The organism is Arthrobacter sp. CJL-S3 (assembly GCF_056711635.1).
Map to the genome: position 1 here is coordinate 225,963 of NZ_CM160046.1, position 57,671 is coordinate 283,633.

Annotated in this window: 51 protein-coding genes and 1 pseudogene; 37 read left to right on the forward strand and 15 right to left on the reverse strand. The window is 68.8% G+C overall.

Annotated elements, in window-relative coordinates:
* Positions 1–17 precede the first annotated feature (17 nt).
* Positions 18–1,457 (reverse strand): amidase, encoded by a 1,440-nt coding sequence (locus AC06G6_RS01095; RefSeq protein ID WP_479825555.1) that lies wholly within the window; start codon positions 1,455–1,457, stop codon positions 18–20.
* A 381-nt stretch (positions 1,458–1,838) separates the two neighbouring features.
* Here AC06G6_RS01095 and AC06G6_RS01100 point away from each other — a divergent pair, with 381 nt between their 5' ends.
* The 3 genes from AC06G6_RS01100 (at position 1,839) to AC06G6_RS01110 (ending at position 3,494) form a co-directional block, all read left to right on the forward strand.
* On the forward strand, positions 1,839–2,165 hold the full coding sequence (locus AC06G6_RS01100) for a rhodanese-like domain-containing protein (RefSeq protein ID WP_307457734.1): 327 nt from the start codon (positions 1,839–1,841) through the stop codon (positions 2,163–2,165).
* 18 nt (positions 2,166–2,183) lie between these two features.
* A complete protein-coding gene (pheA, locus tag AC06G6_RS01105; RefSeq protein WP_479825558.1) occupies positions 2,184–3,164 on the forward strand; it encodes a prephenate dehydratase in 981 nt (326 codons plus the stop codon).
* Positions 3,165–3,257: 93 nt separating this feature from the next.
* Positions 3,258–3,494: a hypothetical protein gene (locus AC06G6_RS01110; RefSeq protein WP_307457739.1), complete on the forward strand. Its 237-nt coding sequence runs from the start codon at positions 3,258–3,260 to the stop codon at positions 3,492–3,494.
* Here the strand turns inward: AC06G6_RS01110 and AC06G6_RS01115 are convergent.
* Positions 3,491–4,555, reverse strand: a complete 1,065-nt coding sequence (locus AC06G6_RS01115; RefSeq protein ID WP_479825561.1) for a diacylglycerol/lipid kinase family protein — start codon at positions 4,553–4,555, stop codon at positions 3,491–3,493. The genes AC06G6_RS01110 and AC06G6_RS01115 overlap by 4 nt on opposite strands.
* A 78-nt stretch (positions 4,556–4,633) precedes the next feature.
* On the opposite strand from AC06G6_RS01115, the gene serS reads away from it, so the two are divergent.
* Together serS and AC06G6_RS01125 are read left to right on the forward strand one after the other, a co-directional pair.
* Positions 4,634–5,914: a serine--tRNA ligase gene (gene serS, locus AC06G6_RS01120; protein ID WP_479825563.1), complete on the forward strand. Its 1,281-nt coding sequence runs from the start codon at positions 4,634–4,636 to the stop codon at positions 5,912–5,914.
* Between the two features lie 132 nt (positions 5,915–6,046).
* Positions 6,047–6,919, forward strand: a complete 873-nt coding sequence (locus tag AC06G6_RS01125) for an HAD family hydrolase (RefSeq protein WP_307457749.1) — start codon at positions 6,047–6,049, stop codon at positions 6,917–6,919.
* Positions 6,920–6,996: 77 nt separating this feature from the next.
* Here the strand turns inward: AC06G6_RS01125 and AC06G6_RS01130 are convergent, their stop codons facing one another.
* Positions 6,997–7,596 (reverse strand): MarR family transcriptional regulator, encoded by a 600-nt coding sequence (locus AC06G6_RS01130; protein ID WP_479825566.1) that lies wholly within the window; start codon positions 7,594–7,596, stop codon positions 6,997–6,999.
* 259 nt (positions 7,597–7,855) lie between these two features.
* Here AC06G6_RS01130 and AC06G6_RS01135 point away from each other — a divergent pair, with 259 nt between their 5' ends.
* Positions 7,856–10,225: a phosphoketolase family protein gene (locus tag AC06G6_RS01135; protein ID WP_479828800.1), complete on the forward strand. Its 2,370-nt coding sequence runs from the start codon at positions 7,856–7,858 to the stop codon at positions 10,223–10,225.
* 18 nt (positions 10,226–10,243) lie between these two features.
* Here AC06G6_RS01135 and AC06G6_RS01140 read toward each other — a convergent pair whose 3' ends face one another.
* From AC06G6_RS01140 to AC06G6_RS01150, 3 genes are all read right to left on the reverse strand, one after another.
* A complete protein-coding gene (locus tag AC06G6_RS01140) occupies positions 10,244–11,005 on the reverse strand; it encodes a DUF429 domain-containing protein (protein WP_479825569.1) in 762 nt (253 codons plus the stop codon).
* A 37-nt stretch (positions 11,006–11,042) separates the two neighbouring features.
* The gene (locus AC06G6_RS01145; protein WP_479825571.1) at positions 11,043–12,377 is read right to left on the reverse strand and encodes a carboxylesterase family protein; all 1,335 of its coding nucleotides are present in this window, start codon (positions 12,375–12,377) and stop codon (positions 11,043–11,045) included.
* Between the two features lie 136 nt (positions 12,378–12,513).
* Positions 12,514–13,002: an inorganic diphosphatase gene (locus AC06G6_RS01150; RefSeq protein ID WP_479825574.1), complete on the reverse strand. Its 489-nt coding sequence runs from the start codon at positions 13,000–13,002 to the stop codon at positions 12,514–12,516.
* Positions 13,003–13,161: 159 nt separating this feature from the next.
* Between AC06G6_RS01150 and dacB the strand changes: the two genes are divergently transcribed.
* From dacB to panC, 14 genes are all read left to right on the forward strand, one after another.
* Positions 13,162–14,667 (forward strand): D-alanyl-D-alanine carboxypeptidase/D-alanyl-D-alanine endopeptidase, encoded by a 1,506-nt coding sequence (gene dacB / locus AC06G6_RS01155; protein ID WP_479825576.1) that lies wholly within the window; start codon positions 13,162–13,164, stop codon positions 14,665–14,667.
* 198 nt (positions 14,668–14,865) lie between these two features.
* On the forward strand, positions 14,866–15,984 hold the full coding sequence (locus tag AC06G6_RS01160) for a zinc-dependent metalloprotease (protein ID WP_479825578.1): 1,119 nt from the start codon (positions 14,866–14,868) through the stop codon (positions 15,982–15,984).
* A gap of 95 nt (positions 15,985–16,079) precedes the next feature.
* The gene (tilS, locus tag AC06G6_RS01165; protein ID WP_479828804.1) at positions 16,080–17,117 is read left to right on the forward strand and encodes a tRNA lysidine(34) synthetase TilS; all 1,038 of its coding nucleotides are present in this window, start codon (positions 16,080–16,082) and stop codon (positions 17,115–17,117) included.
* Between the two features lie 29 nt (positions 17,118–17,146).
* On the forward strand, positions 17,147–17,698 hold the full coding sequence (hpt, locus tag AC06G6_RS01170) for a hypoxanthine phosphoribosyltransferase (protein WP_232082480.1): 552 nt from the start codon (positions 17,147–17,149) through the stop codon (positions 17,696–17,698).
* 214 nt (positions 17,699–17,912) lie between these two features.
* Positions 17,913–19,985, forward strand: coding sequence for an ATP-dependent zinc metalloprotease FtsH (ftsH, locus tag AC06G6_RS01175; protein WP_479825580.1), 2,073 nt, complete (start codon positions 17,913–17,915; stop codon positions 19,983–19,985).
* Positions 19,986–20,042: 57 nt separating this feature from the next.
* The gene (gene folE, locus AC06G6_RS01180; RefSeq protein WP_479828807.1) at positions 20,043–20,639 is read left to right on the forward strand and encodes a GTP cyclohydrolase I FolE; all 597 of its coding nucleotides are present in this window, start codon (positions 20,043–20,045) and stop codon (positions 20,637–20,639) included.
* Between the two features lie 11 nt (positions 20,640–20,650).
* A complete protein-coding gene (gene folP / locus AC06G6_RS01185; protein WP_479825582.1) occupies positions 20,651–21,592 on the forward strand; it encodes a dihydropteroate synthase in 942 nt (313 codons plus the stop codon).
* 14 nt (positions 21,593–21,606) lie between these two features.
* Entirely contained in the window at positions 21,607–21,975 is a 369-nt protein-coding gene (folB, locus tag AC06G6_RS01190) for a dihydroneopterin aldolase (RefSeq protein ID WP_479825584.1), read from the forward strand.
* Positions 21,972–22,499: a 2-amino-4-hydroxy-6-hydroxymethyldihydropteridine diphosphokinase gene (gene folK / locus AC06G6_RS01195; RefSeq protein ID WP_479825586.1), complete on the forward strand. Its 528-nt coding sequence runs from the start codon at positions 21,972–21,974 to the stop codon at positions 22,497–22,499. The genes folB and folK overlap by 4 nt, the downstream gene beginning before the upstream one ends.
* Positions 22,499–23,020, forward strand: a complete 522-nt coding sequence (locus AC06G6_RS01200) for a DUF3180 domain-containing protein (RefSeq protein WP_479825588.1) — start codon at positions 22,499–22,501, stop codon at positions 23,018–23,020. Before folK ends, AC06G6_RS01200 begins: the two co-directional genes overlap by 1 nt.
* The gene (locus AC06G6_RS01205; protein WP_479825591.1) at positions 23,001–23,513 is read left to right on the forward strand and encodes a PH domain-containing protein; all 513 of its coding nucleotides are present in this window, start codon (positions 23,001–23,003) and stop codon (positions 23,511–23,513) included. The genes AC06G6_RS01200 and AC06G6_RS01205 overlap by 20 nt, the downstream gene beginning before the upstream one ends.
* A gap of 36 nt (positions 23,514–23,549) precedes the next feature.
* Positions 23,550–25,127 (forward strand): PH domain-containing protein, encoded by a 1,578-nt coding sequence (locus AC06G6_RS01210; RefSeq protein WP_479825593.1) that lies wholly within the window; start codon positions 23,550–23,552, stop codon positions 25,125–25,127.
* Entirely contained in the window at positions 25,120–26,028 is a 909-nt protein-coding gene (locus tag AC06G6_RS01215; RefSeq protein ID WP_479825595.1) for a Rossmann-like and DUF2520 domain-containing protein, read from the forward strand. Before AC06G6_RS01210 ends, AC06G6_RS01215 begins: the two co-directional genes overlap by 8 nt.
* Positions 26,029–26,042: 14 nt before the next feature.
* Positions 26,043–26,942 carry a pantoate--beta-alanine ligase gene (gene panC, locus AC06G6_RS01220; protein WP_479825597.1) on the forward strand — a complete coding sequence of 300 codons (900 nt, stop codon included), beginning with the start codon at positions 26,043–26,045 and terminating at the stop codon, positions 26,940–26,942.
* Here the strand turns inward: panC and AC06G6_RS01225 are convergent.
* Positions 26,939–27,394 carry an SRPBCC family protein gene (locus AC06G6_RS01225; RefSeq protein WP_479825599.1) on the reverse strand — a complete coding sequence of 152 codons (456 nt, stop codon included), beginning with the start codon at positions 27,392–27,394 and terminating at the stop codon, positions 26,939–26,941. The genes panC and AC06G6_RS01225 overlap by 4 nt on opposite strands.
* 273 nt (positions 27,395–27,667) lie before the next feature.
* Here AC06G6_RS01225 and AC06G6_RS01230 point away from each other — a divergent pair, with 273 nt between their 5' ends.
* Entirely contained in the window at positions 27,668–29,143 is a 1,476-nt protein-coding gene (locus AC06G6_RS01230; protein WP_479825601.1) for a DHA2 family efflux MFS transporter permease subunit, read from the forward strand.
* A 100-nt stretch (positions 29,144–29,243) separates the two neighbouring features.
* On the opposite strand, the gene AC06G6_RS01235 is transcribed toward AC06G6_RS01230, so the two are convergent.
* On the reverse strand, positions 29,244–30,077 hold the full coding sequence (locus AC06G6_RS01235; protein ID WP_307457806.1) for an alpha/beta fold hydrolase: 834 nt from the start codon (positions 30,075–30,077) through the stop codon (positions 29,244–29,246).
* Positions 30,078–30,150: 73 nt separating this feature from the next.
* Entirely contained in the window at positions 30,151–30,777 is a 627-nt protein-coding gene (locus AC06G6_RS01240; protein ID WP_354349565.1) for a thymidine kinase, read from the reverse strand.
* Positions 30,778–30,919: 142 nt separating this feature from the next.
* On the opposite strand from AC06G6_RS01240, the gene lysS reads away from it, so the two are divergent.
* The 9 genes from lysS (at position 30,920) to dhaM (ending at position 41,619) form a co-directional block, all read left to right on the forward strand.
* Entirely contained in the window at positions 30,920–32,452 is a 1,533-nt protein-coding gene (gene lysS / locus AC06G6_RS01245; RefSeq protein ID WP_479825604.1) for a lysine--tRNA ligase, read from the forward strand.
* 2 nt (positions 32,453–32,454) lie between these two features.
* The gene (locus tag AC06G6_RS01250) at positions 32,455–32,643 is read left to right on the forward strand and encodes a hypothetical protein (RefSeq protein ID WP_479825606.1); all 189 of its coding nucleotides are present in this window, start codon (positions 32,455–32,457) and stop codon (positions 32,641–32,643) included.
* Between the two features lie 136 nt (positions 32,644–32,779).
* The gene (locus AC06G6_RS01255) at positions 32,780–33,106 is read left to right on the forward strand and encodes a histone-like nucleoid-structuring protein Lsr2 (RefSeq protein ID WP_479825608.1); all 327 of its coding nucleotides are present in this window, start codon (positions 32,780–32,782) and stop codon (positions 33,104–33,106) included.
* 334 nt (positions 33,107–33,440) lie between these two features.
* Complete coding sequence (locus tag AC06G6_RS01260) at positions 33,441–35,933, forward strand: ATP-dependent Clp protease ATP-binding subunit (RefSeq protein WP_307457824.1); 2,493 nt, start codon at positions 33,441–33,443, stop codon at positions 35,931–35,933.
* Positions 35,934–36,072: 139 nt separating this feature from the next.
* Positions 36,073–38,214 carry a S9 family peptidase gene (locus AC06G6_RS01265; protein WP_479825611.1) on the forward strand — a complete coding sequence of 714 codons (2,142 nt, stop codon included), beginning with the start codon at positions 36,073–36,075 and terminating at the stop codon, positions 38,212–38,214.
* An 81-nt stretch (positions 38,215–38,295) separates the two neighbouring features.
* The gene (locus AC06G6_RS01270; protein WP_307457830.1) at positions 38,296–38,805 is read left to right on the forward strand and encodes an amino-acid N-acetyltransferase; all 510 of its coding nucleotides are present in this window, start codon (positions 38,296–38,298) and stop codon (positions 38,803–38,805) included.
* A 512-nt stretch (positions 38,806–39,317) separates the two neighbouring features.
* A complete protein-coding gene (dhaK, locus tag AC06G6_RS01275; protein WP_479825613.1) occupies positions 39,318–40,319 on the forward strand; it encodes a dihydroxyacetone kinase subunit DhaK in 1,002 nt (333 codons plus the stop codon).
* Positions 40,320–40,321: 2 nt separating this feature from the next.
* Positions 40,322–40,948 (forward strand): dihydroxyacetone kinase subunit DhaL, encoded by a 627-nt coding sequence (gene dhaL, locus AC06G6_RS01280; RefSeq protein ID WP_479825615.1) that lies wholly within the window; start codon positions 40,322–40,324, stop codon positions 40,946–40,948.
* Positions 40,945–41,619 carry a dihydroxyacetone kinase phosphoryl donor subunit DhaM gene (dhaM, locus tag AC06G6_RS01285; RefSeq protein ID WP_479825617.1) on the forward strand — a complete coding sequence of 225 codons (675 nt, stop codon included), beginning with the start codon at positions 40,945–40,947 and terminating at the stop codon, positions 41,617–41,619. Before dhaL ends, dhaM begins: the two co-directional genes overlap by 4 nt.
* 10 nt (positions 41,620–41,629) lie before the next feature.
* On the opposite strand, the gene AC06G6_RS01290 is transcribed toward dhaM, so the two are convergent.
* Entirely contained in the window at positions 41,630–41,947 is a 318-nt protein-coding gene (locus AC06G6_RS01290) for a hypothetical protein (RefSeq protein WP_479825619.1), read from the reverse strand.
* Positions 41,948–42,000: 53 nt separating this feature from the next.
* Here AC06G6_RS01290 and AC06G6_RS01295 point away from each other — a divergent pair, with 53 nt between their 5' ends.
* Positions 42,001–42,174, forward strand: coding sequence for a hypothetical protein (locus AC06G6_RS01295; protein WP_479825621.1), 174 nt, complete (start codon positions 42,001–42,003; stop codon positions 42,172–42,174).
* Positions 42,175–42,346: 172 nt separating this feature from the next.
* Here AC06G6_RS01295 and AC06G6_RS01300 read toward each other — a convergent pair whose 3' ends face one another.
* Entirely contained in the window at positions 42,347–42,838 is a 492-nt protein-coding gene (locus tag AC06G6_RS01300) for a hypothetical protein (RefSeq protein ID WP_479825623.1), read from the reverse strand.
* Between the two features lie 85 nt (positions 42,839–42,923).
* Positions 42,924–43,760, reverse strand: coding sequence for an HhH-GPD family protein (locus tag AC06G6_RS01305; protein WP_479828810.1), 837 nt, complete (start codon positions 43,758–43,760; stop codon positions 42,924–42,926).
* Between the two features lie 255 nt (positions 43,761–44,015).
* Between AC06G6_RS01305 and AC06G6_RS01310 the strand changes: the two genes are divergently transcribed.
* Positions 44,016–44,756 (forward strand): hypothetical protein, encoded by a 741-nt coding sequence (locus tag AC06G6_RS01310; RefSeq protein ID WP_479825624.1) that lies wholly within the window; start codon positions 44,016–44,018, stop codon positions 44,754–44,756.
* Positions 44,757–44,826: 70 nt separating this feature from the next.
* Here the strand turns inward: AC06G6_RS01310 and disA are convergent, their stop codons facing one another.
* A complete protein-coding gene (gene disA, locus AC06G6_RS01315) occupies positions 44,827–45,903 on the reverse strand; it encodes a DNA integrity scanning diadenylate cyclase DisA (RefSeq protein WP_307457848.1) in 1,077 nt (358 codons plus the stop codon).
* Positions 45,904–46,351: 448 nt separating this feature from the next.
* On the opposite strand from disA, the gene AC06G6_RS01320 reads away from it, so the two are divergent.
* Positions 46,352–47,965, forward strand: a complete 1,614-nt coding sequence (locus AC06G6_RS01320) for a peptide chain release factor 3 (RefSeq protein WP_479825626.1) — start codon at positions 46,352–46,354, stop codon at positions 47,963–47,965.
* Positions 47,966–48,145: 180 nt separating this feature from the next.
* Positions 48,146–49,567, forward strand: a complete 1,422-nt coding sequence (locus AC06G6_RS01325; RefSeq protein WP_479825628.1) for a protein kinase domain-containing protein — start codon at positions 48,146–48,148, stop codon at positions 49,565–49,567.
* A gap of 110 nt (positions 49,568–49,677) precedes the next feature.
* Here AC06G6_RS01325 and AC06G6_RS01330 read toward each other — a convergent pair whose 3' ends face one another.
* Positions 49,678–50,880: a PucR family transcriptional regulator gene (locus AC06G6_RS01330; RefSeq protein WP_479825630.1), complete on the reverse strand. Its 1,203-nt coding sequence runs from the start codon at positions 50,878–50,880 to the stop codon at positions 49,678–49,680.
* Positions 50,881–50,977: 97 nt separating this feature from the next.
* Between AC06G6_RS01330 and AC06G6_RS01335 the strand changes: the two are divergent.
* A pseudogene (locus tag AC06G6_RS01335) lies at positions 50,978–52,052 on the forward strand (ferredoxin reductase).
* An 11-nt stretch (positions 52,053–52,063) separates the two neighbouring features.
* Positions 52,064–53,251, forward strand: coding sequence for a fatty acid desaturase family protein (locus AC06G6_RS01340; RefSeq protein WP_479825632.1), 1,188 nt, complete (start codon positions 52,064–52,066; stop codon positions 53,249–53,251).
* 292 nt (positions 53,252–53,543) lie between these two features.
* Here AC06G6_RS01340 and AC06G6_RS01345 read toward each other — a convergent pair whose 3' ends face one another.
* The gene (locus tag AC06G6_RS01345) at positions 53,544–56,561 is read right to left on the reverse strand and encodes a glycoside hydrolase family 2 TIM barrel-domain containing protein (RefSeq protein WP_479825634.1); all 3,018 of its coding nucleotides are present in this window, start codon (positions 56,559–56,561) and stop codon (positions 53,544–53,546) included.
* Between the two features lie 346 nt (positions 56,562–56,907).
* Here AC06G6_RS01345 and AC06G6_RS01350 point away from each other — a divergent pair, with 346 nt between their 5' ends.
* Positions 56,908–57,660, forward strand: coding sequence for a C2 family cysteine protease (locus AC06G6_RS01350; RefSeq protein ID WP_479825636.1), 753 nt, complete (start codon positions 56,908–56,910; stop codon positions 57,658–57,660).
* The last annotated feature ends 11 nt before the right edge of the window (positions 57,661–57,671 follow it).

The window sequence follows — 57,671 nt, forward strand, 5'->3', positions numbered from 1 at the left end:
TACAACTGCACCCCATGCTAGAACCCCAGCTGCGCGGCCAGCTGCAGCAGCAGCGCCTCGGAACCCAGGGGCCCGATCAGCTGGATGCCCATCGGCAGTCCGGCGCCCCTGGCGCCGCCGGTCCAGTGCACCGGGATGCTGATCGCGGGCAGCCCGCACACGTTCACCATGGACGACCAGGGCGCGTACTCGCACTGCTTGCGGTAGTCGCCGTCGGCGTCCCCCGTCCAGGTGGCCGCCGGCCAGTAGCCGTCGCCGTGGGCCGCGCCGGTGAACCAGCCCACCGGGCGGGGCGTCTGGGCCAGCGCCGGCATGAGCATCAGGTCCCACGCGGCGTACTGGGCGATCGTGTCCCGCTGGAACTGGCGCAACAGCCCGATGGATTCGGCGAGCTTCGCGGGCCCGCGCTGCTGCGCGCGGCGCCGGAAGGTGCGTGTCAGCGGGGTCAGGAGCGCCTCGCGCTGGGGAACGATCCGGGCATCCCCGACGGCGGCGGTCCAGGCCGTGGTGAAGGCGGCCGGGTAGCGGTTGTCGTAGCGGATGGACGCGTCCGAGGTTTCATGGCCGGCCGCCTCCAGCAGCCGGATGCCCTCGGCCAGGGCGTCGAGCGCCTCGGGGTCCGGGGTGAACGGGAAGATCGTCTGCCAGGGGCTGTCCAGGCTCACGCCGATCCGCAGCCGGGGCGGGTCCTGGCCGGCGAGATCCAGGTACCCGGGGACGGGCCGGGCGGACGGATCCGCGGGGCCGGGCACCATCGCATCCAGCAGCAGTGCCGCGTCCGCCGCGGAACGCGCCAGCGGCCCGGACACCACCAGGCCGGCAGGATCGCCGGTGCTTTCACCGGCCGGTACCAGCCCGCGGCCGGGCTTCAGGCCCACGAGCCCGCATGCGGCTGCCGGGATGCGGACCGAACCGCCGCCGTCGGAGCCGGGGGCAAAGGGAACCAGCCCGGCGGCCACCGCCGCGGCACTGCCGCCGGTGGATCCGCCGGAACTGCGGCTGAGCGCGTGCGGGTTCCGCGAGGGCGGGGCGATCCGGTTCTCGCTGTACGCCGTCAGGCCGAACTCCGGGACCTGTGTTTTGCCCAGTGAGATCACGCCGGCGCTCTTGAGCCTTGCGACGAGGGCGCCGTCGGCCAGCGCCGGCTTGTGGTCCAGGGCGGCGCTGCCGTGGGTCGTGACAACACCGGCGACGTCGGTCAGGTCCTTGAAGGCCACCGGCATGCCGTGCAGCAGCGCCAGCTCAGTCCCGTCCCGGGCGGCCCGGGCGTGGGACTTGTCCGCTGCGGCTGCGTCCCGGAGCGCATGCTCCGCGGTGACGGTGATAAACGCGCCGAGGTGCCGGTTTTCCGCGTCGATGCGGCCCAGGAAATGCCCGGTGACCTGCCGGGCGGACAGCTCGCCCGAGCGGAGGGCATCGCGGAGGTCCACGGCGGAGAGCTCGTGAATCTCAGCCACGGTGGCGCGGCTCCAGGTTTCCCGCCCGCCGCTCCGGGGGACATGTCCAGTGCTGGCGCGGGCGGGTGGACATGGTGGCATTGTGCCCGGTTTTGGCGGCCAGGGGAGGGCATGTCCCGCGGGACGGGACAGGGCGCTCCGGGGGACATGTCCGGTGCTGGCGCGGGCGCGTGGACATGGTGGCATTGTGCCCGGTCCTGGCGGCCAGGGGAGGGCATGTCCCGAAATGCCGGGGGCGGGCAGCCGGAATCGTGCGACGGTGAGCTGCCGGGGATCTCCTGTGCGCCATCCCAGAAGCGTAACCTGCAGCCGGGTAGGGGTGCGGCACTGGTGGCTGGCGATACGCTGGAGGCAGACCATGCATTCTGCGGAAGGACGACCATGAGCGACTTTGACACCGTGACCGTGTCCGGCATCCCCGAAGATGCCAGGATCCTTGACGTCCGCGAGGACTACGAGTGGGTCGCGGGCCACGCCCCCGGGGCGCTGCACATCCCCCTGGACCAGCTCCCGGCCCGGCTTGAGGAGCTCGATCCGGACGAGGACCTCTACGTCATCTGCCGCACCGGGGGACGCTCCTTCCGGGCGGCCCAGTGGCTCTCCGGGCAAGGGTATTCGGCCCTGAACGTGGCCGGCGGCATGGACCAGTGGCTGGAAACCGGAATGCCACTGGTGTCCGACAACGGCCTCAAGCCCGTCATCCTGTAGTTGAAGAAAGAAGCGCCGATGCCCGCATCACCCGTCACGTACACCTTCCTCGGACCCGCGGGCACGTTCACCGAGGCGGCCCTGATGCAGGTGCCGGGCGCGGCGGACGCGGTCCGCGTTCCGTCGACGAACGTCAACACGGCGCTGGACAAGGTCCGCGACGGCTCGGCGGACGCGGCCATGGTGCCGATCGAGAACTCCGTGGAGGGCGGCGTCACCGCCACCCTGGACGCGATCGCCACCGGCCAGGAGCTGCGGATCCTGCGCGAGGCCCTCGTGCCGATCAGCTTCGTGCTGGTGGCGCGGCCCGGGACCCGGATCGAGGACATCCGCCGGATCTCCACCCACGGCCACGCCTGGGCGCAGTGCCGGCTGTGGGCCGAGAAGAATATTCCGAATGCAGAATATATCCCGGGTTCCTCCACGGCCGCGGCGGCCATGGGGCTCCTGGAGGGTGACACGCACTACGACGCGGCGATCTGCGCCCCGATCGTGGCCACCGAACAGCCCGGGCTCGCCGTGCTCGCGGAGGACATCGGGGACAACCCCGGTGCGGTCACACGGTTTGTGCTGGTGGGCCGGCCCGGAACACTGCCGGAGCCCACCGGTGCGGACAAGACCACCGTCGTCGTTCCGCTGCCGGAAGACCGCCCCGGCGCCCTGATGGAGATTCTTGACCAGTTCGCGACCCGCGGCGTGAACCTCAGCCGGATCGAGTCACGGCCCACCGGCCAGTACCTGGGCCATTACTTCTTCAGCATCGACGCCGACGGCCATGTGGCCGACGCGCGCGTGGCGGATGCCCTGGCGGGCCTGCACCGGATCAGCCCGGCCACCCGCTTCCTGGGTTCCTACGGCCGCGCAGACGGGCACCGGACAATCGTGGAGCCGCACACCTCCGACCAGGCCTTCCGCGCCGCGCATGCCTGGGTCAAAGACATACTGTCCGGGGCATCTGTGGTGCCGGAATATATGTCCAAGGCTTCGCCCACAGCGTAGACAAATGCCACTTCCGGCACTTCCGCCCCTCGGCAACTGTGCGTATGCTTGCCTGATCCATATTGGGGAAGTCCTCTACCGAGGGAGCAGGACATGGCAAACACCAGCCTTGAAAATGACGGCCAGGGAATGATCGTGAATCCCAAGCCGACCGCTGACAACCAGGACTGGGACGGCGACGACGCCGACCGTGCAGACCGGCTGCGCTTTGAAGAGGAGCAGGCCATGATCCGCGAGCAATCCGAAGCTCGCGCCGCCAAGGCCGCCGCGGAAGCGAAACTGATCGCGGACGCGCACAAGGCAGCCGCCCCGAAGGAAGCCAGCGCCTAATCTCCCTCGGTGCCGTCCTTGACCCGGACGAGCAGCGAGCCGGGGGCAACCTGCACGGTGACCTTCGTGGCCTCACCGGACGGATCGCCGTCGACCTGCGTGGGCACCGGCTCCGCGCAGCTGATGACGATCTTCGCGGAGCGGTAATACGTCATCACCGGCAGGTTTCTCTTGTGCTTCAGCACGATCTTCCAGTACATCGCCAGCCAGCCGATCGCGCTGCGCGGGCTCATCACCACAACGTCCAGCATCCCGTCATCGATCATGGCCTGGGGGATGAAGTCGATCCCGCCGGGGATCAGGCCGCAGTTCGCGAACAGGACGCTGCGGATCTTCCGGCTCTGTTCGGGCTGGTCGTCCAGCGAAATGGACACCTTCTTGCGCCGGCCGGGCAGGTGCCGCACGCCCGCTTCGGTGTAGGCCAGCCAGCCCACGGCCTTTTTGAGCCCGTCGCTGGTGTCGCCCACCACCTCGGCGTCCATGCCGATGCCGGCAATGACCAGGAAGGTGTGCTCCGAGGACTCCTTGGTGCGTGAGTTCTCCACCCTCATCCGTGCCGTGTCGATAAAGCGCTGATGGCCGAACAGGGCGGTCTGGACGCTGCCGTGCAGGTCGCCCACATCGAGGTGGATATTGCGGGCCAGCAGGTTGCCGGTGCCGAGCGGGATCAGGCCCATGGCGATGTCCGTGCCCGCAAGAATGTCCGCCACGACCCGCACCGTGCCGTCACCGCCGCCCACGAGGACGACGTCGGCGCCGTACTCGACGGCGGCCCGCGCCTGCGAGAATCCGGGGTCTTCGGCGGTGGTGTCGAAAAACCGCGGCGGCACCCAGCCGGCGGCGGCGCACGCACTTTCAATCAGAGTGCGGGCCTCGTCCGACCGGGCCTTGATCGGGTTCATCACCACGGCGACCTTCTGCTGGCCCAGGCCCGGACTGTGCGTTTCCTCCCACACGGCGCTGCGCGTGTGCAGGGCCTTGAGCTTGCGCACTCCCCACCAACTGGAGACGGCAAACGCCAGGACTCCAGCGATGACGAGGTAGAGCAGCCAGTCGCGCATTGTGCTCCCACACTATCCCGCCGCTGGCCGGCAGCCTGATTGCCCGGGAACGGCGGCCGGATTGGATACTCTTGTCAGGTGATCGACGTAAAAGACCTCAGCGAAAATCCGGACAAGTTCCGGGCCAGCCAGCGCGCCCGCGGCGCCGACGAGTCCGTGGTGGACGCGATCATCGCCGCGGACTCGGCCCGGCGTGCCGCCCTGATCCGCTTCGAAAACCTCCGGGCCGAGCAGAATGCCTTCGGCAAGAAGGTGGCACAGGCCAAGGGCGAGGAAAAGCAGGCCCTGCTGGCGGAGGTCAAGGTCCTCGCGGGCGAGGTTAAGGCCGCCTCCGCCGAGGCCGACGTCGCCCAGACCGCCCAGGAAGAACTGCTGCGCGCCATCCCCAACCTCATCGAGGACGGCGTTCCCGCCGGGGGCGAGGACGACTACATCGTGGTCAAGACCGTCGGCACCCCCCGCGAATTCACCGACTTCGAGCCCAGGGACCACCTGGAAATCGGTGAGCTGATCGGCGCCATCGACATGGAGCGCGGCGCCAAGGTTTCCGGTTCACGGTTCTACTTCCTGCGCGGTGCCGGGGCCCGGCTGGAAATGGCGCTGCTGCAGATGGCGATGGAGCAGGCGATCGACGCCGGCTTCGTGCCGATGATCACCCCGACCCTGGTGCGCCCGGAGACCATGCAGGGCACCGGGTTCGACGTCAAGCATGACGCCGAGATCTACAGGCTCGCCGAGGATGACCTGTACCTCGTGGGCACCTCGGAAGTGGCCCTGGCCGGCTACCACGCGGACGAGATCCTGGACCTGTCCGCGGGCCCGGTCCGCTACGCCGGGCAGAGCTCCTGCTACCGCCGCGAGGCCGGCTCGCACGGCAAGGACACCCGCGGCATCATCCGGGTCCACCAGTTCAACAAGGTGGAGATGTTCATCTACACCACGGTCGAGGAGGCCGCGGCCGAGCACGCCCGGCTGCTGGCCTGGGAAGAGGAGATGCTGGGCAAGTGTGAACTGCCCTACCGGGTCATTGACACCGCCGCCGGGGACCTCGGCAACTCCGCGGCCCGCAAGTTCGACTGCGAGGCGTGGGTTCCGACGCAGGGTGCCTACCGCGAGCTGACCTCGACCTCCAACTGCACGACCTTCCAGGCGCGCCGGCTCAACATCCGCGAACGTGTGCTGAACGAGGACGGGGCCCCCAAAGGCACCCGGGCCGTCGCCACGCTCAACGGCACCCTGGCCACCACGCGCTGGATCGTCGCCATCCTGGAGCACCACCAGAACCCGGACGGCTCCGTCAACATCCCGCAGGCCCTGCAGAAGTACCTTGGCGGCATGACGGTCTTCCCCGTCATCTGAGCCGCCGTTTCCCGGCCCATGACCCCGCGGAGTGCCGCGGGGCATGGGCGTCAACAGCTGTTCACCCCGGGTTCACCGGACGCTGTGGCCTGCGTCCTAGCGGCTGTCGGGGGTGTCTGCTCTACTTGTGAGATGACAACATTGACTGAATCCTCAGTCGCCGGCAACGATGACCGGCGAGACAACAACCGAAACAACGTAACCACCGCAGCCCACAAGCTGATGGTGGCGCTCGACGTCGACGGCACCCTCGTGGACCACGACGGCCACATGTCCGTTCCCGTCCGCGAGGCCGCCCAGGACGTTGTGGCCGCCGGCCACCACGTCACCATCGCGACCGGCCGCTCACTGAACGCGACCCTGCCGATCATCGAGCACATCGGCATCGACAACGGCTATGCCGTGTGCTCCAACGGCGGGGTCACCCTGCGGCTGGATTCCGGCCTGCCGGACGGCTACGAGATCGTGCACAAGGCCACCTTCGACCCGGGCCCCGCGCTCCGGGCACTGCGCAAGCGGCTGCCCTCGGCGAAGTACGCGCTCGAGGACGAGGACGGCAACTTCCTCTCCACCGAGCGCTTCCAGGACATGAGCTTCGGGGTGGAGGCAATCGGCGTCGACTTCCAGACCATGCTGGAAGCCACCGCGGTCCGCGTGGTGGTCTTCAGCGCCGAGAACACGCCCGAGGAGTTCAACACCGCCATCCGGCACATCGGCCTCGCCGGCGTGACCTACTCGGTGGGATGGACGGCGTGGCTGGACATCGCCGCGGCCGGAGTGACGAAGGCCAGCGCCCTGGAGCACCTCCGCGGCCGGCTGGAGATCGAGGCGCACCGCACCGTCGCCGTCGGCGACGGCCGCAATGACATCGAGATGCTCACCTGGGCCGCCCGCGGTGTGGCCATGGGCCAGGCGCCCGAGGAAGTCATTGCCGCCGCGAACGAGGTCACCCACTCGGTGTTCGACGACGGCGCGGCCCACGTGCTGCGCAGCCTGCTGCTCTAGGCTCCGGCGGCTGCTCCAGGCTCCGACGGCGGCGGGCTCCGACAATGTCGGGGCGCCGGCCTGCAGGGTGCGTGCGGTCAGCGCACCTCGAGGATGAGGCCCAGGAGCCGGGCCGCGGCGGGCCGTGCCGCGTGTTCCTCGTTCCACTGCGCCCGCGCCACGGCCTTGCTGACCGCCTGCGTGGTGATCCCGAGTTCCTCGGCGACCGCCTTCTGCTGTCCGCGGACCCCGGGGGTCAGCAGGTCCAGGACCCGCCATTCGGCGGGGCTGCGGTCGTGCACGATGTGCCCCAGCAGCCGCAGCACGGCCTCGGACTCCGCGGCGACGTCGGCGAGCGGGCCCTCCACGGCCACCGGGATCCGGTCCTTGCCGTTCCGCAGCCGGTCGACGGCCCGGCGGGCGTAAATCAGCCCGTGGCCGGAGGCGTCCTTGATCTGGTTCGGCAGGGGTTCATTGACCGGCCCGACGCCGATGCCGACGTACCAGCTGCCGGTCCGGAGGGCGATCATCGCCGCCTCGACGGCCTGCTGCGGGGAATCCACAATGCCCTGGACCTCGTCCTCCACCGACCGGTCGAAATCCAGGCGCGCCGGGATGTGCCGCAGGTCCTTGAGGAGCTGCGGCACGCAGTCGCCGTCGCGCCGGCTGTCGGTTTGGTTGATGGTCAGCGTGAACATTCTGGATCCACACTACCCGGTGGAAAGGGGCTGGCAAGAGCGGCCCCTGGACACGCCCACGCGGGCTTGTATCCGGTCCGGGGACGTGTTGCGATGGAGCCTGCGTACCGCCCCGGGCCCCTGTAAAGCGAGGAATCCATTGACCAGCGAGTTGACCAGCGACCTGAACACCGATGCCGATCCGACCGTCGGCAGCACCGGGGGCTCGGCGCCCGACGCCCGGCCGGACAGCGCCTTTCGTGAGCCCGGCGGCGCGGAACTGGAGCTCGTGGACCGCTGGTGGCGGGCCGCCAACTACCTCTCCGTGGGACAGATCTATCTCCGCTCCAACCCGCTGCTGCGGGAACCCCTGAGCGCCCGCGACACGAAGTCCCGGCTGCTGGGCCACTGGGGCACCACGCCGGGACTGAACTTCGTTTACGCCCACCTGAACCGGATCATCCGCCGGGACAGCCAGAGCATGCTGTTCATTGCGGGACCCGGCCACGGCGGCCCCGCCGTCGTGGCAAACGCCTGGCTGGAGGGCACCTACTCCGAGATCTACGGCAACGTCGGCGACGACGAACAGGGCATGGCCGAGCTGTTCCGGCAGTTCTCCTACCCGGGCGGAATCCCCAGCCACGCAGCCCCGGAAACCCCGGGCTCCATCAGCGAGGGCGGCGAGCTCGGCTACTCCCTGGCGCACGCTTACGGCTCCGTCTTCGACAATCCCGACCTGATCACCGCCGTCGTCATCGGCGACGGCGAGGCCGAAACCGGGCCGCTGGCGGCCAGCTGGCACTCCCACAATTTCCTGGACCCGGTCCATGACGGTGCGGTGCTGCCCATCCTGCACCTGAACGGCTACAAGATCGCCAACCCCACCATCCTGGCCCGCATGCCCGAAGCCCAGCTGGAACAGCTGCTGCGCGGCTACGGGCACGAGCCGCACTTCGTGACCGTGGGCCATCCGGACGACACGGCGGCCGCGCACCGGGACTTCGCCGCAGTGCTGGACGACTGCCTCACGGAGATCCGGGCGATCCAGTCCTCCCGCAGGAGCGGAACTGCCGGCGGCGGCGCGGACCGCCCAGCCGAAGACGGGGCCGCGCGCTGGCCCATGATCGTGCTGCGGTCGCCGAAGGGCTGGACCGGGCCCAGAGTCGTCGACGGGCTGCAGGTGGAAGGAACCTGGCGGAGCCATCAGGTGCCGCTGTCCGAGGTGCGCACCAACCCGGAGCACCTGGGCCAGCTGGGGGAGTGGCTCGAGTCGTACCGGCCGGCCGGGCTCTTCGACGACGCCGGGCGGCTGCGCCCGGAGGTCGCGGCGAACGCGCCCGAGGGCGCCCTCCGGATGAGCGCCTCCCCGTACGCGAACGGCGGCGTGCTGCTTCGGGACCTCAAGCTGCCGAAGTACGAGGATCATGCCGTCCCGGTGGCCCAGCCGGGAGTCGAGCGGGTCAGCGCCATGATCACCCTGGGGTCCTGGCTGCGCGACGTGATCAGCCAGAACCCGGAGACGTTCCGGCTGTTCGGCCCGGACGAGACGGCATCCAACCGCCTGCAGGACGTCTATGAGGTCACGGACAAGGTGTGGCAGTACCGGATCGAGGAACTCGATGAGCACCTGGCCCGCGCCGGACGGGTCATGGAGGTCCTCAGCGAACACCTCTGCCAGGGTTGGCTGGAAGGGTACCTGCTGACCGGCCGGCACGGCGTCTTCAGTTGCTATGAGGCGTTCATCCACATCGTGGATTCCATGTTCAACCAGCACGCCAAGTGGCTCAAGGTGCACCGTGAACTGCCCTGGCGCCGGCCGGTCGCCTCGCTCAACTACCTGCTGTCCTCGCACGTCTGGCAGCAGGACCACAACGGCTTCTCGCACCAGGATCCCGGCTTCATCGACCACGCCGTAAACAAAAAAGCCGAGGTCATCCGCGTCTACCTGCCCCCGGACGCCAACACGCTGCTCTCCGTGATGGAGCACTGCCTCGATTCACGGGACTACGTCAACATCGTGGTCAGCGGCAAGCAGCCCTCGCCCACCTGGCTCGGCCCCGCCGACGCCGCGCACCACTGCCAGCGCGGCCTGGGAATCTGGGAGTTCGCCGGCTCCGAGGTCCCCGGCGAGGAACCCGACGTCGTGCTGGCCTGCGCCGGCGACGTGCCCACGGTCGAGACGGTCGCGGCGGCGGAACTGCTGAAGGCCGGCGCCCCGGGGCTGAAGATCCGGGTGGTCAACGTGGTGGACCTGATGCGGCTCCAGGACGCCAGCGAACACCCGCACGGGCTGACGTCCCGGGACTTCGACGGGATCTTCACGGCGGACAAGCCCATCATCTTCGCCTACCACGGCTATCCGTCCCTGATCCACCGGCTGGCGTACCGGCGGACCAACCAGGAGGGCCTACACGTCCGCGGCTACAAGGAGGAGGGCACCACCACCACGGCCTTCGACATGGCCATGCTCAACGGGATTGACCGCTTCCAGCTCGCCATCGACGCGATCGACCGGGTGCCGGGCCTGGCGGAAAAGCACTCGCTGCTGCGGCAGGCGCTGCAGGACAGCCGGATCCGGGCGCACAACCACACCCGGGACCACGGCGAGGACTCGGAGGACATCAGCGGCTGGACCCTCGGCCGGGAGTAGCCCCGCAGCCGCCCCCCGCTACGGCCGGGTGCCGCTGAGCCCGCCCAGCCCGCCGGTGGGCAGGTGGATCCAGCCCTCGGTCAAAGCCGCCCGGACGTGGGCGGCGTCCGGGCGGAGCGTCACGCCGAGGGCCACGGCCCGCGCGGTGAGGGCGGCGATGAGCGCGTCGAACATGTCGTCGGAGCCGGCCAGCCGGTCCTCGTGGCCGGCCAGGTCCAGCCAGGGTGCTGCCTGCTGCAGCGCGTCGAGGAGCACGGTGAGCCGCTGCGTTTCCGTCCCGCCGCGGCCCTTGTACCCGCGGGCCAGCAGGCCCCAGGATTTCAGCGACGCCGCCGGGTAGACCTCGGCGAGCCGGCCGCTGCCGTCGCGGGCCTGCGGGCCGTGGTCCCGGGCGATTTTGGCCTGGATGACGGCGCAGCGCATCGCCGGGTGGGCCAGCCGGTCGGCGGAGACGCTGAGCGGGATCAGCCCGGTGCGGGCGGTGACGAAGCGGTCGGTGTCCCGGTAGGCCAGCAGCGGGCGTCCCTCGATGCCGTCGTAGTCCAGCACGGGGTGCGGCTCGAAGGCCAGATGCCCGGCCAGGAACGGCAGGAAGGCGTCCGGCCAGCCCACCGGGCAGTCGATCCCCGTCATGTCGCTGGCGCCGAAGAGCCGCACGATCTCCTCGTCGCCGACGTCGAGGGCCAGGTGCTCCAGGCGGGCGGTGCCGCTGCCCCAGTCGATGACGGCGGCCGCGGTCTTCCGCGTGGCCGCGGCCAGGTCGACGCCGAGGGTCTTCACCGCGGCCCGCCCGGGACGGACAGCCTCGGGAGCCCGGTCATCCGGCGCTGACCGAGCGGTACCGGAGGGCGCCGGGCAGCCCGCCCCGGCCGTCCAGGCCCTCTCCGGCCGCAAAACGGGCCCACACCGCGCGGAGGGCCCGGCCCTGGGCGTTGATGTCCTCCCAGCTGGCGCCCGTGAGCAGCCCGGCACCTGCCCACGTCTGTTCGTCCCCGAACAGCAGCGGCAGGTCGACGGTGTGCGCGGCCCCGTAGAAGTTGCCCGGCGCTGCCCAGGAGAGCACGTAGCTGTAGGCCGTGCCGCCGGCCTGGGCGTGCCGGCGGGCGAACCTCCGGGCGGCCCGGCCGTACACCGCCTCGGTCACGGCCCAGTTAATGGCCTTCACCACGGCGGTCCCGAGCACCGGGACCTTGGCGACGCGGCCGACGACGGGGTTGCGCGGCAGGAACAGCCGGGCTTCCTCGGAGGTGTGTCCGATCAGGACCTCGATCCCGGGAGCCGTGGCGTTCCAGGCGTCCTCGATGCCGGATTCCGGCGGCAGGGGGGAGTGCCCGTACTGGGTGCCGAACGGCATGGCCGCGACCAGCCCGAACTTCCGGGCCACCTGCGACACGTGCCCTTCGATCTCCACGACGTCCATCGCGGGCGTGTCCTCGGTGACGTGCTCCGCCGCGATACCCATCGCGGTGCTCATCTTTTCCCGGCCCCGGGTAATGCCCAGCGGCGCGCTTTGAATGATGGCGCGCTGGAACAGGGAGGGGGCCTCCGGCGTCGCCATCAGGTGGGCGACGGCGTCGCCGCCGGCGGACTGCCCGAAGGCCGTGACCCGTCCCGGGTCGCCGCCGAAAGCGCTGATGTTGCGCCGGACCCAGCGGAACGCCTCGAGCTGGTCCAGCAGGCCGAGGTTCGCGGGCCGGCCCGTGCCGGTCGCGAGGTAGCCGAACAGGCCCAGGCGGTACGTCACGGACACCACGATGACCCGGTTTTCGGCGACGAGGGCCCGGGGATCGAAGATGGCCAGGTCACCGGAACCGGAGGTGTAGGACCCGCCGTGGAGCCACACCATCACGGGGACCCGCTCGTCCGCGGCGAGGCCGGCCGGCATGGTGATGGAGAGCCGCTGGCAGTCCTCACTGCCGGGCAGCTCCCCGTAGCGGGTGCCGAGGATGTCATCCAGGAACGGCACCGGGGCCTGCGGACACGCCGGAGACAGGGACGTGGCGGCGAGGACCGCGGTCCGGTCCGGTGCACTCACCGGCGGCTGGAAACGTCCCGCAGCGGCATAGGGGATTCCGGTGGCCCGCACGACGTCGCCGTCACGCCAGCCGGTGACCGGACCGCAGGGAGGACTAAAGGCAGGCTCGGCGTTCATAAGCCCACGATTTCACACATTCCTGACCCGTCACTGACAACGGCCGTCCACCCTTAAACAGCACCGCGGGGTCACTGGCGGCCCGTATCCGGCGGACGGATGGGCGGCAAGTGACCCCGCGTTGGAGCTGGAAGCGTTAGTGCGTGTGGGGAACGTAACGCTTGATGGATGCCGCAAGCTCGGCCTCGGCGGCGGCGCGGTCGCCCCAGCCCTCGGCCTTGACCCACTTGCCCGGCTCCAGATCCTTGTAACGGGTGAAGAAGTGCTCGATTTCCTTGATCAGGAATTCGCTGACGTCACTGATCTCGTTGATGTGGTCGAAGCGCGCGTCGACCGGAACGCAGAGCACCTTGGCGTCGCCGCCGCCGTCGTCGGTCATGTTGAACACGCCGATGGGGCGGGACTCAACAATGACGCCGGGGTGCAGGTCGAAGTCCTGCAGCAGCACCAGGGCGTCCAGCGGGTCGCCGTCTTCGCCCAGGGTGTTCTCGAAGAAACCGTAGTGCGTGGGGTACTGCATCGAGGTGAACAGGACGCGGTCCAGGCGGACGCGGCCCGTTTCGTGGTCGATCTCGTACTTAACGCGTGATCCCTTGGGGATCTCGATGGTCACGTCGTGCTTCATGGACTGCTCCTTGAGAAATTCAGGGGATGCGCGGTTTTCGGGGGTGCGCGGCACGCACAAAAGGCTGCCGCTGCCGCCGACTACTATTGAGGATATAGCGAGAGGCCCGGGTTTCAGGAACTTGTGGGGACATTTCAGCACTAAAGGACCAGCAGCGGCATGAAACGCAGAACGAGCCACCCGGGCGCCGCCCCGGTGACCGGGCGGCTGCGGCGGAGCCTCCCGCTGCTGCTCCAGACCCTGCTGGTTGCGGCGCTCGCCCTCCCCGCCGGTGTTGCCGTCGCCCCCGCGTTTCTCGGGCCCGGACCCTCCGAAACCGCCGCGCAGACCACCCCGCCCTGGCACCAGGTCCCTGGCACTTTGGCCGCCCGCGGCGGCGCGGCGGCCGGCACCGCCCCGGACGGCATCGAACCGCTCTCAGCCGCCGCCCCCGTCCCGCAACCCGGCCCGCTCGCGGCCCGGCTCAACGAAACCCTCCGGGCCGACGGCTCCGGGAACTTCACCGGCGTCGTGCAGGACGCCCTCACCGGGGAGGTCCTCTTCGACCGTTCCGGCGACGACGTCCGGGTCCCGGCCTCCAACATGAAGCTCCTCACGGCCGCCGCGGCCCTGCGGGCCCTCGGCCCGGAACGCCGCTTCAGCACCCGCGCGGTGGCCGGGGCGGCCCCCGGGTCAGTCATGCTCACCGGCGGCGGGGACGTGCTCCTCGGTGCCGGCGAATCGGTGCCCGGCACCGTGCTGGGCCGCGCCGGGCTCGCCAGCCTGGCGCAGTCGGCCGTCCGGGCCCTGCAGGACGACGGCGTCTCCGCCCCCTTGACGGTCCAGCTGGACGACTCCCTGTTTACCGGCCCCGCGCTGAACCCGGCCTGGAACCTGGAGGATGTGGCCGCCGGCGAGATGGCCCCGCTGTTCCCGCTCGCCTTGAACTCGGCCCGCTTCGACCCGGCCACAACCACCGGCCCCCGCCCGCAGGATGCCGCGATGGACGCCGCCGAGGCGTTTCACGCCCAGCTCGCGGCGGCGGCCGGCGCGGCCGGACTGACGGTGGCGCCCGGCGTCGTGCGGGTCCCCGCCGGAACGGACGACGCCGGCACCAGGGTCCTGGCCGAAGTCCAGTCCGCGACGGTGGGCCAGCAGGTCGACCTGATGCTGCGCACCTCGGACAACTACCTCACCGAGGCGATCGGCCGCATGGCGGCGCTCGCGGCCGGGCAGCCCGGCAGCAACGACGGCGCCGTGGCAGCCGTGCTGCAGCAGCTGGAAGAGCTGAAGATCCCCGCCGCCACGCTGCGCGCCGCAGACGTCTCCGGGCTGGCCCTGGCCAACCAGGTCTCCGCCCGGCAGCTCTCCGAAGTGGTCCGGACCATGACCTCGGGCGCGGACACCCGGCTGCGGGCCGGCCTGGCCGGCTTCCCGGTCGCCGGGCTCACCGGAACCCTGGGGGACCGGTACGTGGGCGACGCGGCGACGGCCGGCGGTGCAGGCCTGGTCCGTGCCAAGACCGGCACACTCAACACGGTCATCGCCCTGAGCGGCTACGTCGTGGACGCCGACGGCCGGCTCCTGGTGTTTTCCTTTATCGGCAACGGACTCACCCCGGGGGCGGGGAACAAAGCCGTGCTGGACCGCACCGCCTCCGTCCTGGCCGGCTGCGGCTGCCGCTGACCCCCCGCCGCTGACCCCCGCGGCCGACCCCCGCGGCCGACGTCGAACCGTCGACTGCTCCGTAACCGCCCTTTTCGACCCCGAAAACGGCAGTTAGGGAGCAGCGGATGGCCTGGACGACGGCGTCGAGCCCGGCGGCCGTTCGCCGCCCGACGAATTTAAGGCGCAATGTCAGTCCGCTGTGATCTGATGGAGCCTATGGAGTCCTCTGCCCGCGAGACATCAGCCCAAGCCCAAGCCCTGATCAACTGGGAGCTTGCCGCCTCCACCGCCGCCCGGCTGACGCCCGCCGGCCCCGTCCTGGGATCGGCGGAGATCGGCGCCGCCGTCGACAACCTGCGGCTGATGGCGGACCTTTCCGTGCCCCACGTCCATGACATCACCGGCCTGGAGGCTGCCCGCGACCTGCGCGATTCCTCGGTCCTGGTGGTGGACCGTGCTTCCTGGTCCAAGGCCAACACGCAGAGCTTCGCCGTGATGCTTCAGCCAGCGATGGAAAAGATGCTCGAGAGCCGCCGCGGCACCCTGAACCCCGGCACGGCCAGCGTCAGCGGCGCCATCACCGGCAGCCAGCTCGGCGCCATCCTCGCCTTTCTCTCCAGCAAGGTCCTGGGCCAGTACGACCCCTTCTCCGCCCTGGCCGAGAACTCCACCGCCCCCGCCGGCGGCCGCCTGCTCCTCGTGGCGCCGAACATCATCTCCGTCGAGCGTGAAATCAACGTCGAGCCCGAAGACTTCCGGCTCTGGGTCTGCCTCCACGAACAGACCCACCGGGTGCAGTTCGCCGCCGCACCCTGGCTGCGGCACCACATGCTGGAGGAGATCGACAGCCTCAGCGGGCAGCTGCTCGGTAACGTCGACTCCCTGATGGAACGGGCCTCGGCTGCCGCGAAGTCGCTCCGGGACCGCACCGCATCCGGGTCCGCCCCCAGCCGGGGCGCCATCCTCGACCTGCTGCAGAACCCCGAGGAAAAGGCCGCGATCTCGCGCCTGACCGCCCTCATGAGCCTGCTCGAAGGGCACGCCAACGTGGTGATGGACGCGGTCGACTCCAGCATTGTGCCTTCCGTGAAGACCATCCGGCAGCGCTTCAACTCCCGGGCCAAGGACCGCGGCGTGATCGAAAAGTTCATCCGCAACCTGCTCGGACTGGACGCCAAGATGCGCCAGTACAGCGACGGCGCCAAGTTCGTCCGCGAGGTCGTGGACGTGGCCGGAATGGAGGGCTTCAACCGGGTCTGGGAGTCCGCGGACCACCTGCCGACCGAGGCCGAAATCCACAATTCCCGGCTCTGGCTCGAGCGGATGGGGCACTAGGTCCCGTGACCTCCAGTCCCGTTTCCAGCGGACGGCTGTCCGGCGGACGACGCCGGCCCGGCCGGCTGGCGCCCGTCGTCGGCACGGCGCGGAAGATGCTGCAGAACGCCCTGGCCGCAGCGGGTTACCCGCAACGGATCCTGGTCGCCTGCAGCGGCGGACCCGACTCGCTGGCCCTCGCCGCCGTCGCCGCGTACTTCGCCCGCCGCGGGCACGTCGACGGCCACCCCGTCTCCGTGGGCGCCGTCGTCGTGGACCATCAGCTGCAGCCCGGATCCGCCGAGGTCGCCGCCGCCACCGCCGTGACGCTGCAGGAACTGGGGCTCTCACCCGTCCAGGTCAGGACGGTCGAGGTTGACTCCACCGGGATGGGGCCGGAGGCGGCCGCCCGGGACGCCCGGCACGCCGCCCTGGAAGCCGCCGCCGACGACACCGGCGCCCAGGCCATCCTGCTCGGCCACACCCTTGATGACCAGGCCGAACAGGTGCTGCTGGGGCTGGCCCGCGGCTCCGGAACCCGTTCCCTGGCGGGCATGCGGCCCGCCCGCGACCGCCTGCTGCGGCCCTTCCTGGGGCTGCGCCGCGCGGACACCCTCGAGATCTGCGAGGTCGAGGGCCTTGACCCCTGGCACGATCCCAGCAACGCGGATCCGGCGTTTGCCAGGTCCCGGACCCGGGTGGAGGTGCTGCCGCTGCTCGAGGAGAAGCTGGGCCCGGGGGTGGCCGAATCGCTCGCGCGGACTGCCGCGATCCTGCAGCTGGACGCCGATTACCTCGAGGACGTGGCCAACGACACCTTCGTCCGGCTGCGGGAACAGTCCGGCGGCACCATCAGCCTCCCGGAGGAGGCCCTGCGCGAGCTGGCACCGGCCGTACGGTTCCGGGTCATCGCGAAGGCCGCGGCCGCCGTCGGAGGCCAGCAGCCCAGTTACCAGCGGCTGCTCGCCGCGGAAGCACTGCTCCGCCGGCAGGGATCGGCGGGTCCGGTGGAGCTCCCCGGCGGGGTCAGTGTCTACCGGCTCTCGCTCGCCGAGCTCCAGGCCGAGGGGCAGTCCGGCCCCGGCGGTGTTCCCCGCGAAGCGGCCCGCTGTGGGAAGCTTGTATTCCGGCCTCAAAAACCGCCCAAAATATAGTTGCCCCCGCATCTACACAGGAGTTATTGGTGGATTCAAACGACGTCCAGGCAGATCTCAAGCACGTTCTGTACTCCAAGGAGCAGATCCAGACACGGATCACCGAACTCGCTGCCCAGATCGACAAGGACTACGAGGGCCGCGATCTGCTGATCGTCGGCGTGCTCAAGGGCGCCGTGATGGTCATGGCCGACCTCGCCCGCGCCCTTCACAGCCACGTTTCCATGGACTGGATGGCCGTCTCGTCCTACGGGTCCGGCACGCAGTCCTCCGGCGTGGTCCGCATTCTCAAGGACCTGGACACGGACCTCATGGGCAAGGATGTCCTGATCGTGGAGGACATCATTGACTCCGGCCTGACCCTGTCCTGGCTCAAGACCAACCTGGAATCCCGCGGCACGGCCTCGGTCGAAATCTGCACCGCATTCCGCAAGCCCACGGCCGCGAAGGTCCAGATCGACGTCAAGTATGTCGGCTATGACATCCCCAACGAGTTTGTGGTCGGCTACGGCCTGGACTACGCCGAGAAGTACCGCAACCTGGACTTCGTCGGCACCCTGGCGCCGCACGTCTACGAGTAGCCCACCCGCCGGGTACCTCCGGCAGGACAGGCCCGGCGCGGGCCCGGCAGGGGGCCGGTCCCGCCCGGCTCCGCTACGCCCTCAGGGAACTTTTGGACTTCACCGTGCGTGAGCTTATGCGACGGTGTATAGCTAGACACTGACGCAGTACCACACGCGCGCAGAACGGTCGCCGTGCAGCACTACCAGGAGGGACGGGGCCTGCCCCGAACAGATGAAAGCTAAGAGTTTCTTCAAGGGCCCGGGCATCTGGATTGTCGTTGTTGTCGGCATGCTCCTGCTGGCCTTTGCCACCCTGTCCCCGGGCGGCGCAGCCCGGATCGATACGGACAAGGGCCTCGCGCTGCTGACCGACACCGGCGGCAAGGTTGAACAGGCAAAGATCTTCGACGCGGAAAACCGCGTGGACCTGGTCCTGAAGGAAAACCTGCAGGTTGACGGCGAGGACAAGGGCAAGAACATCCAGTTCTACTACGTCAACGCCCGCGCCGACGACGTCGTCAAAGCCGTCACGGACGCCCGCCCGCCGAGCGGCTACACCGACCAGCCGGTCGAGAACAACTGGTTCGCCGGACTGTTCTCCCTCCTGATCCCGGTCCTCCTCCTCGGTGTCCTGTTCTGGTTCCTGCTCTCGCGCATGCAGGGCGGCGGCTCCAAGGTCATGCAGTTCGGCAAGTCCAAGGCCAAGCTGGTCAACAAGGACATGCCCCAGGTCACCTTCAGCGACGTCGCCGGCGCCGACGAAGCCGTCGAGGAACTCGAAGAGATCAAGGAATTCCTGCAGGAACCGGCGAAGTTCCAGGCCGTGGGGGCCAAGATCCCCAAGGGCGTGCTGCTCTACGGCCCTCCCGGCACCGGCAAGACCCTGCTCGCCCGGGCCGTCGCCGGTGAAGCCGGCGTCCCGTTCTTCTCCATCTCCGGTTCGGACTTCGTGGAAATGTTCGTCGGCGTGGGCGCCTCCCGTGTCCGCGACCTGTTCGAGCAGGCCAAGCAGAACGCCCCCGCCATCATCTTCGTGGACGAGATCGACGCCGTCGGCCGCCACCGCGGTGCCGGCATCGGCGGCGGCAACGACGAACGCGAGCAGACCCTCAACCAGCTGCTGGTTGAAATGGACGGCTTCGACGTCAAGACCAACGTCATCCTGATCGCCGCCACCAACCGCCCCGACGTGCTGGACCCGGCCCTGCTCCGCCCGGGCCGCTTCGACCGCCAGATCTCCGTCGAGGCCCCCGACCTGATCGGCCGCGACCAGATCCTGAAGGTCCACGCCAAGGGCAAGCCGATGGCTCCCGGCGTCGACCTGAAGGCCGTGGCCAAGAAGACCCCCGGCTACACCGGTGCGGACCTGGCCAACGTCCTCAACGAGGCCGCCCTGCTGACCGCCCGCTCCAACGCGAACCTGATCGATGACCGCGCCCTCGACGAGGCCATCGACCGCGTGATGGCCGGCCCGCAGAAGCGCAGCCGCGTCATGAAGGAACACGAACGCAAAGTCACCGCGTACCACGAAGGCGGCCACGCCCTCGTAGCCGCGGCGCTGCGGAACTCGGCCCCGGTCACGAAGATCACCATCCTGCCCCGCGGCCGCGCCCTGGGCTACACCATGGTGGTTCCGGAGAACGACAAGTACTCCGTCACGCGCAACGAACTGCTCGACCAGATGGCCTACGCCATGGGCGGCCGTGTCGCCGAGGAGCTCGTCTTCCATGACCCGTCCACCGGCGCGTCCAACGACATCGAGAAGGCCACCGGGATCGCCCGCAAGATGGTCACCGAGTTCGGCATGAGCGAACGCGTCGGCGCGGTGCGCCTCGGCCAGGGCGGCGGCGAGCCCTTCCTGGGCCGCGACGCCGGCCACGAGCGCAACTACTCCGACCAGATCGCCTACATCGTCGACGAGGAAGTGCGCCGCCTGATCGAGGGCGCCCACGACGAGGCCTACGCCATCTTGATTGAGAACCGCGACGTCCTGGACGAGCTGGCACTCGAACTGCTGGAACGCGAAACGCTGAACCAGGCCGAAATCGCCCAGGTCTTCACCAACATCCGGAAGCGTGATTTCCGCGAGATCTGGCTCTCCAAGGAAACCCGCCCGATCCAGGAGATCGGCCCGGTGGAATCCCGCCGCGAGAAGGCCGAACGCGAAGCCCAGGAAGAAGCCAAGGAAGCCCGCCTCGAGGAACCGCTGGACACGTACCCGCCGCACGCCCAGGGTGTTGTCTCCGGACAGGAGCCCTTCCAAGGCGGTGTAACGGATCTCGGGCCCGACGGCCATCCCGGCTAGGCTTCTTCCGTGACTTCTTTCTTCAATGACGACGACGACGCTCCCGCCACCGATCCCCTGGCGGCGGGAGCGCCCGTCCCCGGCATCCCCCCCGTGGACCAGCCCCGGATCGAGGCGGCCATCCGTGAGATCCTGCTGGCCATCGGCGAGGACCCGGACCGCAGCGGCCTCCTGGACACCCCCAGGCGGGTCGCGAAGGCCTACACGGAGATGTTCGCCGGGCTCCACCACGATCCGGCCGAAATCCTGGCCACCCAATTCGACCTGGACCACGAGGAACTCGTCCTGGTCAAGGACATCCCGTTCTACTCCACCTGCGAGCACCACCTCGTTCCGTTCCACGGCGTCGCGCACGTGGGCTACATTCCCTCGCACGACGGGAAAGTCACCGGCCTGAGCAAACTCGCGCGGCTCGTGGACATGTTCGCCCGCCGCCCCCAGGTCCAGGAACGCCTCACCACCCAGATCGTCGAAGCCCTCGTCACCCATCTCAAGCCCCGCGGCGCCATCGTTGTCATCGAATGCGAACACCTCTGCATGTCGATGCGCGGCATCCGCAAGCCCGGCGCCAAGACCGTCACCAGCGCGGTGCGCGGGCAGCTCCATGACCCGGCCACCCGTGCCGAGGCCATGAGCCTCATTATTGGAAGGTAAGAACACAGACTATGGATTCCCTAGCCGCAGCCCCCGGAACCGGACCGGCGACCTCGCCCCTGCCCGTCCTGCGCAAGGCCCGGCCGGCTGCCAAATTCGAGAACCTCCCCACGGACCGGACGCTCGTGATGGGGATCCTGAACGTCACCCCGGATTCCTTCAGCGACGGCGGCAAGCACGCCGCCGCGGACACCGCCATCGCCGCCGGCCTGCGGATGTTCTACGGCGGCGCCGACATCATCGACGTCGGCGGTGAATCCACACGCCCGGGAGCGGTCGAGGTCGGCGTCGAGGAGGAGCAGCGCCGGGTGCTGCCCGTGATCCAGGCGCTCGTCAAGGCCGGGGCCCTGGTCAGCATCGACACCACCCACGCCGCCACCGCCGCGGCGGCGCTGGATGCCGGCGCCGCCATCATCAATGACGTCTCCGGGCTCACCATGGAGCCCGAGATGGCCGAACTGGTGGCCCGCAGCAAGGTCCCCTACATCCTCACGCACCGCCGCGGCAACGCCAGCACGATGGACTCCCTTACCGAGTACGGGAACGTCGCGGAAGACGTGGCCGCGGAACTCGCCGGCGTCCGCGACAAGCTGTACGCGGCCGGCGTTGCCCCGGAACAGATCATCCTGGACCCGGGACTGGGCTTCGCCAAGAACGAGGAGCAGAACTGGGAACTGCTCCGCCGCCTGGACGTCCTGCAGGCCATGGGCCACAGGGTGCTCGTCGCAGCCTCCCGCAAGCGCTTCCTCGGCAGCCTTCTGACCGTGGCCGGCAAGGCCGCCCCGCCGGCCGAACGCGACGCCGCCACCGCCGCTGTCACCGCCATCAGCGCCCACCGGGGCGCCTGGGCTGTCCGCGTGCACGACGTCGGCCCCAGCCTCGACGCCGTCAAGGTCGCCGCCCGCATGACCCCGGCGCAGGCACCAGCCGCGCCGCCCGCCGGCGACAACTGAACCGGCAGGCCACCATGGACCAGATCACGCTCACCGGCGTCACCGCCGTCGGCCACCACGGAGTGCTGGATTTCGAGCGGCGCAACGGCCAGCCGTTCGTCGTCGATGCCGTCCTGCACCTGGACTTCAGCCGCGCCGCCGCCTCCGACGACGTGCTCGACACCGCGCACTACGGAGAAGTCGCCGAATGCATCCGGGGCTGGATCACGGGGGAGCCGCTGAACCTGATCGAGGCGCTGGCCGTGCGGATCGCCGAGGACGTGCTGGGAAAGTTCCCCGTCGCCGCGGTGGACATCACCGTGCACAAGCCCAAGGCCCCGATCGCCGTCGAATTCGGCGACGTCTCCGTCAGCGTCCGGCGGACCCGGCAGGACCAGCGATGAACTATACCCGGGCCGTGCTCGCGCTGGGCAGCAACCTGGGGGCGCGTAGCGATACCCTCTCGGCGGCCGTCGCGGACATCGTTGACCCGCCCGAGGTCCGCCTGCTGGCCATTTCGCCGATTGTGCAGACCAAGGCCGTCGGCGGCCCGGCCGGCCAGCCGGACTTCCTCAACATGGTGATTGCCGTGGAGACCACGCTGACGCCGCTCGAGCTGCTGCAGCACTGCCACGCCGTGGAGCAGAAACACCTCCGCGTCCGCGACGTTCACTGGGGCCCGCGCACCCTCGACGTCGACATCATCACGTACGGGGAGCTGGCCAGTTCCGACCCGGAACTGACCCTGCCGCATCCGCGCGCAGCCGAGCGGGCGTTCGTGCTCTACCCGTGGTCGCTGATCGACCCCGGCGCCGAGCTCAACGGCGTCCGCGTCGGCGAGCTCGCCGCCAGGGCCGCCGACTTCGCTGACCTCGTGCCCTTCGACGGCTTCGAAAACCTCCACGGCGTGGCCGGAGCGGTCGAGTGATGAAGCTGACCAGCCCGCTGGTGCTGCTGATGATCAGCGTGGCCGTGGGGATCCTGGGCTGGCTCGCCGCCCTGCTGGCCACCCGCTACGGACTGAACACCCCCGTGCTGCCGCTCAACGGACTCATCACGATGGGTGTGATCATGGTGCTTACCTTCGTGCTGGGCATCCGGGTGCTCCGCTGGCGGAACGGCAAAAAGAAGAAAATGCTCAACCCGATCCTGGCCGCCTTGACCCTCGTCCTCGCCCAGGCCTGCGCCTACACCGGCAGTGTGCTGCTGGGCTGGCATGCCGGGATCTTCGTTGACCAGCTGCGCCTCTGGAACCTGCGCAGTGACCAGACCCTCGCCTGGCAGGCGCTGGCCATGGCCGGCGGCGGCCTGGCCATGATCGGGGTCGGCCTGATGGTGGAACGGTTCTGCCGGATCCCGCCCGAGGAGGGAGACGGCGAATCCGTTCCCGGCCTCCAGGACAAGCGCAAACCCAAATCGGAAGGCGAATATGCGTACCGAGGCGATTGATCCCCCGGGCATCGCCTGGCTGCGCGTCTCGCCGAAATACGTCACGGTGCGGCTGGCGAGCTGGGCGCTGGCCAACCTCATTGTCGTGGCGCTGCTGTGCGTTCCCCTGATCCTTGTCGTCAGCGGCATGTGGGAGAACTTCCCGCTGTGGCTGGCCGTCGCCCTCCCGGCCGTGATGCTGGTCCTGGCCCTCTGGCGGCTGCTGCTCATTCCCCGCCAGGTGCGCGCCATCGGCTACGCCGAGCGTGAGGACGACCTGCTCATCCGCCGCGGCATCTTCTTCCAGCGCACCCTCGTGGTCCCCTACGGCCGGATGCAGTACGTGGACATCGGCGTCGGACCGGTGGAACGCGGCCTGGGCCTGTGCACGCTGAAACTGCACACCGCCTCCGCCGGCACCAACGCGGAAATCCCGGGCCTGCCCGCCGCGGAGGGAGCGCGGCTCCGCGAGCAGCTCTCCGCCCGCGGTGAAGCCCGGCTGGCCGGACTGTGACGGGTCCGCTGTGAGGACCTCCGTTAGGGGAGCACAGTGAAGCCGGACGCGGCCCCGGAGGCGTCCGCCGGCGCCGACGCGGGAACCCCCGACGGCGGGTGGCTGCGCGTGCACCCCGCCTCGCCGTTCGTGCGCGGCTGGGTGGCGCTGGCCGCCATTGTCTTCTTCTTCTTCCGGGACACCTTCGAGCGGATGCTCCAGGGCGGCCCCCTCGTCGACGAGCAGCTCGCGGGCCGGGCGCCGTGGCTGCTGTTCGGCGGCGGCGTGCTGCTGCTGCTCACCGGGGCGGGCTACATCCTGAGCTGGTACTTCACCCGCTACCAGGTGGCGGAGGGCTATGTCCGGATCAACACCGGATTCCTCTTCAAACAGCAGCGGCAGGCCCGGCTCGACCGGGTCCAGGCCATCGACATCGTCCAGCCGCTCCTCGCGCGGATCTTCGGGCTGGCCGAGCTCAAGTTCGAGGTCGCCGACGCCGGGGAGTCCGCGGTCCGGCTCGCCTACCTCCGCATGGACGAGGCGCGGCGGCTCCGGGCCACGATCCTGGCCCGCGCCGCCGGTGTGGTCCCGGACCCCGCGCAGCCCGGGGCCGCCGCGGCGGAGGCCCCCGAACACGCCGTGCTCACCGTCCCGCCCGGCCGCCTCATCGGATCCCTGGTGCTGAGCGAGCAGAGCGTGGTGGTCGTCGTCGGCGGGCTGGCCTCCGTGGTGCTCTCGGCCGCCACCGAGAACCGCAGCTTCTACCTCTTCCTGATCCCGGCCGTGCTGGGCATGGTGGCCGCCTACTGGAACTCCCTCAACCGTGGCTACAACTTCACCGCCGCCATTTCCCCTGACGGCATCCGGCTGCGCTACGGACTGCTGGACACCCAGGCGCAGACCCTGCCGCCGGGGCGGATCCAGGCCCTGCGGGTCAGCCAGCCGCCGCTGTGGCGGATCCTTGGCTGGTACCGGATCCAGGTCAACGTGGCCGGTTACGGCGCCGCGGGAGGCAACGGCGAGGCCTCGTCCCGGACCACGCTCCTGCCGGTGGGGACCTTCCCCGACGTGCTCACCATGCTCTCCCTGGTCCTGCCGGACCCGGGCACCCCGGACCCGGTGCGGATCTTCACCGCCGGCGTCAACGGTCTCGCCCCTGCCGTGTCGGGCGGGGGGCCCGCGGACGCTGCCGGGGCGGCGGGTTCCAGGACGGACGACGGCGGCTTCGTCACCACCCCGCGGCGCGCCCGGCTGCTGGCCCCGCTGGGCTGGCGGCGCAACGGCTTCACCGCCACCGACACCGCCCTGCTGATCCGCTCGGGCCGCTGGTGGCGGCACCTCGTGGTGGTCCCGCACCAGCGCACCCAGTCCATGGCGCTGGAGCAGGGCCCCCTGGCCCGGCGCTTCCGGGTGGCGGACCTGGTACTGCACACCACCGCCGGGCCGGTGTCCCCGCGGCTGACCCAGGCCGGCCTTGACGAGGGCCGGGCGCTGCTGGATGCACAGGCGGCCCGGGCCCGTGCCGCGCGCAAACGCCAGACCAGCGAGCACTGGCTGGACCAGGTCCGCCCGCTCATGGCCGGGCCCTCCCACACCGAAGAACCCAACAGTCAGGAAGAACCGCAGCATGGCTAAACCAGGACGACTCGGCATCGGAATCATCGGCGCCGGCAAGGTCGGCGCCGTCCTGGGGGCGGCGCTGCGCGGCGCGGAACACGCCATCATCGGGGTCTCCGCGGTCTCGGACGCCAGCCGCGAACGCGCGGAGACCCTGCTTCCGGGCGTCCCGGTGCTGGATGTGCAGGACATTGTCGAACGCGCCGAACTCGTGCTCCTGGCCGTCCCCGATGACGCGCTCGGTCCGCTCATCGAGGGCCTGGCGAAGCTCGGCGCCTGGCAGCCCGGCCAGCTCGTCGCCCACACCTCCGGCCGCTTCGGCGTCGGGATCCTGCATCCGGTCCGGGCCGCCGGCGCCATCCCGCTGGCGCTGCACCCCGCGATGACCTTCACCGGGATGAGCCTGGACCTGACGCGGCTGCTGGACTGCACCTTCGGCGTCACAGCGGACGCCGCGATGCTGCCCATTGCCCAGGCCCTGGTCGTGGAGATGGGGGCGGAGCCCGTCGCGATCGCCGAGGCCGACCGCACGCTCTACCACGCGGCCCTCGCGCACGGCTCAAACCACCTCGTCACCCTGGTGGCGCAGGCCTCGCAACTGCTCCGGGAAGTCGGCGTCGAATCCCCCGAACGCATGCTGGGACCGCTGCTGCGGGCGACCCTGGAGAACGCGCTCGCCTCGGGCGAATCGGCCCTCACCGGACCGGTCGCCCGCGGCGACGTGGGCACCGTGGCCGCACACGCCGGGTCCCTGCGGGAGCACGACGGCGGCTCGGACGGCGATATTCTGGAGGCGTACCTGGCCATGGCCCGGGCGACGGCCCGCCGGGCAGGACGCCGGGGACTGCTGAAGCCGGAGCAACTCGGCGACATCACGCAGGCGCTCGAGGGCCCGGACCTCGACGGCCCGCAAACCTAAGGAAGGTCCCCAACTTGGCGATCCAACTCGTGACCACGGCCGCCCGGCTCCGGACCGAAAGCGCCCGCCTGCTCCAGGAGAAGGGCGGCACCTCACAGGGCCTGGTGCCCACCATGGGGGCCCTGCACGAGGGGCACGCCGAGCTGGCGCGCACCGCCGTCGAGCAGAACGACGTGGTGGTGGTGAGCATCTTCGTGAACCCGCTGCAGTTTGGCGAGGCCGTGGACCTGGAACGCTACCCCCGGACCCTGGAGGCGGACCTGGCGTTGCTCGACGCTGTGGGGGTGGACCTGGTGTTCGCTCCGGACGTGGCCGAGGTCTACCCCGGCGGGGCACCCCGCGTCCGGATCAGCGCGGGCCCGGTGGCTGAGAAGTGGGAGGGCGCGTCCCGCCCCGGGCACTTCGACGGCGCCCTGACCGTGGTGGCCAAGCTGCTGCACTACGGGACGCCCGGCGCGGCCCCTGGCCCGGAGCTGCCGGCCTACCGGGCGTACTTCGGCCAGAAGGATGCCCAGCAGCTGGCCCTGGTCCAGCGCATGGTGGCGGATCTGAACTTCCCGGTCGAGATAATCCCTGTGCCGATCGTGCGCTCCGCGGACGGCCTCGCGCTGTCCAGCCGCAACCGCTTCCTCTCCGCCGAGGAACGCGAGGCGGCGCTGGTGCTCTCGCGGGCGCTGCGTCTGGTCGAGGAACGGGCCAACGCCCACCAGCCCCTGGACCTCGAGTCCGCGCGGGCCCTCGTGGAGTCCCAGCCGCTCGTGCACCTGGACTACTTCGAAGTGGTGGATCCCCAAACCCTGGACCCGCTGGCCGAGAACTGCCGGGACACCCCGTTCCGCGGCGAGGGCCTGGCGATCATCGCGGCCAGGGTCGGCCCGGTCCGGCTGATCGACAACGTCCCGCTGGATTCCTAGCCTGTTCCGCTCTCGGCCATGAGCTTGAGGTTTTCCAAGGTCTGTTCCCGGGCCCGATCCTGCAGCCGCTCCACGAGCACGCGGTCGGCGAATTTCCCGATCGCGGCGCCCGGAACGTTGTACTCGATCTCCACGGATACCTTGGTGCCATTTAGTTCGGGCTCGTAGTCCCAGGTCTGCCAGCCTTTCAGCGGACCTTCGAATTCGATGCGCACGTGCCTGCCGCCTGATGCGGTCGGAAGGTTCTCGACGACCCGGGTGGTGACCGGGAACGGCACACCGGCCATCAGGTAGCTGTGCTTGACGACGGTTCCGGCGCCGCCGTCGCCGTCCACGTCCTTGGCCTCGCTGAGATTCACCCACCAGGAGGCCCAATGGCGGGGATCGGTGGCGATCTCCGTGACCCGGTCCACGGGGGCGTCGATCTGGATGCTCTGCTGGATGTGGCCCATCGAAAACTCCTCTGAACATGCGGCGAGAGGCAGAGCCCGAACGTCGGCGCGCCCTGCTCTCAGGGAACGCCGCCAGGCGCCCCGGGAGTAGGGCAAAAGGTCCTGCCGGGCACCTGCCGGGCGGGTGCGGTGCTGGCCCGGCGGTCCGCCGGACGGCGGGCCGCCGGAAAATATCTCCGCCGCCGGGAATTACCATGGCGCATCGCCGGTTGGCACCTGATGTAGCGACGACGCTCGCCGACCCCACTTCGAAACTCCCTGAGGGAATCCCCTATGTCTACTGACGTCTCTTCCAAGCCCGCCGGCGATCCCGCGCAGGCCCAGGCCGCCGCGGAGGCCGCCGCACCGCCGGCAAAGATGTCCCGGGAATCGGTCACCGTCATCGCCACCCTGCTGGTGGCCACCTTCGTAGTGATCCTGAACGAAACCATCATGAATGTTGCGCTGCAGCGCCTGATGGTGGATCTCGGCGTCACCGCCCCCACCGTGCAGTGGCTGTCGACCGGTTTTATGCTCACGATGGCCATCGTGATCCCCACGACCGGCTTCATCCTGCAGCGGCTGTCCACCCGCGCTGTCTTTATGCTGGCCATGGGCCTGTTCTCCGGCGGCACGCTGCTCGCGGCGCTGGCCCCCGGATTTGAAATCCTCCTGCTCGCACGGATCGTCCAGGCCGCGGGCACGGCCATCATGCTGCCCCTGCTGATGACCACCATCCTGACCCTGGTCCCCGTGGCACGCCGCGGCTTCGTGATGGGCAACGTGAGCATCGCCATCTCGGTGGCACCGGCCATGGGCCCCACGGTTTCCGGGCTGATCCTTGAGCACTTCTCCTGGCGCTTTATGTTTGTCTTCGTCCTGCCGGTCGCGCTGGCCGCGTTCGCCATCGGCGCCCGCTTCCTGACCAACATCGGCGAAACGGAAAAGACCCGGCTCGACGTCCTGTCCGTGCTGCTGACGGTTCCCGCATTCGGCGGGATCGTCTACGGCCTGAGCCAGATCGGCGGCGGCGAGTCCGGTCCCGGCTCGCCCGCCGTCATTGCCCTCGCCGTGGGCGCCGTCGCCATGGTGGCATTTGTTCTCCGCCAGCTGCGGCTGCAGAAGTCCGAGGCGCCCCTGCTGGACCTGCGGGCGTTCACCTTCCGGATGTTCACGGTGTCCGTGCTGCTGCTCGTCGTGGCCATGATCGCCCTGTTCGGCTCCGTGATCCTCCTGCCTCTGTACCTGCAGGAGGTCCGCGGTCTGACGTCGCTGGAAACCGGGCTGACCCTGCTGCCCGGAGGACTCGCGATGGGCCTGCTGGGCCCGTTCATCGGACGGCTCTTCGACAAGGTCGGCCCGCTGCCGCTGACTGTCACCGGCTCGTCCCTGCTCGTGGTGGCCCTGTTCCAGTTCTCCCTCCTCGACGCGGGCACGCCGGTCGGGTGGATCATCGCGCTGCACGTGGGCCTCAGCCTGGGGCTGGCCCTGATCTTCACGCCGGCGTTCACGACCGGGCTGAACCCGCTGCCGCCGCACCTGTACTCCCACGGCTCGGCCATCATGAGCACCCTGCAGCAGGTGGCCGGTGCCGCCGGGACGGCGCTGCTCGTCTCGATCTACGCGGTGGTGTCCGCCGGCGCGGGAATCGTCGCGGGAATGCACGCGGCGTTCCTCACGGCGTCGGTCATCGCCGTCGCCGCCGTCGTCCTGTCCACTCTGATGCGCAAGACCGCCGCGGCGGACCACCCCGTCCCCGCCGCCCACTAACCCGACCCGCTTAAACCAACGCGGGGTCACTACGCGCCCATCCCGAGGCCTCGGATGGATGCTTAGTGACCCCGCGTTTTGCTGTGCTGCGGCAGAGTTGTCAGCTGGCGAAGAACTCACTGAGTGCGGAGATGAGCTTGTCCGGTGCCTTGTTGACGCCGTCGTGGCCCATCCCCGGCAGGATCGTGTAGCTGGAGCCGGAGAGCACCTCGTGGATCTGGGCACAGGCCACACCGAAGTACGCGGGGCTTTTCTCGCCGACAATGATCAGCGTCTCCAGCGGCAGCTCCAGGAACGGCTCGGCCGGCATGTCCGCAGCGATGATGGCCTTGATCTCCCGGACCCCGGTCTTCATCAGCTCGCGCATCTGCTTGCCGAGCGGGGTGCCGGCGGCCAGTTTATTCGCCAGCGTCAGCATGGACAGCGGCATCCGGGACAGGGCGCTGCCGGTCTCCAGGCCCCGGAGCAGGACGGCGAGGGCGCGGTCGTCGTCGCCGGCCGCCGTCGCCTTCTCATATTCGGTGGTCCAGTCCGCGGTGACGCTGTGGTTCACGGAGACGGCCGGGTCGTACACGGCGAGGCGCTCCACCGGCAGCGTCCGGGCGGCGTGCAGCGCCACGGCACCGCCGAAGCTGTGCCCGAAAACGTCGGTGCTGGAGGTGTGCTTCATCACCGCGGCAAGGTCCTTGATGTCCACGTCGAGGGTGTAGTCCTCCGGCTGCGGGGAGGAGGAGCCGCGGCCGCGCCGGTTGAAGGTGTGCACCGGGCGCCCAAGGGACGCGCTGAGCTTCTGGGCGAAGCGGGTGTAGTCGGCGGCGGTCACCATGGAGGCCGCAACGACGACGACGCCGGAGCCCGCCGAGGCCAGCTCGGCACCCGTGCTGAAAAGCTCGATCGTTCCGCCGTCGGGGGTTCTGATGTTCTCGCGGGTCATGGTCAGAGCCTAGCCGAGGCTGCAGCTACGGCGTAGTAGGGGTCCGGGGCTCCTGCGCGCAGGGGCTAGCCGGCTAGCCGCCCAGCCGTCCGCCGGAGACCTCGAGGTAGCAGGAGCCGCACAGCGACTCGTACCAGACGTCCTGGCCGTCAATCGCGACCTGGTCGCCGTCGAAGACGACCTGGTCTCCGGCCCGGCGGGTGTTGAAGATGGCTTTGCGGCCGCAGCGGCAGATGGTCTTGAGTTCCTCGAGCGTGTGCGCGATCTCCAGGAGCCGCAGCGATCCCGGGAACGCCCGGGTGCGGAAGTCCGTGCGGATGCCGTAGGCCAGCACAGGAACGTTGTCCAGAACGGCGATCCGGAAGAGGTCGTCCACCTGGGCCGGTTCGAGGAACTGCGCCTCGTCCACCAGCAGGCAGGCCACCGGCTGGGTGTCCACGTGCTCCAGCAGGGCATCGGGGTCATCCCCGTGGGCGTGGGCGGTGAACAGCTCCCGCGCGGACGCCCCGGCCGGGATCAGGAAGTCCACCGACCGGGTCATGCCCAGGCGGGACACGACGTCGGCGTCGCCCTTGGTGTCGACATCCGGTTTGGCCAGCAGGACCCGCTGGCCGCGCTCCTCATAGTTGAAGGCGGCCTGCAGCAGCCCCGTTGACTTGCCGGAGTTCATCGCGCCGTAGCGGAAGTAGAGCTTGGCCAAGGGGGTCCTTTCGAAAGGGTCGCCCACCGATTGTAAAGGCGCGCCGCCCAGCGGCCCAGCTTGAGCCGCCGCCTGCGCGCCCGCACCCGCGCCCGGCCGGGCGGGACCGGCCCGGGCAGAATCCCCGGTAAACTTGGGGATTGTGACTTCCCAAAACACCTCCGCCCCGAATACCGCCGCCGATTCCCATGAAGCCAGCGAGCAGACGCGCATCCGCATGGAGAAGCGCGCCAAGCTGATCGAGCGCGGCGTCGAGGCGTATCCGGTCGGTGTTGAGCGCACGCATTCACTGGGCGAAATCCGGGAGAAGTACGCGCACCTGCAGGCCGACGAAACCACCGGCGACGTCGTCGGGGTGACGGGGCGCATCGTCTTCATCCGCAACACCGGCAAGCTCTGCTTCGCCACGCTCCAGGAGGGCGGCGTGGACGGCAAGGCCGTCCGGCTGCAGGTCATGCTGAGCCTGGCCAACATCGGCGAGGACGCGCTCGCCGACTGGAAAGCCCTCGTGGACCTGGGTGACCACGTCTTCATCAAGGGCGAGGTCATCTCCTCGCGGCGCGGTGAGCTCTCCGTCATGGCCGGGTCCTGGGCGATGGCGTCCAAGGCTCTGCGCCCGCTGCCCGTGCTGCACGCCGAGCTCAACGAGGAGACCCGCGTCCGCCAGCGCTACGTGGACCTCATCGTCCGCGACGAAGCCCGCGAAATGGTCTACACCCGGGCCGCGATCACCCGCTCCATCCGCGAGACCCTGCACCGCCAGGGCTACGTCGAGGTGGAAACCCCGATGCTGCAGCTGGTCCACGGCGGCGCCACGGCCCGTCCGTTCGAGACCCACATGAACGCGTTCGACCAGAAGATGACGCTGCGGATCGCCACCGAGCTGTACCTCAAGCGCACCGTTGTCGGCGGGATCGACCGGGTCTACGACATGGGCCGTGTCTTCCGCAATGAGGGCGTCGACTCCACCCACAGCCCGGAATTCACCACCCTGGAAAGCTACGAGGCATGGGCCGACCAGTTCGTCATGGCGGACCGGATCAAGGAACTCATCCTCGACGCCGCCGACGCCGCCGGCGTGGGCCGCGTCCTGCAGACCGAGGCCGGGGAGATCAACCTCGACGGCGACTGGGCCTGGATGGCGGTCTACCCGGGACTCTCCGAAACCGTGGGCCAGGAAATCACCCCGGAGACCCCGGCGTCGGAACTGCTGGCGCTCGCCGCCAAGCACGAGGTCAAGGTCGACGCCAACTGGGATGCCGAAAAGCTCGTCGTGGAACTCTTCGGCGAACTGGTCGAACCTACGCTGCTGAACCCGACCTTCGTCTACGACTACCCGCCCTCCGCCCAGCCGCTGGCCCGCCAGCACCGCGAGGACGACCGGCTGATCGAAGCGTGGGACCTCATCATCGGCGGCATGGAGCGCGGCACGGCGTTCTCCGAGCTCATTGACCCGGTGATCCAGCGCGAACGGCTCACCGAGCAGTCCCGCCGCTCCGCCGCCGGCGACGTCGAGGCCATGCAGCTGGACGAGGACTTCCTGCGGGCCCTGGAGTACGGCGCCCCGCCCATGGGCGGCATCGGGCTGGGCATTGACCGGCTCGTTATGCTCTTCACCGGCGCCGGGATCCGCGAGACAATATTGTTCCCGCTGCTGAAGCCCGAAGGACACTGACCATGGAGTACATCGCCGTATTGCTTCCCTCCGTGGTCGTCGGCCTGATTTTCTGGTTCGCCATGAAATCGATTTTCAATGCCGACAAATCCGAACGCCAGGCCGAGGCGCGGGCCCAGGCGGAAGCCGACGAAAAAGCCCAGGCGCCCGATACGCTCCGCAACCACGGCCATTCCAACGGCCTGAACTAATAGCAGGCTATTCGACCTTGGGTTTTCCTTCGGAAACTCTTTTTCACTTTGACTCGTTGCCATTAAGCGGAGGATACTTTTAAGCAGATAGATCCTGCTTTTCCTAAATACTCATCCTTTTGGAAAGAGAGTCTTAATGGCACAGAAAGTAAAAATCATCCTTGTTGATGACCTAGATGGCGGATCCGCGGACGAGACCGTCCGGTTCGGCCTGGACGGCGTCAGCTACGAAATCGATCTGTCCTCGGCCAATGCTGCAGAACTGCGCTCAGCAGTTGAGCGGTTTGTAGGCCACGCACGCAAGACCTCAAGCGGCCGCGCAACCCGCACGAAAATTTCATCCGGCCGGAACCAGGACTCCGCCCAGATCCGGCAATGGGCCCGCGATAACGGCTATGCGGTAAACAGCCGCGGACGCATCCAGGCGGAAATTCAGGAAGCCTACCAAAAGGCGAATTCCTAGCCGCCAAGGCAAAATCCCGCGCAGCGGACACAGCGCCGCGGCGCAATAACGATGACTTTGCCCCCGTCTGGGTCGGGGGCTTTGTCGTGTGGGGGCTCTGACGCTGACGGGCCGGTGCCGCGGCCGCTGCCGCGGCCGCCGTCGGGCCGTCCGCCGGGCCGCCCGACCTTGCTGCAGGCCCGGCCGGCGGGCTTGCCGGAGGTCCGGCGGGCCCGCGTTTGCGCCCCGATGTGACGCGGCGGAGGCGTCCCGGTTTCCCCTGTGGCGAACAAGCCCCAAATCTTGAACCCGGCCACGTAGCATCAAAGTACGTCGTAGCTAGGAGTGTGGCGAAATGTTTGAGCGATTTACGGACCGTGCCCGTCGCGTAGTTGTGCTTGCCCAAGAAGAGGCACGCATGCTGAACCACAATTACATTGGTACCGAACACATCCTCTTGGGTCTGATCCATGAAGGTGAAGGTGTTGCTGCCAAAGCCCTTGAGTCCTTGAGCATTTCGCTCGACGGCGTCCGCGAGCAGGTACAGGAGATCATCGGCCAGGGCCAGCAGGCCCCGTCCGGTCACATCCCCTTCACCCCCCGCGCCAAGAAGGTCTTGGAACTCTCGCTCCGCGAGGCCCTGCAGCTGGGACACAACTACATCGGCACGGAGCACATCCTGCTCGGCCTCATCCGCGAGGGTGAAGGTGTTGCCGCCCAGGTGCTGGTCAAGCTCGGTGCGGACCTCAACCGCGTCCGCCAGCAGGTCATCCAGCTGCTCTCGGGCTACCAGGGCAAGGAAACCACCGGAGCCGGTGTCGGCCCAGGCCAGGCCGAAGGCACTCCTGCCGGTTCCGTCGTCCTGGACCAGTTCGGCCGCAACCTGACCCAGGCTGCGCGCGAGAACAAACTGGACCCCGTCATCGGGCGCGAATCCGAAATGGAACGCGTCATGCAGGTTCTGTCGCGCCGCACCAAGAACAACCCCGTGCTGATCGGTGAGCCCGGCGTCGGCAAGACCGCCGTCGTCGAAGGCCTCGCCCAGGCGATTGTTCGCGGCGACGTTCCGGAGACCATCAAGGACAAGCAGCTGTACACGCTGGACCTCGGGTCCCTCGTGGCCGGTTCCCGCTACCGCGGTGACTTCGAAGAGCGCCTCAAGAAGGTCCTCAAGGAAATCCGCACCCGCGGCGACATCATCCTCTTCATCGACGAGATCCACACCCTGGTGGGTGCCGGTGCCGCCGAGGGAGCCATCGATGCGGCCTCGATCCTGAAGCCCATGCTGGCCCGCGGCGAGCTCCAGACCATTGGTGCCACCACGCTGGACGAGTACCGCAAGCACATCGAGAAGGACGCAGCGCTGGAACGCCGTTTCCAGCCGATCCAGGTCAAGGAGCCCTCTGTCGCGCACGCGATCGAGATCCTCAAGGGCCTGCGCGACCGGTACGAGGCGCACCACCGCGTCACCATCACCGACGGCGCCCTCGCCTCGGCGGCGAGCCTTTCCGAGCGCTACATCTCGGACCGCTTCCTGCCGGACAAGGCGATCGACCTGATCGATGAGGCCGGTGCACGGCTGCGCATCCGCCGGATGACGGCCCCGCCGGAGCTCAAGATCATGGACGAGAAGATCGCCGCCATGAAGCTGGAGAAGGAATCCGCGATAGACGCGCAGGACTTCGAAGGCGCCGCCTCGCTGCGCGACAAGGAGCAGAAGCTCATTGCCGAGCGTGCCGAGAAGGAACGCCAGTGGAAGACCGGCGGCATGGACGACATCTCCGAAGTTGACGAGGACCTGATCGCTGAAGTTCTGGCGAACTCCACCGGCATCCCGGTCTTCAAGCTGACCGAGGAAGAGTCCTCGCGACTGCTGAAGATGGAAGACGAGCTGCACAAGCGCGTCGTCGGGCAGAACGAGGCCATCAAGTCCCTGTCCCAGGCGATCCGCCGCACCCGTGCAGGCCTCAAGGACCCGAAGCGTCCGGGCGGTTCGTTCATCTTCGCCGGCCCCACCGGCGTCGGCAAGACCGAGCTCGCCAAGGCCCTGGCCGAATTCCTCTTCGGTGAGGAAGACGCCCTGATCACCCTGGACATGTCCGAGTACTCGGAGAAGCACACGGTGTCGCGTCTCTTCGGTGCCCCTCCGGGCTACGTGGGCTACGAAGAGGGCGGACAGCTGACCGAAAAGGTCCGCCGTCGTCCGTTCTCCGTGGTCCTGTTCGACGAAGTGGAGAAGGCGCACGCCGACCTCTTCAACTCGCTGCTGCAGATCCTGGAAGACGGCCGACTGACCGACTCCCAGGGCCGCGTGGTGGACTTCAAGAACACCGTGATCATCATGACCACGAACCTCGGCACCCGGGACATCTCCAAGAGCGTTGCCACCGGCTTCCAGTCCGGCACGGACACGCAGACCGGCTACAACCGGATGCGGGCCCGCGTCACGGAGGAGCTCAAGCAGCACTTCCGTCCCGAGTTCCTGAACCGTGTTGATGACGTTGTGGTCTTCCCGCAGCTGACCCAGGACGAGATCATCGAGATCGTGGACATGTTCGTCGGCCGGCTGGAGAAGCGCCTCAAGGACAAGGACATGGGCATCGAGCTCACGCCTGCGGCCAAGATCCTGCTCGCAACCCGCGGCTACGACCCCGCCATGGGTGCCCGGCCGCTGCGCCGGACCATCCAGCGCGAGATCGAGGACCAGCTCTCCGAGAAGATCCTCTTCGGCGAAATCCACGCCGGCGACATTGTTGTAGTGGATGTGGACGGCGAAGGCGACGACGCCAAGTTCACCTTCGCTGGCAACACGAAGCCGCGCATCCCGGAGATCGCCCCGAGCGTCTAGGCATCGCCTCAAAGGCCCCGTCTTCCCGAAAAGGAAGTCGGGGCCTTTTTGCGTCCAGCCCCCGGGCGGGTCTGAAAGCAGTGTTTCACTGTGGGTGAAATTGGTGTGATCCAGCGCACAGGAGGTGTTGAATCGGTGCATGGCTTCCCCCGAATCAGAGACCCTGGGCGAAAAACCCGAGACCCCCTTCCACGACCTGGACCACTACCTCGCGATTCCGCGGGTGGCGGGCCTGGCGTTGAGCCCGGACGGCAGCCGTCTGGTGACCACCGTGGCCACGCTGAACGCCAAGGGCACCGAATACGGCACCGCCCTGTGGGAACTGGATCCGGCCGGGCAGAAGCAGGCCCGCCGCATCACCCGCAGCGCCAAGGGCGAGGCCGGCGCCGTGTTCGCCGCCAGCGGCGAGCTGTACTTCACCTCCGCACGCCCGGACCCGGAAACCCCCGACGCGGACCCGGTCAAAGCCCTGTGGGTGCTGCCCGCGGACGGCGGCGAGGCCCGCGTTGCGCTCACCCGGGCCGGCGGAGTCAGTGCGCTCCTGGCCGCGAAGGATACTGGGGCCCTTTTCGTCAGCGCCGCCGTGCTGGCGGGGTCCACGGATGAGGACGACGACGAGGAGCGCCGCACGGCGCGCAAGGACAACAAGGTCGCCGCCATCCTGCACAGCGGCTATCCGGTGCGCTACTGGGATGCCGACCTGGGGCCCGCCCAGCCGAGGCTTTTCGCCGTCGAACCCGGCGAGGAACGGGAACCGGGCAGGCCAACAACCGTTGACGCCGCTCCGCCGCTGCAGCTCCGGAACCTGACGCCCGACGCCGGTGCCGGCCTTCGCGATGCCGAGTCTGTTGTCAGCCCGGACGGCAAGACCATTTACAGCAGCTTCGCCAAGCCGCTCGCGCGCGCGAATTCACGGTCCGTCCTCGTCGCGATCGACGTCGCCAGCGGCACCCGGACCGTCCTGCTGGACACCGAGGGGATGAGCTACTTCCCCGGGCCGGTGAGCCCCGACAACCGCACCCTTGCGGTGCTCAGCGAGAGTGACACCACGCCCGAGTCGGCCCCGCAGGTCAGGCTGTACCTGCTCGACGTCTCCGCCCCGGGGCCCGCAGCAGACACCGCAGCGGCTACGGCCGCCGCGCTGGTGCCGCTGGCGCACGGCTGGGACCGCTGGCCGCGCCCGGCCGCCTGGCTTCCGGACGGATCGGCCCTGCTCGTCACCGCGGATGAGGACGGCGCCTCGCCGGTCTTCCGGATCAGCGTGCGCGGGGACGACGACGCCGGACAGGTCACCCGCCTGACCGCCGACACCGCCGCCTACACCGACGTCGTGGTCGCCCCGGACGGCCGCACCGCCTATGCGCTGCGCAGCTCCTACGAATTCCCGCCGGAAGCGGTGCGCATCGACCTCGCCGGCGGCGACACCGTCCGGCTCCCTGCCCCCGCTGAGCGCCCGCACCATCAGGGCTCGCTGGAACGGGTGGAAACGACGGCGGCCGACGGCGCCCGCGTTCCGGCGTACCTGGCGCTTCCCGACGGCGCCTCGGCCGGCAGCCCGGCGCCCCTGCTGCTCTGGATCCATGGCGGCCCGCTCGGTTCCTGGAACGCCTGGACGTGGCGCTGGAACCCCTGGCTGCTCGTGGCGCAGGGCTACGCCGTGCTGCTGCCGGACCCGGCGCTCTCCACCGGCTACGGCCAGGACCACATCCAGCGCGGCTGGGGCGCGTGGGGCAAGGCCCCGTTCACCGACCTGATGGCCATCACCGACGCCGTGGTGCAGCGGCCGGACATCGACGAGACCCGCACCGCCGCCATGGGCGGCTCCTTCGGCGGCTACATGGCCAACTGGGTGGCCGGCCACACCGACCGGTTCAAGGCGATCGTCACCCACGCCAGCCTCTGGGCGCTGGACCAGTTCGGCCCCACCACGGACGCCGCGCAGTACTGGCTCAAGGAGATGACGGCCCAGATGGCGCTGGAGAACTCCCCGCACCTGCACGTGGAGAACATCAGCACCCCCATGCTCGTCATCCACGGCGACAAGGACTACCGCGTCCCGATCGGTGAGGGCCTGCGGCTCTGGTACGAGCTCCTCTCCAAGTCCCGGCTCGCCGCCGACGAGAACGGCGAGACCGAGCACCGTTTCCTCTACTTCCCGGACGAGAACCACTGGATCCTCCAGCCGCAGCACGCCAAGGTCTGGTACGGCGTCGTCGAGCACTTCCTCGCCAGGAACCTGCTGGACAAGGATCTGCCGGTGCCCGCCGAGCTGGGCCTCTAGGCCGCCGCCGTCCGGCGCCAAGGCTGGTGCCTCAGGCGCCATTTTCCGGACCAGGGTAAGTGTCCCCCGTAGGATTGGGCTGTGACTGAGACAATCCGCATCCGCCCTGCCCGCACCAGCGATGTCGGGGCGATCAAGACGCTCGTGGCGCCGCTGGCCGAGAAGCGGATCCTGATGGCCAAGGAAACCGTGGCCTACTACGAGAGCCTGCAGGAGTTCCGGATCGCCGAGTCCCCGGACGGCGAGGTGATTGGCTGCGGGGCGCTGCACGTGATGTGGGAGGACCTCGCCGAAGTGCGCACCCTCACGGCCTCGGATGCCTGGCGCGGAAAAGGCGTGGGCCACCTGCTCGTTGAGCGCCTGCTGGAGGACGCCAAGGCCCTCGGGGTCTCGCGTGTCTTCTGCCTGACCTTCGAGGTCGACTTCTTCAAAAAGCACGGCTTCGAGGTCATGGCCGACCAGACCGCCGTCGACCCGGTCGTGTATTCGGAGTTGCTGCGCTCGCACGATGAGGGCGTAGCCGAGTTCCTCGACCTCGCGCGGGTGAAGCCCAATACGCTCGGCAACACCCGGATGATCAAAACCCTGTAAAACCGCGCCCGGGCGGGCCGCCAGGGCCGGGTCTTCCCATCCATAAATTTGATGGATAAACTGATCCCGGTCCAGGGGGTGGACCACCCGACATCCGGAGGCAAGAAATTGCACGAACGCGTGACTTTTCCAGATTTCTCCGCATTCCAAATGACTATCGCCGGCGGGGCGCCGGCACACCACACCACGGATCCGGGGACCGGGGAAGTCACCGCCGAGGCCCCGGCGCCCGGTCATCGCCCGGATCCCGTGTCCGGCCCCGGGCCGGCGCCCGGAACCGATCAGGGGCGTCTCAACGCGCCGCCGTTCTCCTGGCTTGGCAGCGACGCCTGGCCGAACTTCCCGCTGTGGGCGGATAAACCAAGCTGAGGCACCCGCGGATCCGGGGAAAGCGGCCGTCCGGCAGCACCCCGGTTCCGCTCCAGAGGTTGTGAATCCGGAGCCTACCGCTGGCAGGGGCCCCGGTAGTAGGGTCTAACCAAGCAGCCAGGACACCATCCAGGGAGCACGCCATGAAGAAGCTCATCAATGATCCCCGCGCCGTGGTTGACGAGTCAGTGGAGGGCTTCGGGCTTGCCCATGCCGACCTCGTGACCGTCTTTGCGGACCCCAAGTACATCGTGCGCAAAGACGCGCCGGTGGCAGGAAAAGTCGGACTGGTCTCCGGCGGCGGCAGCGGGCATGAGCCGCTGCACGGCGGCTACGTCGGTCTGGGGATGCTCGACGCCGCGGTGCCGGGCGCCGTGTTCACCTCGCCGACACCCGACCAGATCCTTCCGGCGACGCTCGCCGTCAACTCGGGCGCCGGCGTCGTGCACATCGTGAAGAACTACACCGGCGACGTCTTGAACTTTGAGACCGCTGCGGAGCTTGCCCAGGCCGAAGGCGTCGAGGTCCGCACCGTGCTGGTCAACGACGACGTCGCGGTGTTGGACTCGCTGTACACCGCCGGACGGCGCGGCGTGGGCGGAACCGTGCTGGTGGAAAAGATCGCCGGTGCCGCCGCCGAGCGCGGGGACAACCTCGACGCCGTCGCAGCCATCGGCGACCGGGTCAACCAAAACGTGCGCAGCATGGGCGTCGCGCTGACCGCGTGCACCGTCCCGCATGCGGGGGCCCCCAGCTTTGTGCTGGAGGAAAACGAAATCGAGATCGGCATCGGCATCCACGGCGAGCCCGGCCGGCACCGCATCCCGATGGAAAACGCCGACGGCATCACCGACCGCCTGCTCGAACCGGTCGTCAGCGACCTCGGCCTGGCGTCCGGGGACAAGGTGCTCCTGTTCGTCAACGGCATGGGCGGCACCCCGCAGAGCGAGCTCTATATCGTCTACCGCCGCGCCGCGCAGCAGCTGGCCGCGCAGGGCGTCACCGTGGCACGGTCACTGGTGGGCAACTACATCACCTCCCTCGAAATGCAGGGCTGTTCCATCACGGTTCTTCGCCTCGACGATGAGATGACGGCCCTCTGGGATGCCCCCGTCCACACCCCGGCCCTCCGCTGGGGGGTCTGACCGTGGGGCTGGACGTCAACTGGGCGCTGCGGTGGCTGACCCTCTCGGCCCAGGCCATGGCGGAGCACCGGGAGGAGCTCATCGAGCTGGACCGGCCGATCGGCGATTCGGACCACGGCGAGAACATGGACCGCGGCTTCAAAGCGGTGATGGTGAAGATTGCCGAGGCGCCGCCGGAAACGGCCGGGGCGGCCCTGAAGCTGACCGCCATGACCCTGATGTCCAAGGTCGGCGGGGCCGCCGGACCGCTCTACGGCACGGCCTTCCTCCGGGCGGGCACGGCGCTGGGCGAGGCGTCCGACATCGACGCCGCCACCCTCGCCTCGGCGTTCCAGGCCGCCCGGGACGGGATCGTGGCCCGCGGGAAGGCGGAATCGGGCGACAAGACGATGGTGGATGCCTGGACCCCGGCAGTGGACGCGGCCGCCGCCGCGGCCGGGGACAGCGATGTGGTCAAGGTCCTGGTGGCTGCCGCGGAGGCGGCAGAGGCCGGGGCCGTCTCCACCGACCCGATGCTCGCCCGCAAGGGACGCGCCAGCTACCTGGGGGAGCGCAGCATCGGCCACCGGGATCCGGGCGCCGTCTCCAGTGCGCTGATCCTGCGCGCCGCCGTCGGGGCAGCTGAATGACGGTCAAGCTTGTCGTCGTCTCCCACAGCGAGAAGATCGCCGACGGCGCCGCCGAGCTTGCCGCCCAGATGGCGCCCGACGTGCTGATCCTTCCCGCCGGCGGCACCGACGACGGCCGGATCGGCACCAGCCTCGAGCGGGTCATGGCGGCGCTGGAGCAGGCCGGGGATGTCAACAGCGACGGCATCGTCGTCCTGACGGACCTGGGTTCGGCCGTGATGACGGCCGAGTCCGCGGTGGAGTTCCTCGCGGACCCCTCCTCCGTGCTGCTGGCCGACGCGCCCCTGGTCGAAGGCCTGGTCGCGGCCGCCGTGGCCGCGCAGGCCGGAGCGGATTCCGCGGGCGTGAAGGAAGCAGCGGAAGCCGTCTACCGGCCCCCGGCCGCGGCACAGCACATTCACGAGCACCGGCCGCCGGAGGCGACAGGGGACTTCGAACTCATCAACCAGGCGGGCATGCACGCCCGACCGGCCGCGAAGATTGCCGGCGGGCTCTCCGGCATGGACGCCGAGGTGACCGTGAACGGCGCCGACGGCGCATCGATGACCGAACTCATGATGCTCGCGGCAGTCAAGGGAACGGTGCTGCACGTCGAAGCCAGCGGCCCGGACGCGGGCAAAGCCGTGGACTATCTGCGCGGGCTGATCACGGCGGGCTTCGGCGAACCCTAGCGGCCCGGTCTCAGACCGCACCGGCCGCGGTCAGGTCCGTCGCTGCCGTGGCGTGCCGGGGGCCGCTCCAGGCGATCCACCCGCCGGCGGCTGCCATCAGCAGGGCCCCGGCGGCCTGGGTCGGCAGGCTGCTCCCCGTCGTCGCCTGCCCCAGGACGACGCCCAGGAGATAGAACACGACGGCGCCGGCCGCCCAGAGTGCCCCGGCCCAGCGCGGCAGCATGTGGGAACGCCACACCGCGACCCCCAGCAGGATGTTGCCGAGGAAGGCGAGCAGGAGGCCCGTCAGGAACACCCCCGTCATGGACCCCGGGAATTCCAGCTGCATCACCTCCTCGTTTCCGGCCAGGTAGGCCTTTCCGATGGCGGGGGGTGACGAAAGTGGAGATCACGGCCGGCACCAGCAGTAGGGCGGTGCCGGCGGCGGCGGTGACCATGGCCGCCAGCGCCAGGCCGCCCACCCGGCTGTTCGCCAGGCAGCAGCCCAGTGCGAAGACGCCGAAGATCGCCAGGATTGTGCCCAGCGTGCTGCCGAACAGGTGGCTGAACTGGTAGGAGTCGGAGCTGACAAACCGCGCCCAGGCGTCCGGGTCCTTCTCCTGGTTCGGCTGCGGCTCCAGCGTGGACCAGGCAGTGACAAGCCACGACACGGGCAGCGCCCAGAGCCCGGTCCGGATCCAGCGGCTGATGTTTTGTGAGTTCATGGTGTCCACCTTTTCCACACGGTTTAGACGGCCCGGAGGCCCTCCGCATCCAGCAGCACTCCGGCTGAGATGAACCTGCCGCACTGTTCGCCGTACGGGTACGCCACCCGCGGCGTGAACGTCAGGGTCCGGACGGGCAGGGGGAGGCCGCCGGCGCCGGTGCCTGCCGCCGTCACCTCGATGGGGGATTCCGTGAGCCGATCCAGCATGAGCATCCCGGTCAGGGTGCCGTCCGGCGTGGCGGTTGCGGAACAGGGACGGTCCTTGTCCGGTCCCGGTTCGCAGCCCTGGTCCACCGTGGTGCTGCCCGGGAACAGCTCAAGGTCAGCCTCCGTGCAGCGCCCGTCCTGGCAGGCCTTGAGGCGGATCGTCTTCACGGAATCGGCGTACTCCCGTGCCACGGTCAGCGCCACTACCTGTGCCTGGGCGATGGCCGGGCACGCCGTTTGGGGCTGGCACCCGGCGGCCAGCAGGGCGATGCAACCCAGGCCCACGAGTGCTGCGAACGCGCGCATGCTTCAGGGTAGTTCCGGCAGCCCGGCCGAGCTAGGGTCCGGCGTCCTGAGGTCCGGCGTCCTCAGATCCGGCGTCCTGGGGGGATCAGGCGGGCAGCAGGAAACCTGCGGGATGCAGTTCGGCCAGCCCGTCGCTCAGCAGCCCGGCCAGCGCGCGGTCCAGCTGTTCCGGGGAGCAGCCAAGCCGGTGCAGGGCGGCCAGCGGTATTCCGATCCCGGCCGGTTCGAAGCCAAGATCCGCCGGCGCCCGGTGGAACAGCTCCGCGGCCACCGGCGACTCGGCCACGCGGAGGACGGCCATCACCGCCCCCCGCACCTGGCGGTCCGTTCCGTGCCAGGACTGCCCCTTGGGTGTGTACGTCGGCGGAGGCTCCCCGGCTGCGAGCCAGGCGCAGGAGCCGCTGACCGGGCATTCCCCGCACTTCGGCGACCGCGCCGTGCACACCAGCGCGCCGAGCTCCATGACCGAGGCGTTCCAGCGGACGGAGGGGCCGGCGTCGTCGGGCAGTGCCTGCGCGGCAAGCCGCATCTCCGCGGCGGTGAGCGCCGGCGACGGCAGGGCCGCGCCGGAAAACAGGCGCGCGTGCACGCGGCGGATGTTGGTGTCCACCACGGTTTCGCGGCGCCCGAAGGCGAAGGCGGCGACGGCCGCCGCGGTGTAGCTGCCCACCCCGGGCAGCTCCAGGAGTTCCGGGTACGTGCCGGGAACGTCTCCGCCGTGGCTGGCGCCGATGGCGACGGCGGCCGCGTGCAGCCGCAGGGCCCGCCGCGGATAGCCCAGCCGTCCCCAGGCCCGGACCGCTTCGCCGGCGGGCTCCCGGGCCAGGTCGGCGGGCGCGGGCCAGCGCCGCAGCCATTCCTCCCAGACCGGCAGCACACGCACCACCGGCGTCTGCTGCAGCATGATCTCGCTGACCAGCACGCCCCACGGTGTGCATTCCGGCGCCCGCCACGGCAGGTCCCGGGCGTTGGCCCCGAACCAGGAGTCGAGAGCCTCATGGAGGGCGGTCAGCGGAGCAGCCGCGGGAAGGTCGGCCGCGAGTACTGAGGCGGGGGCGGCGAGGGCGGTGGGGGAATCGGCTAGAGCTTTGATGGATCCAGCGTAATAGACGAGGGCCACACACCGCCTGCGGCGTGGGAGGGCCCCATACCCGGCGCGGTTCTCTAGCCTAGAAGGATGGGCAGGCACGACAATTCAGGAACTCACGGTTCCCGCCCGGGGGCTTCCGGCAGCGGAGCATCCCCGGGCCGGAAACCGACGCGCCAGCCTGCGCGGAAGCCCGCCAGCAAGCCCGCGGGCAAAGCGCGGAAGTCGGCCAGCCCCGTCTACCGCCGCCGCCGGCTGTTCGTGGGCGCCGCCCTGCTGCTCGTGATCGCCGTCGCCTTCGGCGGTTTCGCCGCCGTCTCCAGCTTTGTCAACGGCGGTCAGTCCAATGCCGGCGGGGGAGCGGCCCCCTCGGGCCAGGAAACTGTACCGGCCGCCGGCCCGGAAGCCACGCCTTCCCCTTCGGCGACACCGACCGGGAACGGCTGCGAACAGAACCTCCTGACCGTTACGGCCGCCACGGACAAGGCCGCCTACGCGGACGGCGAGAACCCGCTGCTCACGCTCAAGGTGACGAACGGCAACAAGGTGCCGTGCCAGGTCAACATCGGGACGTCGCAGATGGAATTCCTGATCACCAGCGGCTCGGACCGGATTTTTTCGTCCACTGACTGCCAGACCGACGCCACCGAGCTCATCAAGACCATCGCGCCGGGGCAAAGCGAGACGGCGAACTTCCCGTGGCAGCGCAACCGCACCGTCCAGGGCTGCGCCCCGATCGAGGCGAAGCCGGGAGCGGGCGGCGCGTACTACGTCTTCACCGCACGGCTGGCGAACAAAACCAGCCCGAAAGCCGTGTTCCAGCTCAACTAACCCCCATCGGCTGCTCCAAGGGCGCCGTTTGGGGGCCCCAAAAGGGCAGTTGCGGAGCACTCGACGGGGGTTAGAGGAAGCGGTCCAGCAGGCTTGCCTCGGCCATCCGGCTCAGGCCCTCTCGGACTGTCCGGGCGCGCTGGTCGCCGATGCCGTCCACGGTCATGAGGTCATCGATCGTGGCCGCCATCAGGAACTGCAGACCGCCGAAGTGGTCCACGAGGCGGTCCGCGACGGCCTTCGGCACGGCCTTCAGCCCGGACAGCAGCCGGTAGCCGCGCGGCTGGACGACGGCGTCAAGGTTGGCCTCGCCGCCGGCGAAGCCCACGATCCCGGCGATCTTGCCCAGGTCGATCAGCTCGGTGGGGCCCAGGCTCACGAGTGCCTTCACGGCCTTGTCGATGTCGTCGGCGGTCGCGTCGGGACCCGAGTAATCGCGGATGATGACGTCGCTTCCGGGGCCCCGGCCCACGGTCAGTTCGTCGAGCTGGAGCGAGAGCAGCCGCCCGTCCTCGCCGAGTTCGAGCACGTACTGCGAGATTTCCTCGGAAATCCGGCGGACCATCTCCTGGCGCTGCAGGGTGACGGCGACGTCGCGGACCGTCACCATGGCCTCGATTTCCAGCGCCGAGAGGGAGCTGGTCACCTGGTCCAGGCGCGAACGGTAGCGTTCCAGGGTTGCCAGCGCCTGGTTGGCGCGGGCCAGGACCTTCTCCGAGCCCTCCAGGACGTGCCGCAGCCCGTTGACGTAGAGGGCGATGATCTGCATGGACTGGCTGACCGAGATGACCGGAACGCCCGTCTGGATGGCGACGCGCTCCGCGGTCCGGTGCCGGGTGCCGGACTCCTGGGTCTCGATGCTGGAATCCGGGACCAGCTGGACGGCCGCACGCAGGATGTTGCTGGCGTCCTTGTCGCAGATGATGGCGCCGTCCATTTTGGCCAGTTCCCGCAGCCGGGTGGGGGAGAAGTCGATGCCGATGTCGAAGCCGCCGGAACAGATGGATTCGATGGTCCGGTCGATGCCGAGGACGATCAGGGCGCCGGTCCGTCCGCGGAGGATGCGCTCCAGGCCGTCGCGGAGAGCGGTGCCCGGTGCCACCCGGCCCAGGGTCGCCTTGAGTGAATCTTCAGGGCTCCGAGCCATAGACGTTCCCTTCAAAGGTGCAGGCCTCGGCCCGCAAGTGCGCCGGTTTCCAGTGATTGCCGGCAGGATCAAAAGTACTAGGTTCCCCGCTCTCCCCATAATAGAGGTAAAGCGGGTCAACTTCCGCACGGACAAGCCCCAAAGTGGGCCATTGAGGCGTCCGCCGGGGCGCCTCCGGAACGGCCCCGCGGGCGGACGCCCGGGTGAGTACTTTTCGGGCTGCCGCGCTCTGGCCTCGCGCCGCCATTCCGCCCGCTTCGCGGCGGCGGCGCGGGCTGCGATAAACTGGAATCCTTGGGTGTTCCGTCGGCTACCCGGCGCCGCGCCCCAGCAATCCTCCACAGCAGTCCCGCACAGCCACGCAGAACAACACGCGATCCCACCGGGCCAGCCGGATTCCCGCCAACCCGGGAGCGCAACCATTCAACGCCGCAGCGAAAGTAGCACCGTGTCCCAAGAAGTCCTTAGCCCCGCCCGAGTCCAGGAGATTCACAAGCAGGCGGCCCGGCGTCGGACTTTTGCGGTCATTTCCCACCCTGACGCCGGCAAGTCCACGCTGACCGAGGCGCTCGCCCTGCACGCGAAGGTGATCGGCACTGCCGGTGCCTCCAGCGGCAAGTCCAACCGCAAGGACACGGTTTCGGACTGGATGCAGATGGAAAAGGACCGCGGCATCTCGATCAGCTCCGCGGCCCTGCAGTTCGGCTACCGGGACACCGTGATCAACCTGCTGGACACCCCCGGCCACGCGGACTTCTCCGAGGACACCTACCGGGTGCTGGCCGCCGTCGACTGCGCCGTGATGCTTGTGGACGCCGCCAAGGGCCTGGAAACCCAGACCATGAAGCTCTTCGAGGTCTGCAAGCAGCGCAACCTGCCCATCATCACCGTGATCAACAAGTGGGACCGGCCGGGCCTGGACGCACTGGCCCTTATGGACGAGATCACCGAGCGCACCGGCCTGCAGCCGATGCCGCTGACCTGGGCCGTTGGCATTTCGGGTGATTTCCGCGGCGTCTGGGACCTGCGCAATGACCGCTTCGCGCAGTTCAAGCGCAACAACGCCGGCGCCAACATCGCCCTCACCGAATACTTCACCCCGGAGCAGGCCGCGGTAAGCCAGGGCGATGACTGGTCCAACGCCGTCGACGAGGCCGGGCTTGTTATCGAGTCCAACCTCGAGTTCGACGTCGACGCCTTCCACGCCGGCAAGGCGACCCCGATCCTCTTCAGCTCCGCCGCGTTGAACTTCGGCGTAAAGGAAATCCTCGACGCTCTCGTGGATTTCGCCCCGCCGGCTGCCCCGCGGCCCGACGTCGAAGGCGCCGCGCGGCCCGTCGATGGGCCCTTCTCAGGCTTCGTCTTCAAGGTCCAGGCCGGGATGAACAAGGCCCACCGCGACCATGTCGCCTTTATCCGGGTCTGCTCCGGCAAATTCGAACGCGGCATGGTGGTGACCCAGGGCCGGACCGGCAAGTCTTTCGCCACCAAGTACGCCCAGCAGGTCTTCGGCCGGGAACGCGAGGTCATTGACGAAGCCTTCCCCGGGGACGTTGTGGGACTCGTCAACGCCTCCTCGCTGCGGGTGGGCGACAGCCTGTTCCTGGAGGAGCCGGTGGAGTTCCCGGCCATTCCGCTGTTCGCGCCGGAGCATTTCCAGGTGGCCCGCTCCAAGGACCCCAGCCGTTTCAAGCAGTTCCGCCGCGGCATCGAGCAGCTCGAGCACGAGGGCGTCATCCAGGTGCTCCGCTCGGACGTCCGCGGCGACCAGGCCCCGGTGCTGGCCGCCGTCGGCCCCATGCAGTTCGAAGTGGTGGAGGACCGCATGGCCCACGACTTCAGCGCGCCGATGCGCCTCGAGCGCCTGCCGTACTCCATCGCCAGGATCTCGACGGCGGACGCCATGCCCGCGCTGGCCAACGTGCCCGGCGCCGAGGTGCTGCTGCGCTCCGACGGCGAGTACCTCGCGCTGTTCAATGATGTGTGGGCCCTGCGCCGGATCGAGAAGAACCACCCCGACCTGACGCTGCTGCCGATCGGCACCCACAACCCCGCCAAGTAGCTGCCGGGGCCGCCTGCGGGCGGTGAAAATTGGTGGCCCGCAGGTCTTCCTGAATCAGGAAACCGCGGTATCATAAGTAACCTTGCTAATTATGCGGGCGCCGGATTTCTCGAATGCCGGTTTTGGACTGATCCGCCGGCGCCACCGGCGGACCCCGCTATAAGGGACAACGAACACCACTTGACTGAGCTCATTTCACAACCGGCACGCGCCACGCCGGCCACGCCGAAGCGGCGCATGGAATCCGGGTACCTGCTGAGCGGCCGGTACCGGATTGAAGACCTTATCGGCCGCGGCAGCCAGTCCACCGTGTTCCGGGCCCACGACGAACTCCTGCAGCGCGAGGTGGCCGTCAAGCTCTTCCGCAACGACGCGGACGATCTGGAGCAGACCCGCCGTCAGGGCGAGGAAATCCGCATCCTGGCCGGAATGAGCCACCACGCCCTCGTGACGCTCTTCGACGCAGGCGCCGACCTGAGCGACCCGAGCGACCGGCTCACCTACCTGGTGATGGAGCTTGTGCGCGGGCAGGACCTGCGCCACCGCGGGGCCCAGGGTCCGCTCTCGGCGGTGCACATGGCCCACATCGGCTATGACCTCGCGGACGGGCTTTCCTACATCCACCACCACGGCATCGTGCACCGGGACGTCAAGCCCGCGAACATCCTGCTCGTGGACTACAGCAACCAGGACAGGCGCCCGCGGGCCAAACTCACCGATTTCGGCGTCGCCGTCTTCACCCGCAGCGGCCCGATCTCGGACGAAGGCGGGACCTCCGGGACGCCGGCCTACCTCAGCCCCGAGCAGGCGGCCGGCGAACCGGTCGGCCCGCTCAGCGACGTGTATTCGCTCGGCCTGGTGCTGCTCGAGGGGCTGACCGGAAAAATGGTGTACCCCGGCGCTCCCATCCAGTCCGCCGTCGCGCGGCTGCTCAACGACCCGAAGATCCCCGAGGAGCTCGCCCCCATGTGGGTAGCGCTGCTGTCCTCCATGCTGGCCCGCGACCCGGCGCAGCGCCCGCAGGCCCGGGAAGTATCGCTGGCCCTGCGCCAGGAAGTCATCAACAGCGCCGCGCGCCACCGCATGGACCCGGCGCCGGCGCCCTCGGACGAGGAAGGCCGGATGCGCGCGGTCGAGCGCTACCGGATCCTGGACACGCCCGCGGACGGCGCCTTCGACCGGATAGCGGGCCTCGCGGCCCGGATGTTTTCGGTCCCCGTGGCGATCGTCAGCGTGGTGGACCATGACCGGGTCTGGTTCAAGGCCCACCACGGAACCGAGGTCACGCAGATCGGCCGCGACCCGGGGCTGTGCGCCTCCGCGATCCTGCAGGATGACACCTGGGTCATCAAGGACGCCGCCAGGGATCCCCGCACCCTCGCCAACCCGCTGGTGGCCGGCGAATTCGGCCTGCAGTTTTACGCCGGGGTTCCGCTGCGTACCCCGGACGGCCACAACCTGGGCACCTTCTGCATCCTGGACCGGGAACCGCGGGAGTTCAGTGCCGAGGACACCCGGGCGCTGCAGGACCTTGCCGCGATCGTGATGAACGACCTTGAGCTGCGGCTGCAGAGCCGGGAAGCGCTCACGCTCCAGGCGTAGCCGACGGCGGGGCGACGGCTGCCGCAGTATTCAACGCCTGCGCTGTCTTACGCCCGCGCTGTTCAACGCCTGCGCTGTTTAACGCCTGCGCTGTTCAACGCCTGCGCTGTTCAACGCCTGCCGGCGTGGAGCGCCAGTTCCAGTTCGAACCGTGCCTTCGGATCCTCCAGCGTGTCCCCGAACAGCTCGCGCAGCTGTGCCGCCCGGTAACCCACGGTCTGCGGATGGATGCCCAGCTCTGCCGCGACCGGGGCGCGCTGGCCCCAGTGCCGCAGCCAGGACAGCAGCGTCTCCGCCAGCCGCTCGCGCTGGGCCGGGCGCAGCCCCTCCAGTGGCGCGAGACGGCGGTTGGCGAGCTCCGCGATCGCAGAGGGCTCCGCCCCGAGAATCACCTCGGCCAGATGCTCGTCGGCCCAGATCGGCGGATCATCAGGGCCGTCCCGCGGCGGCAGCACGGAGGCTGCCAGCACCGCCAGCCGCAGCGAATCCGGGACCTTTTCCCACCCTCCGGCCGGCCCGACGGCCGCCCCGCGGCCGCGCAGCGCCTTTTCCAGGTCCGCCCGCGCGGCCTGGGACTGCCGCGCCGGAACCAGGGCGACGGCGTCGGTCTCGCGTTCGATGATCAGCGTTCCCGCGCCCAGCCGGATCCGCAGCCCGGCGGACCGGTTCACCGGCAGGGTCACCACCACCATCCGCTGCGGCAGGGACCAGTCCGCCATGGCGGCCGTCTGGCGCAGGGCCGCCTCATCGGCCTGGCCCAGCAGGAGCAGATCGAGCAGTTCGGTGCGCCGGCGGTCCACCGCGCCGGCCCGTTCGGACTGTTCGAAGGCGTACGCCTCGGCGCTGACCGCGGACAGCTCGTCGATGTAGGCCAGGATCGATTCGCCCAGGTCCACCACCACGGTCTGGCCAAGGTGATGCTCCACGGACACCCGGGACATCTCGCGGAAGGTCACGCGGGCCCCCGTCCGGTACGCGCTCAGCAGCGCATCCATGCTCCGGCCCTGCCGGAATTCGCCGCTCCCCAGCCCGGCCACGAGTTGCCTGCTTTCCTCCGAGAGGGCGGGCAGCCGGGTGCCCGGGAGCTGCAGGAAGCGCTCGAGTGCCGCTGCCACGCCGCGGCGCAGCCCCCGCCCGAAGCGGCCTTCGATCGGCCGGGCGTAGGCCGGCACGAGCTGCGGCACGGCGTCGATGATGGCCTCGACAATGCCCGGCATCATCGGCCGGAGCACGTCGCTGACCTCGCGCGGCAGGGCGAGCCACGGAGGGTCGTAGGCGGGGGCGGCCGGGCCCGCCGTCGGGGAAGCGTTCATGAGGCTGTTCCAAAGTTGTTGCGGGGAGATAGTTTCTTTACGTCGATCGTATGCCTTGGGTGAAGAACTATGACCCTATCTGACATAAGATTGATGAATGATCCGGCTCCGTAAGCTGGCGCGCGCCGCATCTCTACTGACCACCCCACTAGCTCCAGAAGACATTCTGGCGCTGTTCAATCCTGTGTTTTCCGCCCGCCAACTGCGCGGCGTGGTAACGAGGGTGGTTCCAGAAACGGCCGACTCCGCCACCATTTTCTTCCGTCCCGGCCGCGGCTGGCAAGCACACCTTGCCGGCCAGTGGGCCCGTATAGGCGTCGAGCTCGACGGTGTCCGCCACTGGCGGTCCTACTCGCTCAGCGCCCCCGCCGGGCAGGACCCGGCCATCACTGTCAGTGATATGGGGGCCGTCTCCGGGACGCTCGTGCGCAACACCCGGCCGGGCGACGTGCTCTTCCTGGCCCCGCCGCAGGGCGACTTCGTCCTTCCGGAGCACCCGCGCCCGCTGCTGATGCTCACCGCCGGGAGCGGCATCACCCCGGTCATGTCGATGATCCGCACGCTCGTCCCGCACCGCCCGGACTCCGACGTCGTGCTCATCCACACCGCCCGGACCCCCGAGGACGCCATCTTCCGCGAGGAACTGGCCGAGCTCGCGGACCAGTTTCCCAACTTCCGCGTCATCCACTGGTTCACCGGGGAACGCGGGCGGATTGACTTCAGCTCCGTTGCCGGACTGGAAGAGCTGTGCCCGGACTGGCGCCAGCGCGCCGCGTACGCCTGCGGACCGGAAGGTTTCCTGGACGACGCCGAGGCCCTGTGGGAGGCGGAGACCGCAACGGCGGAGCCCGCCTCGGAGGCCACCCTCACGATCGAACGCTTCAGCACCAAGCTGGCCGGCGGCGCAGGGCACGACGGCGGTCTGGTCACCTTCGAGTCTTCGGACCGCGAAGTCGAAGCCGACGGCGACACCCCGCTGCTCGACGTCGGCGAGGACGCCGGGCATCCTGATGCCCAGCGGCTGCCGCATGGGCATCTGCCACAGCTGCCTTATCCCCCTCCGGGCCGGCCAGGTTCGTGACCTGCGCACGGACGAAGTCCATGGCGAGCCCGGCCAACTAATCCAGACGTGTGTTTCGGCAGCCGCCGGACCCGTTAACCTCGACCTCTGAGGAGTACCAGCATGACGATTGTTTCCGACAAGCCTGACCTTTCCGAGGACGCTCCCCAGCCCAAGGCGCCCGCAGCCGTGAAGACGCGGCCCGGCGCCCTGGCTGAGACGGGCAGCCCGACACTCCGGCCCCCGGCCGCCGCGCATCTCTCCGACGAGCAGATCGCCGAGCTGGGCCGTGAGCTCGACGCCATCAAGGACGACATCCTCGCCAAGCGCGGAGCGTCCGACGCCGCCTACATCCGCCGCATGATCAAGATCCAGCGCGGACTGGAGATTTCCGGGCGCGCCACGCTGCTGGTCAGCAAGCACAAGGCGGCCTGGGTTGCCGGAACCACCCTGCTCAGCTTCGCCAAGATCTTGGAAAACATGGAGCTCGGACACAACATCCTGCACGGCCAGTGGGACTGGATGCGGGACCCGGACATCCACTCCACCACCTGGGAATGGGACTTCGTCACCCCGGCGCGGGCCTGGCAGCACACCCACAACGATCTGCACCACCGCTGGACCAACGTCATCGGCAAGGACAACGACGTCGGATACAACCTGTTGCGGATGGACCCGGACCAGGAGTGGAAGCCCTTCAACCTGGGCAACCCGCTCTACAACGCGCTGCTGGCCCCGGTCTTCGAATGGGGCATCGCCATCTACGACCTCGAGCTGGAGGACTTCAAGAAGGGCAAGAAGTCCAAGGAGGCCCTCACCAAGGACCTCAAGGCCCTGGGACGCAAGGCGCTCACGCAGTTCACCAAGGACTACGCCGCCACTCCCGCCGTCGCCATGCTCACCGGTTCCGGCAAGCAGGCGCTCTACGGCACCCTGACCGCGAACGCCGTCCGCAACGTCTGGGCGCACGCGGTGATCTTCTGCGGCCACTTCCCCGACGGGACGGACACCTTCACCGAGGAAATGGTCGAAGGGGAGACCCGCGGGGACTGGTACGTGCGGCAGATGATCGGCTCCGCCAACATCTCCGGTTCCAAGTTCATGCACCTGATGACCGGCAACCTCTCGCACCAGATCGAGCACCACCTCTTCCCGGACATCCCGTCCAACCGCTACGCGGAGGTGGCGCCGAAGGTGCAGGAAATCTGCAGGCGCTACGGCCTGCCGTACACCACGGGCCCGATCTGGAAGCAGGTCGGCTCCACCTGGGCCAAGGTCTTCAAGCTGGCACTGCCGCCCAAAAAGGCCTAAACGCCGGGGCTTAGTGGCTTGACTGATTGACGAAAGGGGCGTCTGCCATCGCGGCAGGCGCCCCTTTCGCGTGCCCGGGCGGGAACGCGGCCGGTGGTCCGACGCTCTCGCCCAGTTACCGGCCCTGCCACGCCCCGCTCGGCCGTGAAGATCCGCGGAAATCCGCGCCGCTGAGGGCAGGCCAGCTGAAGTAACCGGGCGGGAGCGTCGCCGCGGCGGCCGGGCAGGGCTTGCTGGCCTCCCCAGGACGTGGGTCAGCCGGCGATGCGCCGCGACCGGGCCCCCTGGCCGCCTAGCTGCGAACTTCGAGCACGAGAGTGAAGTCGGCATCCTGGGGCTTCAGCCGGTACGGCTCCAGGACCCCGGGTCCGCAGGCCGCCGTCCCCACGCCCCGGCGTGCGTGGTCAATGTAGATGTAGGTGCGGCCGTCCGCAACCAGATCCGTGCGATGGTTCGCGGCGTTCAGGACATCCAGGCTGTAAGGCCTGACCGTCAGGGCGAAGGGGGCGCCGGCAATGTCCAGCGTCCCGGCGTCGAGCGCCACAGAAGCGGCGCGCACACCGGAACGCGCCCCTGACTCCTGCGGTCGCACATAGTCAACATCCATGCCGTCCAACGGCAACGTGAACCAGCCAGCCTTGGTGCCCTGGCCGGTGTCGGGGTAGCTCTGGTGCGGACCTTGGCCGAGCCAACTCACGGTTTTGGCCCCGGACTCCAGCACGAGCTCGAGTCCGATCCGCGCCCACTCGACGACGTATCCCGCATTGGTCCAGTCCCCGTCTGGATGGACCCTCGTCCGGAGGACCACCTTGTCCCCGTCGCTGCTCCACGAGTAGTCCACCAGTACGCCGTACTGTTTGTCCGCCGCGGCCACGCGGGTCCGGACAGTCAGGACTTCCCCGCCGCCCGGTTCCGGCTCCGCGGAGATGCCGAGCAAGCGTGAGTGCAGCCGGTTGAGCCCCGCCGCGCTCCATTGGCTGGCCAGCGGCCGGCGGTTCGGCCCGGTCCATTCGCTGCCCAGGTCATTGTCCGTGGGTGCCCACCACAGCGTCAGGCGAAAGCCGTTCACCGGGACGGTTCCAAAGGAAATGGGCAAACCGGAGGTTCGGTCGAACACCACCGGGCCCAGCCGGAGTTCGGCGGGGGAAACGCCCACCGGCTCGAGGGAACGCGGCTGCGCAGGCGCCGTGACGTCATGGGCTGATTGGCCCCAGGCAAGTTCGTGGCCGGCCTCAGCCCAGTCGGTGTTCAGGGCCAGGACGGCTTTGACGGTGAGGACGGATGGACTTCCGCCGGCCAGCGCCGCCAGCTCTGGAGGAAGTTCCACGAACTTTTCCGCACGGGGTGCCAGCGGCTCGACGTCCACAACACCGTCGGAAAGCAGCTGACCGCCGGCGTCGACGGCGTACCGGAAGCTAAGCGCTGACGTGTCCGCGAAGTCGAAGCCGTTCCGTACAGTGAACCCGGACCAGTCCTCCGCCACGCTGATGCGCAGGGGTTCGATGACCTTCTTGAAGTCCAGCAGGCCGGGCCGCGGGGTCCGGTCCGCGTCAACCAGGCCGTCCGTAACGAAGTTGCCGTCGTGAATTTCCTCGCCAAAATCGCCGCCGTACGCGAAGTGCTCCCGGCCCTCCGCACCCGTGACGGTGATGCCGTGCTCCAGCCACTCCCACACAAAGCCGCCCATCAGCCGGGGATACCGGTCAAAGAGTTCTTGGTATTCGGACATGCCGCCGGGTCCGTTGCCCATGGCGTGGACGTACTCGCACAGGACGAACGGCATGGCGCGGCGGCGGGCGTCCAGCTCAGGACTATCTAGCGGTTCCTCGATCCCTTGACCGATCAGCTCCGTTTCCGCCTGGCTTGCGTACATCCGCGAATAGACATCCACATAGGCGCAGCTCCAGTCACCCTCATAATGGATGGGCCGGGACGGGTCCCGGTCCTTGGCCCACCGGGACATCGCCGCCAGGTTCCGGCCCGTGCCCGCTTCGTTGCCCAGGGACCACATCACCACGGAGGCGTGGTTCTTGTCCCGCTCCACAGTCCGGCGCATCCTGTCCGTCAACGCCGGCTCCCACAATGGGTCGTCACTGGGGTTCTGGTTCCAGCCTGCGCTCTCGAAACCATGGGTCTCCAGATCGCACTCGAGCACAACATAGAAGCCCAGCTGGTCCGCAAGCGTCAGGACGTCCGGGTGCGGCGGGTAATGCGATGTGCGGATCGCGTTGATGTTGTGCTGCTTCATCAGCCGCAGCTCCGCCTCCACAACGTCCCGTGGCACCACGCGGCCCAGCCGGGGGTGGTGCTCATGGCGGTTGACGCCGCGCAGCAGGACCCGCTGGCCGTTGACTTTGAACTGGGCGTCCTCAATGGAAAGGCTCCGGAACCCCAGCTGCAGCGTCACGGTTTCGCCCGGCGCACTGACCGTCGCTTCATACAGCACGGGCAGTTCCGCCGACCAGGGCGAGACGGCCGGGACCCGGTGTTCGCTGCCGGCAGTCAGTTCCAGGTTGAGTTCCGGGACGCGGATAACAGCGTCAATCGCTTCACCGGCCTTGCTCGCCTCGACGCGGAGGATGCCTTCGCCGCTCCGGTGGTCGTAGTCGGCGTGCATAAACACGTCATCGATTCCCTGTTCCGGTCTGGCCTGCAGGGTGACGTCCCGGAAGATTCCCGGCAGCCACCACATGTCCTGGTCCTCCACGTAGCTCGCGGCGGAGAACTGGGCCACTCGGACGGCCAGCACGTTGGTGCCGTCTTTCACGACACCGGTAACGTCGAACTCGTGCGCGAGCCGGCTGCCCCGCGTAGTACCCAATTCCGTGCCGTTGAGCCACACCGTCGCCGCGGATTCGATGCCATCGAACCGCAGGACGGCGTGCGGGAAGAATTCGGCGTCGGCTAGGAATTCCACTACATGGTCACCGATGGGGTTGGCGTCCGGCACGTGGGGCGGCTCCACGGCAAAGGGAAACTGGACATTGGTGTAGGCCGGAGCGCCGTGCCCGTGCATCGGCCAGCTGGAGGGGACAGGCAGGCTGGTGAATCCGTCGAGGTTGGCGCCGAGCTGCCAGCCGTCCCGCGGCGCCTGCCGGATACCGGGGCTGAGACGGAACCGCCATTCACCGTTGAGGGTCTTCCTGGGTGCATCGCTGAGGAGATAGGCACGGGCAGGCAGGGTGCCGCGGGCCGGTTCCAAGGAGGCCAAACCGTCGACGTCGTTAATGCCAATGTCCAAGGGTCGGCCCTTGGAGTGCGTGGCGTTCGCCGGGGTGCCGGCCGGTACGAAGGGTGACTGGGCTGACATGGAATTCCTTGCTGGGTGTTTGGGGCCGCACTGAGAGCGCTACGGAGAGTTCGTGACCGCTAACCTATCTCTCCAAGGGACCTTTTTGCTCCGAGGTCTCAGCTCTTTGTCAACACTTCAGGACGCGAGTGGATGCCGGTAAGATCCCGCCATGGGAGAAAAACTCCGGAAGTTTGGAGTGGCGGCCGCCTTGCTGTTGGTCCTATCCTCGTGTGACGCGGCACCGGCGCCGGAGGTCACGGCATTTCTGTCCCCGCCATCGGCCCAGGTGACGTCCGAGGCTCCAGCGACTACTCCGCCCGCTGCGTCCGGGGCTCCAGCTCCGCCCGCTGCGTCCGCGCCTCCAGTGAGCAATCCTTCGGTGAACGGCGCGAAGTACCGGCGGGTGCCGCATCAGGTCCTGTTTGCGCTGGATAGTGCCGGTAAACCAAATATTGCTGGCGACCTGACGAACATCAAGCAAGGCGACACCGGAGACTGCTATTTCCTGGCAGCCCTGCTGACCGTAGCCGCGCGAGAGCCCAACACTGTAGAGAATATGGTTCACGACAACGGCAACGGCACTTACACGGTTTCATTTCATAGCAAGTATGACGGCGTACCCAACCCGGTGAAGGCGACGGTCAATGGTGATCTTCCGTATAGCGACGGCGAACCCCTCCAAAATGGCATCGAAAATATCGGGGGCAAGAACGTTTCTTGGGCGGCGATTATCGAGAAAGGGTGGGCGGCCGTGAACGGCAACAGCTATAAAGGTATTGAAGGCACCGATCTCAGTAATGCACAGGATCACGACGTGCATAATGCCCTCTATGCCATCACCGGCAAGGTGGGCGTCGACCGCAACCCCGGAGGTCCCATGACGGGGGTGAGCTTTGACCAGATGCAGCAGGATTTCACAAACGGCCTCGTAACGCTGGGGACCTCCAACGCTGACGGCAAGCTGGTGTCCAATCATTCCTACGCCCTGCTGGGCGTCAACTCCTCCAACCAAACCGTAGTGGTCGGAAATCCGCAGGGCGGTCAGTCCACGCTGAAGTTCGCGACCTTCCAGTCCACGAACATCAACCAGTACATCGCGATACCGACATATCCTTGAACATCCGTTGA

Bases quoted from the DNA above. Each gene is read 5' to 3' on its own strand.
- AC06G6_RS01100 (WP_307457734.1), top strand. From the start codon at position 1,839: ATGAGCGACTTTGACACCGTGACCGTGTCCGGCATCCCCGAAGATGCC.
- pheA (WP_479825558.1), top strand. From the start codon at position 2,184: ATGCCCGCATCACCCGTCACGTACACCTTCCTCGGACCCGCGGGCACG.
- AC06G6_RS01110 (WP_307457739.1), top strand. From the start codon at position 3,258: ATGGCAAACACCAGCCTTGAAAATGACGGCCAGGGAATGATCGTGAAT.
- AC06G6_RS01115 (WP_479825561.1), bottom strand. From the start codon at position 4,555: ATGCGCGACTGGCTGCTCTACCTCGTCATCGCTGGAGTCCTGGCGTTT.
- AC06G6_RS01125 (WP_307457749.1), top strand. From the start codon at position 6,047: ATGACAACATTGACTGAATCCTCAGTCGCCGGCAACGATGACCGGCGA.
- AC06G6_RS01130 (WP_479825566.1), bottom strand. From the start codon at position 7,596: ATGTTCACGCTGACCATCAACCAAACCGACAGCCGGCGCGACGGCGAC.
- AC06G6_RS01145 (WP_479825571.1), bottom strand. From the start codon at position 12,377: ATGAACGCCGAGCCTGCCTTTAGTCCTCCCTGCGGTCCGGTCACCGGC.
- AC06G6_RS01150 (WP_479825574.1), bottom strand. From the start codon at position 13,002: ATGAAGCACGACGTGACCATCGAGATCCCCAAGGGATCACGCGTTAAG.
- dacB (WP_479825576.1), top strand. From the start codon at position 13,162: ATGAAACGCAGAACGAGCCACCCGGGCGCCGCCCCGGTGACCGGGCGG.
- AC06G6_RS01160 (WP_479825578.1), top strand. From the start codon at position 14,866: ATGGAGTCCTCTGCCCGCGAGACATCAGCCCAAGCCCAAGCCCTGATC.
- tilS (WP_479828804.1), top strand. From the start codon at position 16,080: ATGCTGCAGAACGCCCTGGCCGCAGCGGGTTACCCGCAACGGATCCTG.
- ftsH (WP_479825580.1), top strand. From the start codon at position 17,913: ATGAAAGCTAAGAGTTTCTTCAAGGGCCCGGGCATCTGGATTGTCGTT.
- folP (WP_479825582.1), top strand. From the start codon at position 20,651: ATGGATTCCCTAGCCGCAGCCCCCGGAACCGGACCGGCGACCTCGCCC.
- folB (WP_479825584.1), top strand. From the start codon at position 21,607: ATGGACCAGATCACGCTCACCGGCGTCACCGCCGTCGGCCACCACGGA.
- folK (WP_479825586.1), top strand. From the start codon at position 21,972: ATGAACTATACCCGGGCCGTGCTCGCGCTGGGCAGCAACCTGGGGGCG.
- AC06G6_RS01200 (WP_479825588.1), top strand. From the start codon at position 22,499: ATGAAGCTGACCAGCCCGCTGGTGCTGCTGATGATCAGCGTGGCCGTG.
- AC06G6_RS01205 (WP_479825591.1), top strand. From the start codon at position 23,001: ATGCGTACCGAGGCGATTGATCCCCCGGGCATCGCCTGGCTGCGCGTC.
- AC06G6_RS01215 (WP_479825595.1), top strand. From the start codon at position 25,120: ATGGCTAAACCAGGACGACTCGGCATCGGAATCATCGGCGCCGGCAAG.
- AC06G6_RS01225 (WP_479825599.1), bottom strand. From the start codon at position 27,394: ATGGGCCACATCCAGCAGAGCATCCAGATCGACGCCCCCGTGGACCGG.
- AC06G6_RS01230 (WP_479825601.1), top strand. From the start codon at position 27,668: ATGTCTACTGACGTCTCTTCCAAGCCCGCCGGCGATCCCGCGCAGGCC.
- AC06G6_RS01235 (WP_307457806.1), bottom strand. From the start codon at position 30,077: ATGACCCGCGAGAACATCAGAACCCCCGACGGCGGAACGATCGAGCTT.
- AC06G6_RS01250 (WP_479825606.1), top strand. From the start codon at position 32,455: ATGGAGTACATCGCCGTATTGCTTCCCTCCGTGGTCGTCGGCCTGATT.
- AC06G6_RS01255 (WP_479825608.1), top strand. From the start codon at position 32,780: ATGGCACAGAAAGTAAAAATCATCCTTGTTGATGACCTAGATGGCGGA.
- AC06G6_RS01260 (WP_307457824.1), top strand. From the start codon at position 33,441: ATGTTTGAGCGATTTACGGACCGTGCCCGTCGCGTAGTTGTGCTTGCC.
- AC06G6_RS01265 (WP_479825611.1), top strand. From the start codon at position 36,073: ATGGCTTCCCCCGAATCAGAGACCCTGGGCGAAAAACCCGAGACCCCC.
- dhaK (WP_479825613.1), top strand. From the start codon at position 39,318: ATGAAGAAGCTCATCAATGATCCCCGCGCCGTGGTTGACGAGTCAGTG.
- dhaM (WP_479825617.1), top strand. From the start codon at position 40,945: ATGACGGTCAAGCTTGTCGTCGTCTCCCACAGCGAGAAGATCGCCGAC.
- AC06G6_RS01290 (WP_479825619.1), bottom strand. From the start codon at position 41,947: ATGCAGCTGGAATTCCCGGGGTCCATGACGGGGGTGTTCCTGACGGGC.
- AC06G6_RS01300 (WP_479825623.1), bottom strand. From the start codon at position 42,838: ATGCGCGCGTTCGCAGCACTCGTGGGCCTGGGTTGCATCGCCCTGCTG.
- AC06G6_RS01310 (WP_479825624.1), top strand. From the start codon at position 44,016: ATGGGCAGGCACGACAATTCAGGAACTCACGGTTCCCGCCCGGGGGCT.
- disA (WP_307457848.1), bottom strand. From the start codon at position 45,903: ATGGCTCGGAGCCCTGAAGATTCACTCAAGGCGACCCTGGGCCGGGTG.
- AC06G6_RS01330 (WP_479825630.1), bottom strand. From the start codon at position 50,880: ATGAACGCTTCCCCGACGGCGGGCCCGGCCGCCCCCGCCTACGACCCT.
- AC06G6_RS01340 (WP_479825632.1), top strand. From the start codon at position 52,064: ATGACGATTGTTTCCGACAAGCCTGACCTTTCCGAGGACGCTCCCCAG.
- AC06G6_RS01345 (WP_479825634.1), bottom strand. From the start codon at position 56,561: ATGTCAGCCCAGTCACCCTTCGTACCGGCCGGCACCCCGGCGAACGCC.